The organism is Nocardioides sp. (assembly GCF_029937575.1).
Taxonomy (GTDB): Bacteria; Actinomycetota; Actinomycetes; order Propionibacteriales; family Nocardioidaceae; genus Nocardioides.
Map to the genome: position 1 here is coordinate 1 of NZ_JAPYPS010000022.1, position 54326 is coordinate 54326.

62 protein-coding genes (1 of these 62 running past the window's edge) are annotated in these 54326 nt (G+C 70.5%); 34 read left to right on the forward strand and 28 right to left on the reverse strand.

Going from position 1 to position 54326, the window contains the following annotated elements; genetic code table 11:
• Positions 1-479: 479 nt before the first annotated feature.
• The gene (locus Q1K33_RS09675) at positions 480-1637 is read right to left on the reverse strand and encodes an acyl-CoA dehydrogenase family protein (RefSeq protein WP_300403302.1); all 1158 of its coding nucleotides are present in this window, start codon (positions 1635-1637) and stop codon (positions 480-482) included.
• A gap of 182 nt (positions 1638-1819) precedes the next feature.
• Here Q1K33_RS09675 and Q1K33_RS09680 point away from each other — a divergent pair, with 182 nt between their 5' ends.
• The 3 genes from Q1K33_RS09680 (at position 1820) to Q1K33_RS09690 (ending at position 4318) form a co-directional block, all read left to right on the forward strand.
• Entirely contained in the window at positions 1820-2428 is a 609-nt protein-coding gene (locus tag Q1K33_RS09680) for a TetR/AcrR family transcriptional regulator (RefSeq protein ID WP_300403304.1), read from the forward strand.
• A gap of 787 nt (positions 2429-3215) precedes the next feature.
• On the forward strand, positions 3216-3818 hold the full coding sequence (locus Q1K33_RS09685; protein ID WP_300403306.1) for a TetR/AcrR family transcriptional regulator: 603 nt from the start codon (positions 3216-3218) through the stop codon (positions 3816-3818).
• Complete coding sequence (locus tag Q1K33_RS09690; RefSeq protein WP_300403308.1) at positions 3818-4318, forward strand: PaaI family thioesterase; 501 nt, start codon at positions 3818-3820, stop codon at positions 4316-4318. Before Q1K33_RS09685 ends, Q1K33_RS09690 begins: the two co-directional genes overlap by 1 nt.
• Here Q1K33_RS09690 and Q1K33_RS09695 read toward each other — a convergent pair.
• From Q1K33_RS09695 to Q1K33_RS09705, 4 genes are all read right to left on the reverse strand, one after another.
• Positions 4259-4882, reverse strand: a complete 624-nt coding sequence (locus tag Q1K33_RS09695; protein ID WP_300403311.1) for an MFS transporter — start codon at positions 4880-4882, stop codon at positions 4259-4261. The genes Q1K33_RS09690 and Q1K33_RS09695 overlap by 60 nt on opposite strands.
• Before the next feature lie 311 nt (positions 4883-5193).
• Positions 5194-5835, reverse strand: coding sequence for a hypothetical protein (locus tag Q1K33_RS09700; protein ID WP_300403313.1), 642 nt, complete (start codon positions 5833-5835; stop codon positions 5194-5196).
• 1102 nt (positions 5836-6937) lie between these two features.
• The gene (locus Q1K33_RS20740) at positions 6938-7099 is read right to left on the reverse strand and encodes a helix-turn-helix domain-containing protein (protein ID WP_363319673.1); all 162 of its coding nucleotides are present in this window, start codon (positions 7097-7099) and stop codon (positions 6938-6940) included.
• Positions 7100-7652: 553 nt separating this feature from the next.
• Positions 7653-7901, reverse strand: coding sequence for a hypothetical protein (locus tag Q1K33_RS09705; RefSeq protein ID WP_300403315.1), 249 nt, complete (start codon positions 7899-7901; stop codon positions 7653-7655).
• Positions 7902-8035: 134 nt separating this feature from the next.
• On the opposite strand from Q1K33_RS09705, the gene Q1K33_RS09710 reads away from it, so the two are divergent.
• From Q1K33_RS09710 to Q1K33_RS09745, 8 genes are all read left to right on the forward strand, one after another.
• Positions 8036-8548, forward strand: a complete 513-nt coding sequence (locus tag Q1K33_RS09710) for a hypothetical protein (protein ID WP_300403317.1) — start codon at positions 8036-8038, stop codon at positions 8546-8548.
• Between the two features lie 50 nt (positions 8549-8598).
• A complete protein-coding gene (locus Q1K33_RS09715) occupies positions 8599-8829 on the forward strand; it encodes a hypothetical protein (protein WP_300403319.1) in 231 nt (76 codons plus the stop codon).
• A gap of 551 nt (positions 8830-9380) precedes the next feature.
• Positions 9381-9719, forward strand: coding sequence for a nuclear transport factor 2 family protein (locus Q1K33_RS09720; protein WP_300403321.1), 339 nt, complete (start codon positions 9381-9383; stop codon positions 9717-9719).
• A gap of 34 nt (positions 9720-9753) precedes the next feature.
• The gene (locus Q1K33_RS09725; RefSeq protein WP_300403323.1) at positions 9754-10146 is read left to right on the forward strand and encodes a VOC family protein; all 393 of its coding nucleotides are present in this window, start codon (positions 9754-9756) and stop codon (positions 10144-10146) included.
• A gap of 92 nt (positions 10147-10238) precedes the next feature.
• Entirely contained in the window at positions 10239-10496 is a 258-nt protein-coding gene (locus tag Q1K33_RS09730) for a type II toxin-antitoxin system prevent-host-death family antitoxin (RefSeq protein ID WP_172212459.1), read from the forward strand.
• 2 nt (positions 10497-10498) lie between these two features.
• Positions 10499-10759 carry a Txe/YoeB family addiction module toxin gene (locus Q1K33_RS09735; protein WP_300403328.1) on the forward strand — a complete coding sequence of 87 codons (261 nt, stop codon included), beginning with the start codon at positions 10499-10501 and terminating at the stop codon, positions 10757-10759.
• Positions 10760-11153: 394 nt separating this feature from the next.
• Positions 11154-11357: a cold-shock protein gene (locus Q1K33_RS09740; RefSeq protein WP_300403329.1), complete on the forward strand. Its 204-nt coding sequence runs from the start codon at positions 11154-11156 to the stop codon at positions 11355-11357.
• A 147-nt stretch (positions 11358-11504) separates the two neighbouring features.
• On the forward strand, positions 11505-12797 hold the full coding sequence (locus Q1K33_RS09745; protein WP_300403331.1) for an MFS transporter: 1293 nt from the start codon (positions 11505-11507) through the stop codon (positions 12795-12797).
• Positions 12798-12824: 27 nt separating this feature from the next.
• On the opposite strand, the gene Q1K33_RS09750 is transcribed toward Q1K33_RS09745, so the two are convergent.
• Together Q1K33_RS09750 and Q1K33_RS09755 are read right to left on the reverse strand one after the other, a co-directional pair.
• Positions 12825-13232, reverse strand: coding sequence for a hypothetical protein (locus Q1K33_RS09750; protein ID WP_300403333.1), 408 nt, complete (start codon positions 13230-13232; stop codon positions 12825-12827).
• Positions 13233-13344: 112 nt separating this feature from the next.
• Positions 13345-14076 carry a hypothetical protein gene (locus Q1K33_RS09755; RefSeq protein ID WP_300403335.1) on the reverse strand — a complete coding sequence of 244 codons (732 nt, stop codon included), beginning with the start codon at positions 14074-14076 and terminating at the stop codon, positions 13345-13347.
• Between the two features lie 267 nt (positions 14077-14343).
• On the opposite strand from Q1K33_RS09755, the gene Q1K33_RS09760 reads away from it, so the two are divergent.
• The 6 genes from Q1K33_RS09760 (at position 14344) to Q1K33_RS09785 (ending at position 21145) form a co-directional block, all read left to right on the forward strand.
• Positions 14344-14607, forward strand: coding sequence for a hypothetical protein (locus Q1K33_RS09760; protein WP_300403337.1), 264 nt, complete (start codon positions 14344-14346; stop codon positions 14605-14607).
• Positions 14608-14617: 10 nt separating this feature from the next.
• Complete coding sequence (locus Q1K33_RS09765) at positions 14618-15523, forward strand: PfkB family carbohydrate kinase (protein WP_300403339.1); 906 nt, start codon at positions 14618-14620, stop codon at positions 15521-15523.
• 101 nt (positions 15524-15624) lie between these two features.
• Positions 15625-16449, forward strand: a complete 825-nt coding sequence (locus Q1K33_RS09770; RefSeq protein ID WP_300403341.1) for an alpha/beta fold hydrolase — start codon at positions 15625-15627, stop codon at positions 16447-16449.
• A 135-nt stretch (positions 16450-16584) separates the two neighbouring features.
• On the forward strand, positions 16585-19635 hold the full coding sequence (locus tag Q1K33_RS09775; RefSeq protein ID WP_300403343.1) for a hypothetical protein: 3051 nt from the start codon (positions 16585-16587) through the stop codon (positions 19633-19635).
• Positions 19636-19721: 86 nt separating this feature from the next.
• Complete coding sequence (locus Q1K33_RS09780) at positions 19722-20837, forward strand: exo-alpha-sialidase (protein ID WP_300403345.1); 1116 nt, start codon at positions 19722-19724, stop codon at positions 20835-20837.
• Complete coding sequence (locus tag Q1K33_RS09785; protein WP_300403347.1) at positions 20834-21145, forward strand: MoaD/ThiS family protein; 312 nt, start codon at positions 20834-20836, stop codon at positions 21143-21145. The genes Q1K33_RS09780 and Q1K33_RS09785 overlap by 4 nt, the downstream gene beginning before the upstream one ends.
• A 10-nt stretch (positions 21146-21155) precedes the next feature.
• On the opposite strand, the gene Q1K33_RS09790 is transcribed toward Q1K33_RS09785, so the two are convergent.
• Genes Q1K33_RS09790 through Q1K33_RS09800 form a run of 3 tightly spaced genes read right to left on the reverse strand, consistent with a single transcriptional unit; the run spans position 21156 to position 24381 of the window.
• Positions 21156-22379 carry a serine/threonine-protein kinase gene (locus Q1K33_RS09790; protein ID WP_300403349.1) on the reverse strand — a complete coding sequence of 408 codons (1224 nt, stop codon included), beginning with the start codon at positions 22377-22379 and terminating at the stop codon, positions 21156-21158.
• A gap of 29 nt (positions 22380-22408) precedes the next feature.
• On the reverse strand, positions 22409-23950 hold the full coding sequence (locus Q1K33_RS09795; RefSeq protein WP_300403351.1) for an MXAN_6640 family putative metalloprotease: 1542 nt from the start codon (positions 23948-23950) through the stop codon (positions 22409-22411).
• 26 nt (positions 23951-23976) lie between these two features.
• A complete protein-coding gene (locus Q1K33_RS09800; protein WP_300403353.1) occupies positions 23977-24381 on the reverse strand; it encodes an adenylyltransferase/cytidyltransferase family protein in 405 nt (134 codons plus the stop codon).
• A gap of 51 nt (positions 24382-24432) precedes the next feature.
• On the opposite strand from Q1K33_RS09800, the gene Q1K33_RS09805 reads away from it, so the two are divergent.
• Both Q1K33_RS09805 and Q1K33_RS09810 read left to right on the forward strand, forming a co-directional pair.
• Positions 24433-25722, forward strand: a complete 1290-nt coding sequence (locus tag Q1K33_RS09805) for a DUF445 domain-containing protein (RefSeq protein ID WP_300403355.1) — start codon at positions 24433-24435, stop codon at positions 25720-25722.
• Between the two features lie 29 nt (positions 25723-25751).
• Positions 25752-26000 (forward strand): RNA-binding S4 domain-containing protein, encoded by a 249-nt coding sequence (locus Q1K33_RS09810; protein WP_300403357.1) that lies wholly within the window; start codon positions 25752-25754, stop codon positions 25998-26000.
• A gap of 24 nt (positions 26001-26024) precedes the next feature.
• Here Q1K33_RS09810 and Q1K33_RS09815 read toward each other — a convergent pair whose 3' ends face one another.
• The 5 genes from Q1K33_RS09815 to Q1K33_RS09835 form a co-directional block, all read right to left on the reverse strand.
• Positions 26025-26393, reverse strand: a complete 369-nt coding sequence (locus tag Q1K33_RS09815) for an FKBP-type peptidyl-prolyl cis-trans isomerase (protein ID WP_300403359.1) — start codon at positions 26391-26393, stop codon at positions 26025-26027.
• 26 nt (positions 26394-26419) lie between these two features.
• Positions 26420-27943 (reverse strand): MFS transporter, encoded by a 1524-nt coding sequence (locus Q1K33_RS09820; RefSeq protein WP_300403361.1) that lies wholly within the window; start codon positions 27941-27943, stop codon positions 26420-26422.
• Complete coding sequence (locus tag Q1K33_RS09825; RefSeq protein ID WP_300403363.1) at positions 27940-28587, reverse strand: hypothetical protein; 648 nt, start codon at positions 28585-28587, stop codon at positions 27940-27942. Before Q1K33_RS09825 ends, Q1K33_RS09820 begins: the two co-directional genes overlap by 4 nt.
• A gap of 34 nt (positions 28588-28621) precedes the next feature.
• Complete coding sequence (locus tag Q1K33_RS09830) at positions 28622-29053, reverse strand: CBS domain-containing protein (protein ID WP_300403364.1); 432 nt, start codon at positions 29051-29053, stop codon at positions 28622-28624.
• A 68-nt stretch (positions 29054-29121) separates the two neighbouring features.
• Positions 29122-30003, reverse strand: a complete 882-nt coding sequence (locus tag Q1K33_RS09835; protein ID WP_300403366.1) for an inositol monophosphatase family protein — start codon at positions 30001-30003, stop codon at positions 29122-29124.
• A 43-nt stretch (positions 30004-30046) separates the two neighbouring features.
• Between Q1K33_RS09835 and Q1K33_RS09840 the strand changes: the two genes are divergently transcribed.
• Positions 30047-30499, forward strand: coding sequence for a DUF2231 domain-containing protein (locus Q1K33_RS09840; protein ID WP_300403368.1), 453 nt, complete (start codon positions 30047-30049; stop codon positions 30497-30499).
• 33 nt (positions 30500-30532) lie between these two features.
• On the opposite strand, the gene rsgA is transcribed toward Q1K33_RS09840, so the two are convergent.
• From rsgA to Q1K33_RS09855, 3 genes are read right to left on the reverse strand one after another with little or no spacing between them, the layout of a single operon-like run.
• Positions 30533-31534 (reverse strand): ribosome small subunit-dependent GTPase A, encoded by a 1002-nt coding sequence (rsgA, locus tag Q1K33_RS09845; protein WP_300403370.1) that lies wholly within the window; start codon positions 31532-31534, stop codon positions 30533-30535.
• A gap of 7 nt (positions 31535-31541) precedes the next feature.
• Positions 31542-32825, reverse strand: coding sequence for a 3-phosphoshikimate 1-carboxyvinyltransferase (aroA, locus tag Q1K33_RS09850; RefSeq protein WP_300403372.1), 1284 nt, complete (start codon positions 32823-32825; stop codon positions 31542-31544).
• 35 nt (positions 32826-32860) lie between these two features.
• Positions 32861-33352 (reverse strand): DoxX family membrane protein, encoded by a 492-nt coding sequence (locus Q1K33_RS09855; protein WP_300403374.1) that lies wholly within the window; start codon positions 33350-33352, stop codon positions 32861-32863.
• 69 nt (positions 33353-33421) lie between these two features.
• Here Q1K33_RS09855 and Q1K33_RS09860 point away from each other — a divergent pair, with 69 nt between their 5' ends.
• The 4 genes from Q1K33_RS09860 to rsrA all read left to right on the forward strand — a co-directional run bounded on the left by Q1K33_RS09860 (position 33422) and on the right by rsrA (position 35893).
• Positions 33422-34201 carry an SOS response-associated peptidase gene (locus Q1K33_RS09860; RefSeq protein WP_300403376.1) on the forward strand — a complete coding sequence of 260 codons (780 nt, stop codon included), beginning with the start codon at positions 33422-33424 and terminating at the stop codon, positions 34199-34201.
• The gene (locus Q1K33_RS09865) at positions 34198-34851 is read left to right on the forward strand and encodes an alpha/beta family hydrolase (RefSeq protein ID WP_300403378.1); all 654 of its coding nucleotides are present in this window, start codon (positions 34198-34200) and stop codon (positions 34849-34851) included. Before Q1K33_RS09860 ends, Q1K33_RS09865 begins: the two co-directional genes overlap by 4 nt.
• A 68-nt stretch (positions 34852-34919) precedes the next feature.
• Positions 34920-35591, forward strand: a complete 672-nt coding sequence (locus tag Q1K33_RS09870; RefSeq protein ID WP_300403380.1) for a sigma-70 family RNA polymerase sigma factor — start codon at positions 34920-34922, stop codon at positions 35589-35591.
• Positions 35588-35893, forward strand: coding sequence for a mycothiol system anti-sigma-R factor (gene rsrA / locus Q1K33_RS09875; protein WP_300403382.1), 306 nt, complete (start codon positions 35588-35590; stop codon positions 35891-35893). The genes Q1K33_RS09870 and rsrA overlap by 4 nt, the downstream gene beginning before the upstream one ends.
• Before the next feature lie 230 nt (positions 35894-36123).
• On the opposite strand, the gene Q1K33_RS09880 is transcribed toward rsrA, so the two are convergent.
• The 4 genes from Q1K33_RS09880 to Q1K33_RS09895 are packed head-to-tail and all read right to left on the reverse strand — an operon-like array spanning position 36124 to position 39575.
• Positions 36124-36516, reverse strand: coding sequence for a hotdog domain-containing protein (locus Q1K33_RS09880; protein WP_300403385.1), 393 nt, complete (start codon positions 36514-36516; stop codon positions 36124-36126).
• Positions 36516-36998 carry a GNAT family N-acetyltransferase gene (locus Q1K33_RS09885; protein WP_300403387.1) on the reverse strand — a complete coding sequence of 161 codons (483 nt, stop codon included), beginning with the start codon at positions 36996-36998 and terminating at the stop codon, positions 36516-36518. The genes Q1K33_RS09880 and Q1K33_RS09885 overlap by 1 nt, the downstream gene beginning before the upstream one ends.
• 8 nt (positions 36999-37006) lie before the next feature.
• Positions 37007-38701 carry an acetolactate synthase gene (locus tag Q1K33_RS09890; protein WP_300403389.1) on the reverse strand — a complete coding sequence of 565 codons (1695 nt, stop codon included), beginning with the start codon at positions 38699-38701 and terminating at the stop codon, positions 37007-37009.
• Between the two features lie 34 nt (positions 38702-38735).
• Entirely contained in the window at positions 38736-39575 is an 840-nt protein-coding gene (locus tag Q1K33_RS09895; RefSeq protein ID WP_300403390.1) for a DUF2785 domain-containing protein, read from the reverse strand.
• Between the two features lie 107 nt (positions 39576-39682).
• Between Q1K33_RS09895 and Q1K33_RS09900 the strand changes: the two genes are divergently transcribed.
• Complete coding sequence (locus Q1K33_RS09900) at positions 39683-41164, forward strand: PAS domain-containing sensor histidine kinase (protein WP_300403392.1); 1482 nt, start codon at positions 39683-39685, stop codon at positions 41162-41164.
• 27 nt (positions 41165-41191) lie between these two features.
• On the opposite strand, the gene Q1K33_RS09905 is transcribed toward Q1K33_RS09900, so the two are convergent.
• A complete protein-coding gene (locus Q1K33_RS09905; RefSeq protein WP_300403394.1) occupies positions 41192-41446 on the reverse strand; it encodes a WhiB family transcriptional regulator in 255 nt (84 codons plus the stop codon).
• A gap of 210 nt (positions 41447-41656) precedes the next feature.
• On the opposite strand from Q1K33_RS09905, the gene Q1K33_RS09910 reads away from it, so the two are divergent.
• A complete protein-coding gene (locus tag Q1K33_RS09910; protein ID WP_300403396.1) occupies positions 41657-42049 on the forward strand; it encodes a hypothetical protein in 393 nt (130 codons plus the stop codon).
• A 42-nt stretch (positions 42050-42091) separates the two neighbouring features.
• Here Q1K33_RS09910 and Q1K33_RS09915 read toward each other — a convergent pair whose 3' ends face one another.
• The 3 genes from Q1K33_RS09915 to Q1K33_RS09925 form a co-directional block, all read right to left on the reverse strand.
• The gene (locus tag Q1K33_RS09915) at positions 42092-42922 is read right to left on the reverse strand and encodes an RNA polymerase sigma factor SigF (protein WP_300403398.1); all 831 of its coding nucleotides are present in this window, start codon (positions 42920-42922) and stop codon (positions 42092-42094) included.
• Between the two features lies 1 nt (position 42923).
• Positions 42924-43352: an anti-sigma factor gene (locus Q1K33_RS09920; RefSeq protein ID WP_300403400.1), complete on the reverse strand. Its 429-nt coding sequence runs from the start codon at positions 43350-43352 to the stop codon at positions 42924-42926.
• Positions 43353-43544: 192 nt separating this feature from the next.
• The gene (locus Q1K33_RS09925; RefSeq protein ID WP_300403402.1) at positions 43545-44234 is read right to left on the reverse strand and encodes a helix-turn-helix domain-containing protein; all 690 of its coding nucleotides are present in this window, start codon (positions 44232-44234) and stop codon (positions 43545-43547) included.
• A 153-nt stretch (positions 44235-44387) separates the two neighbouring features.
• Here Q1K33_RS09925 and Q1K33_RS09930 point away from each other — a divergent pair, with 153 nt between their 5' ends.
• Entirely contained in the window at positions 44388-45206 is an 819-nt protein-coding gene (locus tag Q1K33_RS09930) for a class I SAM-dependent methyltransferase (protein ID WP_300403404.1), read from the forward strand.
• 80 nt (positions 45207-45286) lie between these two features.
• Here Q1K33_RS09930 and sodN read toward each other — a convergent pair whose 3' ends face one another.
• Positions 45287-45688 carry a superoxide dismutase, Ni gene (gene sodN / locus Q1K33_RS09935; protein ID WP_300403406.1) on the reverse strand — a complete coding sequence of 134 codons (402 nt, stop codon included), beginning with the start codon at positions 45686-45688 and terminating at the stop codon, positions 45287-45289.
• A 49-nt stretch (positions 45689-45737) separates the two neighbouring features.
• On the opposite strand from sodN, the gene Q1K33_RS09940 reads away from it, so the two are divergent.
• Together Q1K33_RS09940 and Q1K33_RS09945 are read left to right on the forward strand one after the other, a co-directional pair.
• Positions 45738-46085 (forward strand): S24/S26 family peptidase, encoded by a 348-nt coding sequence (locus tag Q1K33_RS09940; RefSeq protein ID WP_300403408.1) that lies wholly within the window; start codon positions 45738-45740, stop codon positions 46083-46085.
• 113 nt (positions 46086-46198) lie between these two features.
• On the forward strand, positions 46199-47314 hold the full coding sequence (locus Q1K33_RS09945; protein ID WP_300403431.1) for an NADP-dependent malic enzyme: 1116 nt from the start codon (positions 46199-46201) through the stop codon (positions 47312-47314).
• A 17-nt stretch (positions 47315-47331) separates the two neighbouring features.
• On the opposite strand, the gene zwf is transcribed toward Q1K33_RS09945, so the two are convergent.
• On the reverse strand, positions 47332-48774 hold the full coding sequence (gene zwf / locus Q1K33_RS09950; protein WP_300403410.1) for a glucose-6-phosphate dehydrogenase: 1443 nt from the start codon (positions 48772-48774) through the stop codon (positions 47332-47334).
• An 80-nt stretch (positions 48775-48854) separates the two neighbouring features.
• Here zwf and Q1K33_RS09955 point away from each other — a divergent pair, with 80 nt between their 5' ends.
• The 5 genes from Q1K33_RS09955 to Q1K33_RS09975 all read left to right on the forward strand — a co-directional run.
• Positions 48855-49823 (forward strand): zinc-binding dehydrogenase, encoded by a 969-nt coding sequence (locus tag Q1K33_RS09955; protein WP_300403412.1) that lies wholly within the window; start codon positions 48855-48857, stop codon positions 49821-49823.
• The gene (locus tag Q1K33_RS09960; protein WP_300403413.1) at positions 49823-50500 is read left to right on the forward strand and encodes an SDR family oxidoreductase; all 678 of its coding nucleotides are present in this window, start codon (positions 49823-49825) and stop codon (positions 50498-50500) included. Before Q1K33_RS09955 ends, Q1K33_RS09960 begins: the two co-directional genes overlap by 1 nt.
• A 182-nt stretch (positions 50501-50682) precedes the next feature.
• Positions 50683-51396 carry a hypothetical protein gene (locus tag Q1K33_RS09965; protein WP_300403415.1) on the forward strand — a complete coding sequence of 238 codons (714 nt, stop codon included), beginning with the start codon at positions 50683-50685 and terminating at the stop codon, positions 51394-51396.
• Positions 51393-52256, forward strand: coding sequence for a cobalt transporter (locus Q1K33_RS09970; protein ID WP_300403417.1), 864 nt, complete (start codon positions 51393-51395; stop codon positions 52254-52256). The genes Q1K33_RS09965 and Q1K33_RS09970 overlap by 4 nt, the downstream gene beginning before the upstream one ends.
• A gap of 59 nt (positions 52257-52315) precedes the next feature.
• A protein-coding gene (locus tag Q1K33_RS09975; protein ID WP_300403419.1) for an Ig-like domain repeat protein crosses the window boundary here: on the forward strand, positions 52316-54326 show its 5' end (the start). 2801 nt of this gene lie beyond the right edge of the window; the window shows 2011 of its 4812 coding nt (coding positions 1-2011); its start codon is at positions 52316-52318; the stop codon falls past the right edge of the window.

Sequence of the window (54326 nt, forward strand, 5' to 3'; positions counted from 1 at the left end):
TCTGGCATCTCGATCCTCATTGTCGATGCCTCTACGGTCCGGGGGGAACCTCACCGCGCAGGGCGATGGCCATCGTGAGTGACGTACTCACCCTCAAAGGAGCCAGCTACCGACTCCGAGGACGCGGCATCGACAGCCTCCCGAGCATCCGCACCACCACCGACCAAACCGGGTCCTAAACTCGGGAAACCGCTCACTTTTCAAGCGCCGGTATCGACCAGTCTTGGAGCGCCGTCCACAGCAGAGGGACCCCACACCGACCTCAAGGGTCTGTCCGGGGTCCATCAGTTGTGGTGGGTGCGCTGGGGCTGAGATCTGGACTCGGGATGGTTTCCTCGTGCGGCGTAACCAACGAAAGTTGTCGCCACTCACGCCGTCTCGACTCGTCATTTTGCTAGCGCGAACGGCGGCTCCCACCCGACGAGCGATCGGAGGCCGAGCCGTCGTGAGCATTGCTAGCTCGCGAGTCGAGCCCCAGATCAGCTGGGCTTGGGCAGGGACCGGGCGATGATCTCTTTCATGATCTCGGTGGTGCCGGCGTAGATCTGGCTCACGCGCAGGTCGGTCCAGGCCCGCGCGATGGGGTACTCCTCCATGTAGCCGTAGCCGCCATGCAGCTGCAGGCACTTGTCCACGACCTTCTGAGCGCGCTCGGACGACCAGTACTTCGCCATCGCTGCAGTGGGGATGTCAAGCTCGCCCTTGAGGTGCAGCTGGATGCAGTCGTCGATGAAGGAGCGGCAGACGCGGGCCTCCGTCGCGACCTCGGCAAGCACGAACTTGGTGTTTTGGAAGGCGAAGATCGGCTTGCCGAAGGCAGTGCGGCTGAGGGTGTACTCGTGGGTCAGGCTGAGCACCAGCTCCATCGAGGCCGCACAGCTGACCGCCACGATAAGCCGCTCCTGGGGCAGCTGCATCATCAGCTGGATGAACCCCTGACCCTCCTCGGTGCCGAGGAGGTTGGCCACCGGGATGCGCACGTCGTCGAAGAACAGCTCGCAGGTGTCCTGACCTTTCATGCCGATCTTGTCGAGCACGCGCCCGCGACGGAAGCCCGGGGTGTCCGTGGGCACGATAACCAGCGAGACACCGGAGGCGGCCTCCTCCGGGTTGGTCTTTACCGCGACCAGGACCATGTCGGCCTGTGCGCCGTTTGTGATGAACGTCTTGGAGCCGTTGACGACATACTCGTCGCCCTCGCGGATCGCTTTGGTCTTGATGCCCTGCAGATCGGACCCGGTGCCCGGCTCTGTCATGGCGATGGCGCTGACCACCTCGCCGCTCGCGAGCTTGGGCAACCAGTGCTGCTTCTGCGCTGGGGTGCCGTAGTGCAACAGGTAGTGCGCCACGATCCCGCTGTGCAGCGATGCGCCCCAGCTGGCGTCGCCGACCCGGGCCTGCTCCTCGATCAGGATGGCCTCGTGGGCGAAGGTGCCGCCGCCACCGCCGTACTCCTCGGTGACAGAGGCGCAGAGCAGTCCGAGAGCTCCTGCCTTGGTCCACAGCTCGCGGTCAACCTGCTTGTTCTTGATGAACCGCTCGCTGTTGGGCTTGATCTCCTTCTCGCAGAAGGTGCGGGCGAGATCGCGGAAGTCGTCGAGGTCCTGGGTCATCCAGGGCGAACGGCGGCTGGGCATGGGTCCTCCAAGGGTGCGTGAGTGCCGGGTACAACATGTACCATCGTACGGGTACGGCGCGTACCCGCGCTAGCCCCATGGGTTAGATTGCGGCGGTGGATGTCGCGAAGTGGGTTGACACGGCTGTCGTACGCCGGTCGACCGCGCGCGAGTCCCACCGCGCCCCGCGACGCGGGCAGATCGTGGTCGCCGCGGCTGCCGCGATCGAGGAGTATGGCGCTGGGGCTGGCACGGCGCAGATCGCTGATTGGGCGGGGGTGGCGCGACCCCACGTCTACCGACACTTCGACAGCAGGGACGACCTTGAGAGCGAGGTGCTGCGATTTGCCGCCACCCAGCTCATCGAGGCCGTTCGTCCCGCGATGCGGAAGAGCGGCACCGCGCCGGTGATCATCGAGGGTGTGCTCGCAGCCGCCGTCGGGTGGGCTGCAGAGAACCCGAACCTCTATCGCTTCATGGCAGTACGCCAGCAGACCAAGGCCACGCATCGGGCTCGGCTGGGGCGCACACGTTTTTTGGGGGAGGTTGTGGGCGCCGCATCGGCCTACTTGCGCACCCCTGACGTCCGGGTCGACCCCCCTGACGGCGTCATGGCGGGGCTGATGGGCATGGTCGACGCCGGCATCATCTGGTGGCTCGACCACCACGACGAGTCCCAGGATGAGGTCGTCACCCGGATCGCCCACCAAGTCTGGTTGGTCATGCGTGACCTCGCCCAGGGCGTGGGGCTCGCGATCGACGACGACAGCGTCCTTACCGTCCGTGACGACCGACGATCAGAATGGACATGACCCGGAGTTCGGAGAAACCGTAGGGCACATTATGCAACGCAATCTCGTGTCGCGCGCACTGAGCGCAGACATGCCGACAGTCGGGTCTGCCCAGGCTGCGAGCACCGGGCCCTTCGAACGAGGCCTTCGCCCTGGCCGACGAGTTCGCCCACAGACCAGATGGCACCGACGACTCTCGGTCGCGACGGGCTCTGTCGACCACTCGGACCTGATCGCGGGCGAGGGGGCGATTCGCGCCAGGAGGGTGGGGGGGAGTGCGGATGGGGGCATGGTGAAGGCAGGTGGGCATCGCCGCTCGTGGCGTTCCCGCTCGTGGTCGTTCTGAGCGCCGCGGTGACCCCGTAATGCGCTTCTCTGAGGTTGCTGCCCGACCGGCCCGCGGCTGGAGGGTCGCCCGTGTGCTCCAGAATGACTGGGCGACGGCTTCTCCGGTGGGAGCGACTGACCCGGATCGCGAGACCGAGGTACGCAGATCTGTGAACCCTTTCGGCGCGGACGCGCGGACCAGTCTTGGAGCGCCGTCCACATGACCGGTCCCGGGCCGTGTCCCCTGCGGGAGAGATACGGCGTAGCGGCCTGGGCACGGCTCAAGCCGTTGAGCCGGGCGACCCAGATCGCGCCACGGTGACCGCGGGGAACTTCAGGGCGAGGCCGGAAAGGCGCACAACCCCGTCGCGACCACCGGTCTGACCCAACGCCATCTCGTACCCCTAGTCACAGATGTTGTACTTAGAGTACAAACTCATAGCATGGAACGCTAGACTGACCCCGACATCCAGGAGGGTCAATGAGGGAACTGCCGGTGCAGCTCGCGACCAAGCTCTACGGAGCGGCCGAGCTCATTGCCGATCAAGGGTTGGACAACACCAAGATCGACGACATCGCCGAGGCCAGCGGCGTGCCCAAGGCGACGTTGTACTACTACTTCACCGGCAAGGAAGAGATCCTCGCCTTTTTGCTCAAGGACCTTCTGACAGCGATAGCCGGCGACGTTGCCGTCGCGGTGAATGCTGAAGGACCGGCCAGCGAACGCCTGGCCGGGGTCGTCCGCGCTCAATTGGGCGTGATGCTCCGCAACCCTGCCCCGTGCCGGGCTCTGGTCGGCGATCTCGGTCGAGCCACCCGCCTACCCGAACTCGCAGCGGCACTGAGCGCAGCCTTCTACGAGCCGGTTGAGAAACTCCTACGCGAAGGGGCCGAGGATGGCTCCCTGCGCCGGGCCGAGGACCCCATGTCCGAGGCCGTCATGATCTTCGGGACCGTCACGATCGCCGGTCTGATGGAGGCCATCATGGGCGCCCACCGTGAGATGGACGCCATAGCCAATGGCGTCGCCCGGCTCCTCCTGGATGGCTTGGCACCACGCACAACCGGCGCGGCTGGCGCTTGATGAGCGGCGAGACCTTCGACGCGCTGCTGGCCGGGTGGAGACACGAGAAGCACCTTCCCCAGTCGGAGGGCGGCGCGCTGCCTTCCCACCACGCCCAGTGCCTCGGATGCGGGGCCGAGAACCCGCACGGCCATCACCTTGTCGTCACGCGTGACGGCCCGAACGTTGTGGCCGCCAGCCACACATTCGATGCCCGTCACGTTGGCGCACCTGGCATCGTCCATGGCGGTGCGGTGGCCACCGTCTTCGACGACCTCTATGGGTTCCTCCTGTACTCCGTCGGAGACCTTGCGGTGACCCGCAAACTCGACGTCGAGTACCTACGCCCGGTGCTCCTCGACGTCGACTACACGCTGCGGGCAACCATCGCGGAGCGCGCCGGACGCAAGATCCACATGGCCGCCAGTCTCGAAGACAGCACCGGGCTCCTGGCTGCTCGCTCAAGCGCGCTCTTCGTCACCGTGGACATCGACCACTTCAAGAACCACGGACGGTCCTGATGACACCGGCGGCGCGACAGTTGAGGCTAGGCGGCCGGTGGATGGACGACTGAGGCCATAGTCCAACGCCTCGGCTACCGCACCCTCGATGCCGTGGCTGGCATTCTGCTCCGTGAGGATCAGTGGCGCGCGGACCTCGGGTGGGTCTCGTACATCCGCGCTGCCACCAGTTAAGCCGGAATCCGCAGTGATCACTGCGACGCACCACACCGTGGGACGGAGGCCCCAGGCGTCCGCGAGCAGTCCGGAGAGGAGTGCGCCGACGGCGAAACCCAGGTCGCGCCAGAGGCGGTAGACGCCGACGGCGCGGGCGCGCCAGGCGGGGTGGGCGACGTCTCCGATGACGGCGAGCAGGGTCGGGTAGACGAGCGCGGTGACAACGCCCAGGGCGGCGGCCGCTGCGGCCAACGCGCCGAAGGTGTCAAGCGCCGCGATCGCGCCGAGCGCAGTGGCCTGGATCAGCATCTCGGCGGTGATCAGGTGCTTGCGGCCCCAGTGATCCGAGAGGCCGCCGGTCACCAGTTGGCAGAGTCCCCAGATCGCGGGGTAGATCGCGACCAGCACGCCGGTCTGGGTGAGGCTGAGGCCGGCCGCGCTGAGAAGGGCTTTCCACGAGCCAGTCGAACATGTCCTTCAAGAAGGCGTCGAGGACGGCACCTGCGCAAGCCCGACAATCCCTTCGTCGCCGCGGTCATTCTGGGTTGCCTGGAGACGGGGACGTGAGCGAACTACTCCGCGACTTCGACCACACCAACCGCCCGTATCCGAACATGCACGGAATCTAAGACCGCGCCGGGATGTCCGGACTCCGGGCGGCTCAACCAGTGAGGTGGAATCGCACAGCTGGCCGGTCGGGGTGGTGGGGCGCGACCTGATCAGGCGGCGAGAACGTCGCGCAGTCGTGCCAGCAGCGACGGCTGCGCCACGAACTCGGCGGCTGGTTCGGGGTGATCGCCGCACCGCGCCTTTGTCTCCAGGCTGCGACCGACTGGCGTCGCGGCCGCGTCAAGGGTGCTTGCCAGCCCGGCCGCCACGGCCATGTAGGCCCAGTCGTTGCGAGCCGTGGTGCGAAGTGCGCGAGCAACGGCTTCGTTTGGCGGATTGGCGGCGAGACGGTCAAGCACGAGACGAACGCCGGCAGACTCGTCTCGAGCCCTCCGCCACGCCCTCACCACCGCTGCTTCTCGGTCCAATGGGTACTCGCCCATGGCGCGCTCGAGTGCGGTCGCCAGCCGTGTGTGCCAGCGGAGGAGGAGCGCGCCAACAAGGTCTGCGGTGTCCACGAAGGTGGTGGTCACTCCCGGCAGGTCGCTGGGAAGGTGTCCGTCCTGCCTGACCTCGACCTCGTTGATGACAGCCTGGAGAACGTTGGCGCGCGTGTAGATGGGTGTTGTTGTCATGATCGGCTCCATTTCCTTGTGGGGCCTGATGAGCGAGGCCGCCTCTGTCTCGAGCGCTTCGACTGCAGCGGTCACGCGTCCGGAGAGGCCTCGAGCGACGTCCTGGATCTGGCTCAATCTGGTTTGGGTGGCTTCTGCGCACTGGCGAACTCGCACAGGTCGCCGCCCGGTGCTGGCCGTTCCTCGAGCGTCCATATCGCACCAATCCTTTGGACTATAAGTTTGTACTACTAGTACAACATACATGCTTGGCGCTCGCGCGGACGGTGGCCACGAAGGCGTCGGTGATGGCAGTGGGCCTCAGGTACCTAGGGCTTCACGAGGTCTAAGGCGGAGCCGACACTGGCGCCCGCATTGTGCACGAAGCTGGGTTCGGGATGCTCCAGGAGCCCGCGCCAACGTTCGGGCGTGTCTGCTTGCTTGCGAATCCAGACCGTGATTGGGGCTAGGACGCCGGCGCTGCCGGAGACCGCGGCGAGTTGGCCGAGCGGATGATTTGGCCGCGCCATGGCTCGTGGTCGTTGAAGGATCACTCGATGATGGTGCGGCCCTCGTGGATCACCGTGTCGAACGCGGTCGGGCGCCGCCAGACGAGCCTCCGCCACGCGGTCCTCGGCGATCTCCTCCGACGAATTCCGATGACGGTTCCGCGGCGTAGACCACCTCAGCGGACTGGACCGGAAGCATGAACGGAGTTTTGTGAACCCAATGACATCTGTGCTTGAAATGTCGCAATATTTGCAAGACGCCCGCTCTTGTCACCCGAGATCGGTTGCCTGACTCCCGAGGATCGCTGTGTAGGTCCATCGACGAAGCCAAACGGATGGCGGTTCGAGCGGGAGAACGCAGTTCGCGGCGCCGCTCACCACGCTGACGGCAGGTCGGACGAATCCTGACCGGAGCGTGCCGACCATGGGGTCGGACTCGTCGTGGTCACCCCGCACGTGAAGTGGCCGGATATCCCGCGGACGACTGAGGTCAAAGTATGAGTACTGCTCCCGAGCTCACCCCAACGGCACCGCCGATGGGACCCGGGCCGGCAGGCATGTCGTCGGAGTCGCGCCAGATGGCGAAGGACGCGCTCCGTGGGACGCGTTGCCCGTCAGTTCCGCCTGGATCCGATCGCATGAAGCGACAAACGCGTCTGGCTCGGTCACGGCTCGGTCGCCTCCACTCGATCGAGTTCCCACTGCTCTTCGACCACGGGCGAAGGCTGCGTCTACCGCTGCACGGGCGCGGTCGGCGCTAGCCGGACAAGACGGGTGCGATCGATGTGAACCGACCGCAGCTCGCCGGACTTGAAGAGTTCGTAGACCTTCGATCGGCTGATGCTGAGGTACTCGGCAACCTCTGGGACCCGGTAGAGCAGTTTGTCAGGCATGGGCTTCCTCCGTGGACGGTGTGCTGCTGACAGTCACCTAAGGAAGCGTGGGGGCATCGCTCGAATGCGATTCGAGCCATGCCACGTTTACTCCCCGAAAACCTCGACGCAAGCCGCCTAACGAGGTCTGACGGGATCAAAGGGAGTGAGCGCCGTCACGACTGTCGCGCTGCGTTTGTGCAGGTCAGAGCACTACGTGTCAAAAGGCAGCAAGCAAGGTCGCAAGCAATCACCACCACGCCGTGAGTCCAGAGGTCGCAGGTTCAAATCCTGCCCCCGCTACCAAAAGGTGACCACAGAAGTCACCGCAGTTAGTCACAGAAGGTCCGCCAGGGTTCGCCCCGGCGGACCTTCTGCGTTCCCGGGTGCCTTGTTCACCCTTGACCGGGGTGTCCGGGCAATGCCAGGACGCAGAACGCCCCTCGAACCGGTGGTTCGAGGGGCGTTTGGGCGTGCAGGAGCCGGTTGAGGTGGTTGTCCGGCGCAGGCTTCCGCCTCGGGTATGGCGGAGAGGGTGTCCGGCGGTCCGGACGCGGTGTGGGGCGGGTGCTCGCTAGGGGGCGCCGGCGGGTGCTGGTCGTCCTCGGCGTCGGCGTGAGGACCCCAGGTGGGTCTCGATGGTTGCTGCGCGGCGCCGTGAGCGGGACTTCTTCGCGGCAGCGATGGCCGCGTTGAGCTGGGTGACGCGGGCGCGTTCGTCGTTCCAGCGGTCGGCTGCGCGAAGGTTTGCGATCGCGAGCGCGAAAGCGACGAGGATGGTGACCTTCACGCGCCCGCGGACCCGGAACTGCATGTGGTCCAACGCGGAGAAGGTGGGGTAGGAGCGCCGTATCCGCTGCTATGAAGGGGACGGGCTCGATGTGCGGGTGCTGGCCGAGCACCCCGAGGCGCCGACAGTAGAGGTAGAGAAGACCAACCTATCGAGAGGAGCCCGCCGTGGCCCAGGAAGTTCGCTGGCGCCACGCGCCACACCAGCTTGCACCGGACAGTACGGTCGAGATCCTGCGCTTCGAGGTCGCCGATCTCGTTGCCGTCATCAAGTCCTGCGTCGCCGCCTCAGAACTCTACGACGCACTCGTAGAGGAAGGTGGGCTCACGCAGGGCACCCAGGTAGTCCCCATCAGTTGCTTCGCCGTGACTGACGACTGGACGCCGCAGGCCCTCGCGGAGGGAACCCGCTACGCCAGCTACCGGCTGGTCGAAGCAGCCAAGCTCATCGACGCCGGGTTCTTGATCTGGCCGACCGATGTGTTCAACGACGGCCAGGAAGACCCCCGAAATGAGGTCCACTTCGACGTCATCGTCGCCTGGGAGGGCGTGGCTCGTGAAGAGTTCGCCTCCACCGACAAGAAGGTTCGAGCGCAAGCGCGAGACCGACTTCGGCCGGCGTTCGAGGAGCTCCTCAGCCTGCTCGGAGAGCCCCAGTCGCTGGAAGAGCCACCCACCTGACACCGGGCACCGCCCGGCGTATCATTGAAACCGACGAGAGGAGACCCCCCATGCAGGCAAGCATCGCAGCAGTGAGCGTCGTAGACGTGGAACTCGGCCCGCTGGAGCGCAAGCTCGGCGTCGCCTACGTCTCCGACGTGCAGTTCGACGAACCCGTGACTCTTCGCGTGGGCGACCACGTCTCGTTGCGAGACGTTGACGGGACCGTCTACGACGGCGTCGTCAGAGAGGTTGAGAACGGCAAGTTCTGCAACCGCTACCGGGTGAATTTCACGCCCTGAACGCCCGACTCTAACCAGTCGCCCACGACCCTCCCGCCAGTTGCGGGAGGGTCGTTCCGTTACCAATCGGGAACTGCCGAAGTGGCCGGCCATGAAAGCGTTTGGACAGATCGGCGCTTAGCGCGTGACACGGCCCCGCGAGCTCGCCCGTTTTCGCAGGCCAGACCCTTCTGTGGTCACCCAACAAAGTACAACCGCAGGTCAGAAGCCGCTTTCCGAAGTTTCGGGGGGCGGCTTTCTGCATCTTGTGGTGCGTTGACAACCGATCTGACAACCGGCACCCCGTCCACCCGTCCCACTGCAGGTGATGCTTCCCAAACGGGCTCTTCACAGATGAGCATCTCGGCGCCGTGGAACCGAGGCGATCCTGCGCCTCGCGACCGCCAGTCCTGGCGCGCCGGCCGGGACCTACGCCGACCGGTTCGGCCCGATCCCCTGGTGACGGCGCCAGTGCGGCCAGGGTGCACTGCACCCTGTTTGTCGGTGGCGTGAGACCGCCAGACTCGACGCGTCATCAACGCACGAGCCCCGACTACAAACCAGGAGTCACCATGACCACCCAGCTGAATGCCGCCGTCGAGGACTGGATCGTGACCACGGATTGCCACGACCTTGAGGGCTACCTGGAGCACTTCACGAAGGACGCCATCCTCGACGACCCGTCCGTTGGTCGTCAGTTCGCCGGCCGCGAGGGCCTCGCCGAGTACTTCCGGTCGAACTTCATCGGCTACAACACCCGGACCCGGCTGCTTCGCGCCGAGCCCCGCGGGGACATTCTGCACGTCGAGGTCGACTTCACCGGCGACTTCCCCGGCGGGCAGACCGGTGGTGTCTTCGACCTCACCTTCGACGGGGACGGGATCGCCAGGGTCACCGCCGACCTCACCTGACCCACCTCCCACCCGATCACCCCAGGAGAACACCGTGACATCTCCACCCATCCCCCCGGTCACCCTTGGAGCCGTCAACATGGAGGCCGAGGACCCACACGCCCTCGCCGCCTTTTGGGCCGAGGTCACCGGCGGTACGCCAGCGGCCTCGGGCGACTCCCTCTACATGCCCGCTTCCGGCGCCGGCGGCTTCGCGATGTTCTTCCAGCCCCTGACCGGCCCCCGACCGTCCCGCTCCACCTCCCACCTCGACCTCACGGTCCCGTGGGGCGGCCGCGTCGTCACCGTCGAACGGCTGCTCGCTCACGGCGCCACGCACCTGTGGGACGTGCTGGAGGAGTACGAGCACGTGCAGTGGACCACCCTGGCCGATCCCGAGGGCAACCCCTTCTGCGTCGCCGAGCATCCGCCGGCCTCCGAGAGCTAGCGTGGCCCATCGGACCAGCCCCGGTGGCCGCCGGGCGCGCCCCGCACCCTTGACCCCAGCTGTACAGTTTTCTGTACTGAGGAGGTGCGGTGGTGAAGACGCTGAGCTACACCGAGTCCCGAGCACGCTATGCCCAGGTGCTCGATGACGTGGTCAACGACCGAGAGGAAGTGGTGATCACGCGAGCCGGTCATCCGTCGGTGGTGATCGTCTCGTTGGAGGACTTCGAGTCCTTGCGCGAAACCGCCTACTTGATGCGCTCGCCTGCCAACGCTCGTCGCCTGCTCGACGCCATGGAGCGTCTGGAGGCCGATGCAGGGGAGAGCCACGATCTCCTCGACGCCGACTGAGGATGCGGCTGGTCTGGGACGCCAATGCCTGGGAGGACTACCTGTGGTGGCAGACCCAGGACCGCAAGGTCTTGAAGCGCATCAACCTGCTCATCCGCGACGTCATTCGCAACGGCAACGAAGGCATCGGCAAGCCCGAACCGCTCAAACATGACTTCGCCGGCTACTGGTCACGGCGGATCACCGACGAACACCGGCTGGTCTACAAGGTCACCGACGCTGAAGTCCGCATCGCCGCCTGCCGCTACCACTACGGTCGCTGACTGCCGCAGCGATCCTCGGGAATGCAGGGCCGCGAGATGGACGTCCGCGCTGCGCTCGCCGAGGCCGGCCTGCTCGGACGTCAAGATCGGCAGGGAGCTGTCGTCCGTCAACCACGAGTTCCTCTTGTCGGGGGTACGGCCTTACGTGACTGAATAGGCGGGGTGCCGCCCCGGTAGGCCCGAGGCCGCGCGGTCAGGATGCGCCGATGTGGGCGCGGGGCGGTAGTGTGGTGCTCGTTGAAGAGACGGCGCTGGCCGCCGTCCGTGCCGCGCATCAAGTCGCGGCCCATGTTTCGTACTTCTGGTCTTCGGTTCGCTGGACATCAGCACAGGTGGATGTCTTCAGCGGCCGGGGTGCACAGTGCCCCCGGGTCCGAGATTAAGGAATCAGATCATGGCTACTGGCACCGTCAAGTGGTTCAACGCCGACAAGGGCTTCGGCTTCATCGCCCAGGACGGCGGCGGCGAGGACGTGTTCGTGCACTTCTCCGCGATCCAGTCCAGCGGCTACAAGTCGCTGGACGAGAACCAGAAGGTCGAGTTCGACCTCGCGCAGGGTCCCAAGGGACCCCAGGCGGAGAACGTTCACGTCTCCTGACCTCGTCATGAACGGCCCCGACCACCTGGTGGTCGGGGCCGTTTGCGTCCGTCGCCGGCCGCCTCGTGCTCACTCAGCTCCCAGACCTCGAGAGCGGCGGGCAAGGCCAGGGCCGATGATCAGGCAGCCGAGCGCGAGGATGGGCACGTGATCGAGCCAGCCCCCTCGACGACCCGGGACCCGTCCCGGGTCCGTGAGGACGCCCAGCGTCGCACCGTCCGCGTCGTCGTCCTCGCTCAGGTGCTCGGCGGCGCCGGGCTCGCCGCGGGGGTCACCGTGGGTGCCCTGCTGGCCCAGGACATGCTCGGCAGCGAGGACCTCGCAGGGGTGTCGACGGCCCTGTTCACGCTGGGCAGCGCGTTGGCGGCCTACGTCGTCGGGCGCGCCAGCGCCCGGTCGGGGCGCCGTGTCGGTCTCGGCATGGGCTTCCTGGTCGGGGCCCTCGGCGCGGTCGGGGTCGTGGTGGCGGCCGCCACCGATAGCGTGCTGCTGCTCTTCCCGGCCCTGTTCGTGTACGGCGCCGGCACCGCCACCAACCTGCAGGCGCGCTACGCCGGCACCGACCTCGCCGAGCCGCAGGACCGCGGCCGCGCGATCAGCCTGGCGCTCGTCTCCACGACGCTGGGAGCCGTCGCCGGACCCAACCTGGTCGAGCCGCTGGGCGGTCTGGCCGAGACGTTGGGCCTACCCGCGCTGTCCGGGCCGTTCCTGCTCGCGGCCGTCGCGTACGCAGCAGCCGGGACCGTCCTGATGACCCTGCTCCGCCCCGACCCGCTGCTGCTCGCCCGACGTCTGGCGAGCGCCCTGGCTGACGAGCAGCCGAGCTCCGCCGTCGTGGGTGACGAAGCCGGTGTCGAGGCCCTGGTGCGCACGGGGCGGCGGCTGGCCAGCGGCGCCTACGCCGGCGCCACCGTCATGGTGATCACCCAGGTGGCGATGGTGGCGGTGATGACGATGACGCCCGTGCACATGCGCCACCACGACCACGACCTCGGTCAGGTGGGCCTGGTGATCGGTCTGCACATCGCGGCCATGTACCTGCCCTCGCCCCTGACCGGCTACCTCGTCGACCGGCTCGGTCGTACGCCGGTGGCTGCTGCGGCGGGAGTGGTCCTGCTGGCCTCGGGGCTCGTCGCCGCGCTGGCACCGGGGGAGTCGCTGGCGCTGGTCGTCCTCGCGCTCGTGCTTCTCGGTCTCGGCTGGAACTTCGGCCTCATCGCGGGCACCGCCCTCGTCGTGGACTCCACCACCCCGGCCGAGCGGCCCCGGGTGCAGGGGAGCATCGACGTCCTGGTCGCGCTGTCGGGGGCGACCGGCGGCATCCTGTCGGGGATGGTCGTGGGGGCCAGCAGCTACGCCACGCTGGCGCTGGGGTGCGGGGTGCTCGCGCTGCTGCTGATCCCGACCCTTCGCCTGGCCACGCCGGCCCGCGAGGGTTGAGCTCGACCCGACCCCGCTCGGCTCGGCTCAGGGCGGCGGATCGAAGGCGCCAGTGGGCTTGAACGTCGACGTGCTCCATGCCCGTACGCCGTCCGGATCGGCCACGGAGTAGACCGTCTGGCCGTCGGGGGAGAACACGACGGCGCCCGGGGCTCCGGTCAGGCCTTGCAACGGCCGGACCTCGTCGGCGCCGGCAGTGCCTGCCTTCCGGCCCGCCCGCAGCGCGGCCGGGCGCCACAGGGTGACGTCGACGTCGGCCAGGGTCGTCACCGCGAGGGTGCGCGAGTCGGGCGAGAAGGCGAGGCGTTCGACGCCTGAGGTCGTGAGATGGCTCGCTGAGTCACGGCCACGAGCGTCGCTCGCCGCGTCGCCGGTCTCTCCGGTCTCGCCGGCGGCGGTGCTCATGTCGTGGGGGACGACACAGAAATCCTCCATCTGAGGTCCTCCGGGGAGATCTGGGGGCTGCCCGGAGGCCTACCCCGGCGTGTCGGGCGCGAAACGAGCGGACTCAGCGGACTCCAGCGGACGCCAGCGGACTCCAGCGGACTCAAGGAACGACCGCCTCTGTGACCGTCATCGGCACGCGCGTCGTCCAGGTGCCGTCGGTGACCGCGAGGTAGTAGACCTCGGCCGCCTTCAGCGGCTTGATCCTGAATGTGCCCGCACCGTCCGGATCGGTGGTCAGCGTCTTCGTGACGAGCTTCCCGCCACCGTCGGCCGTCACGGTGAGAGTCAGGCGTCGCTCGGCGCCCCACCCCGTCACGGGGACCGGCGTGGACTGCCCGGCCGTGCCCAGGACGTAGGCCTCCCGGGGGAAGGTCCGTCCCGTGTCGCTCTCGCGCGGCACGGTGCCGACCGTCGGTGCGAAGCCCTCGACCTCGCTGATGGCCACCCGGACCGACTGGGTGCCCTCGCCCGGCTGGGCGGCATCGGTGACCCGCACGGCGTAGGGACCGGGGGTCAGGCCCGTCGTGTCGCACTCGTAGGTCTCCTCGTCGGAGTCGTAGTCGCACGAGGCGGTGTCGCCGGCGTGGGGCCGCCGCTCGCCGTCACCGCCGATGACCCCTGCCGGAGAGGTCCTCAGCGCCGTGAGCGTGACCGTGATCGTGCCGTCGGGATTGACGACCTCACCGGTGACGGACTCGCCGGGGAGGTAGGCGATCCGCCCCGCCGTGATGTCCAGTGGAGTGTCGGCGAAGGAGAACTCCTCGTCGCAACCGCTCAGGGCGCTTGCGGGGACGAGCAGGAGCAGATGGGCGAGCACGCAGCGGAGACGCATCGGATGGGCCCTTCGTCGTTGGAGGCGAGGGTCCCACCATCCACTGCCTCGGGCGCCCAGCACCTGAGGCCGGATACTCAACTCGGACTCGTGCTTGCGACCGTGGTCAGATCCGGGCGATGAGCATGGCGGCGCGGCGCCGCCCCCACCGGAGGGGCCCGGGCCGACCGAGCCGGGGGAGGACCCCGGTCCGTAGCCCGGAGGACGTTGGCCCTTGGCGAGAGGTGCGCGGCGCGTGGCTCGGCCAGCAACGGGGTACCGGTCGTCATGCAGACGAGCGACCTCACGTCCCTGTTCCAGGTGCCCGGCCCCTTCGTGAGCATGCACACCGACGTCAGCCGAAACGTCTCCGACCCCGGCGGTCAGCTCCGGTCCCGGTGGACCACCACCATCGGCCACGAGCTCGAACGTCACGGCGTGAAGGACGAGCCAGCGAGGCCGCCGGGCGCGCTCACCGGCAGCGACGTGCGCCTGCTGCCGTCCGGGCTCGTACCGCGCGGGGACGGCGTCGCAGCGACGCTGCGGTGGTGAGGAGGAGCACGTGTCCTCGGTTCTGGTGGTCGGACAGATCGCTCGCGACCTGGTGCTCGAGGTCGACTCGAACCCCTCGCCGGGAGGGAGCGCCCGGGTCCGCGCCCGGGTCGAGGTCCTCGGCGGCAAGGGTGCCAACCAGGCGGTGGGGCTGCGCCAGCTCGCGGGCCCGGAGGGTCCGCGAGTCTCGCTGCTCGGCGTGGCCGGGACCGACGCGACCGGCGATGCCGTGCTGCGCCAGGCGCGCGCAGACGGTGTGCACGTCGACGACGTCGTACGACGAGGCACCACCGCGCTTCTCGTCGACGTCGTGGAGCCCGGAGGCTCGCGACGACTGATCGAGCACGTGCCGGCGGAGGCGGAGCTGACACCGCAGGACGTGCACCGGGCCGATCGCGCCGGTCTGCTGAGAGCCGACTGGGTCTGCGTGCAGCTCCAGCAGCCGGATCCCGCGGTGCTGGAGGCCGTGCGCGCCGCCCGGCGCGCGGGCGCACGGGTGCTGGTGGACGGCGCTGCGACGAGTGCGACTCGCGACGAGCTGTTGAGAGAGGTGGACGTGCTGCGTGCGGACGCGGACGAGGCGCAGTCCTGGGTCGACGGCGACGCCATGAGCCCCTCGGCCACGCTGGACTGCGCACACCAGCTGGTGGAGTCCGGTCCCGAGGTGGTCGCCCTGGCCGTGCGCGACCGAGGCGATGCGGTGGCGTGGCGCGGCGGCGAGCGCTATCTGCCGCACCGCGACGACGCCGTGGTGGACCCGACCGGCGCGGGGGACGCCTTCGTCGCGGGGCTGCTGACCGGACTGATCCGTGGCGGACCCCGGGATGCAGCCGCACTTGCGGGAGCGTGCGCGGCCGCGACGGTGAAGCACGCCGGAGGCCGACCGCGGCTGCGGGCGCGGCGACCGGCGCAGTGAGATCTGTGGGCGAGTCGACCCGAGCGTCCTTCCGCGTCAACCGGCTGCTCCCTGACTCACGACCGGGGCCATCGCGAGCGCCGCTCGTCTAGGGTTCGATCGTGACCGACCAGGAAGCCCCCGCGATCCATGCGACCGAGGTGGGCGACGCCGGACGGCGCGTCGTCTTCCTGCACGGACTCTTCGGTCAGGGCCGCAACTTCACCCAGATCGCCAAGGCACTGGTCCCGGACCTGCGCTCAGTGCTCGTCGACCTGCCCAACCACGGCCGCTCGGGCTGGATCGAGACCACCGACTACGAGGTCGTCGCCGACGTCGTCGCGACGTGGCTGCGCACGACGTACGACGGCGAGCCGGCCTCGCACGTGGTCGGGCACTCGATGGGCGGCAAGGTGGCGATGGCCCTGGCGCTGCGTCATCCCGACCTCGTGGACCGACTCGTGGTCGCCGACATCTCCCCGAGCAGCAGCGAGGGCGCCGGGGAGTTCGAGCATCTGCTCGACAGCCTCGCCGGCCTGGACCTGGCGTCGTTGACCCGGCGCAGCGACGCGGACGAGCAGCTGACCGAGGCCATCCGGAGCCCTGCGGTGCGGGGCTTCCTCCTGCAGAACCTGCGCAGTGCCCCTGCCGACCGGTCGGGACGGGGCGGCGGGTTCACCTGGCAGGCCAACCTCGCGCTCCTGCGCGACCGGCTCGACGTGATCGGTGGGTGGCCGGACATCGAGCCGGTCGGCGGGTCCTTCGACCATCCCGTGCTGTGGCTGGCGGGCGAGAAGTCCGACTACGTCCGCCCCGAGCACGAGCCGGCCATGCGTGCGCTCTTCCCACGCACCCGTCTGGCCACCATCAAGGACGCCGGGCACTGGGTCCACTCCGAGCAGCCCGAGTCGTTCGTCTCGGCGCTGCGGGTGTTCCTGCTCGCGTGATCCTCCGCTGATCCCACGGCCGATCCCCGCTCGATCAGCGGAGGTCGACAGCGTTTCTCGGCCGGGGTCGGGGATGGGTAGGATCAGCCCCTGACGATCCGCACCCCGACCATCCCTCGAGGACCCACGTAGGCCATGCCCCCGACCTCTCCCTACTCCGGCGCGACGGAGCAAGCAGCCAAGCTGCGCCGTGACGCCGAGATGGCGGCGGCCGAGCAGGCCGCGGAGAGACTGGTTGCCGAGGAGCTCGCGGCCGAGGCCATCCAGGCCCGCACGGCCGCCGAGCGAGCGGCCGCGGAGCAGGCCGAGGCGGCAGCGGCGGCCCACGCCGCCCGGGTCGAGGCCGAGTCGGCGGCGGTCCGGTACGCCGAGCAGCGCCGCAACGCCGAAGAGGCCGCCCAGCGTGCCGCGTCCGCACGCGAGGCGGCCGAGAAGTCGGCTCGTGACCACGTCGAGATCGCCGAGGCCGAGTCGTCCAAGCGGTCCTCGGCAGAGCGGCACGCCACCGAGCTGGCCGAGCGTGTCGTCACCACCCTGGCGGAGCGGGAGGCCGCGGAGACCGCTGCTCGCCGCGAGGCCATCAACGCCCAGGAGGCCTCCTCCGCACGCGCCCGTGCCGAGGAGAACGCCCGCTACCACACCGAGCTCGCCGAGCAGGCCCTCGCCGACCGCGCTGCCAGCGAGCAACGCGCCCTCGAGCTCTCCGAGGCCTCCGTGGTGGCCGCCGACGAGCACCTGGTCGCCGTCCGCGAGGCCCACGAGGAGCGCGACCGCCTCGAACGCGTCGCGCGTGAGCAGATCCGCGCCCGGACGACGGCCGAGGAGGCGGCCGAGCGGCACGCCCGCCTCGCCGAGGAGGCCCACCAGGCGGCCCGCGACGCCGAGCTGCGGGCTCGCAGCGTCGCCGAGCAGGCCACGACCAAGGCCGAGGAGCATGCCTCCTTCGCCCGCCACGCGCTGGAGGACCGCGAAGCCGTCGAGGCCAGCCTCGTCGAGCTGGCCGACGCCCGGCGCGCCGCCGAGGAGGCCGCGGCCGAGCAGTCCGCGCTGGCCGAGCAGGCCATGCAGCAGCGCGCCGCGGCAGAGGACCGGGCCCGGGAGCTGGCCGACGCCGCCAGCGCCGCTGCGGAGGAGTACGCCGAGTTCGTGCGGCAGGCCGCGCTGGACCGCGACCGGCTCCAGGACGCCGCCTCGCAGGCGGTCAAGGCACGCACCGAGGCCGAGGAGCTCGCCGTACGACAGAGCGAGCTGGCTCGCCAGGCGCAGCTCGCGGCCGCCGAGGCCGCCGAGACCGCCCAGCGGGTCGGCGACGAGGCGGCCAACGCCGCCGAGGAGCACACCGCCTTCGCCCGCCAGTCGCTCGAGGAGCGTCGGGTCATCGAGGCGGGGGCTGCAGCCCAGGCCGAGGCGCGCCGCGAGGCCGACGAGGCCGCCGCAGCGCAGGCCGAGCTGGCGCGCATCGCTCTGCTGCAGCGCACCGAGGCCGAGGAGCAGGCCCGCGACGTCGCGGCCCGGGCCCGCGAGGCGGCCTCGGAGTTCGCGACCTTCGTCGAGCAGGCCGAGCAGGAGCGCTCGGTCCTCCAGGAGAACGCCCAGGAGCAGACCCGTGCCCGCGGGGAGGCCGAGCGGGCCGCCAGCCGCCACGTCGGCCTGGCCGAAGAAGCCCACATGGCGGCCATGGAGGCCGAGAACCGGGCTCGCGAGGTCGCCGAGGCCGCGGCCACCGCAGCCGAGGAGTACGCCACCTTCAGCACCCGCGCGCTCGAGACGCGCCAGGCCGCCGAGCTGGCCGCCACCGAGCAGGCGCGGCTGGCCGAGCAGGCGTTCCTCGACCGTGGGCACGCCGAGACCAAGGCCCGCGAGCAGATCGAGCTGGTCCTCGAGGCCAACCGGATTGCCGCCGCCAGCCAGGAGCAGGCCGCTGCGGCCGCCGAGGAGGCGCGCCTGGCCAGTCAGCTGCGCCACTCCGTCGAGGACGCCGCCAAGACGGCCTCGCGCGCCCGCCTCGAGGCCGAGGAGGCCGCCCGCACGCAGGCCAACCTCGCCGAGACCGCCTCCGCGCAGCGCCGAGAGGCCGAGGAGCGGGTCCGCGACGTGCACCTGCAGGCCGAGGCGCTGCTCAGCGAGCACCGCGAGTCGCTGCGCGTCGCCCAGGAGCAGCTGTCCAGCTCGAAGCGCGAGGCGGCCCAGCAGGCGCAGTCGCGTGCCGACGCCGAGCGTACGGCGGCCCGGCACGCCCAGGCCCGGGCCGAGGCGGAGACCCGCGCCGCCGACCTGGCCATCCAGCTCGCCGAGGCACGCGCCCGGCTGCTCGCCGTACCCCGTCCGGCGACGCTGGCGACCGTCGAGGCCCCGGCGCCCCCGGCGCCCCCGGCCCGAGAGCCCGCGCCGGTCCCAGAGCCGGAGCTCGCGGCCGAGCCGGAGCCCGAGTCGGAGCCCGAGGTCGAGGCGCCGCAGGTCGTCGAGCAGGCATTCGTCGAGCCAGAGGTCGAGGAGACCGAGCCAGCAGGCGCGACGGCCGGGGTCGAGCCGACCAAGCGGGGCGCGGCCGTCACCGGACTCGCGGGGCGCTTCGCAGCCCGATCGCGCGACCTGGTCCACCAACGCGTGGCCGTGCGCTCCGAGAAGACGCCGGCTCCCGCCGCCGAGGAGACCGAAGCGTCGGGGCAGCCCGACAGCGTGGAGCCGGCAGACCTCGCAGCACAGCCCGCCGCGGGTGCGACGCCGGTGGTCGTCCCGGCCGAGCCCGGTGCGTTCCACGAGGTGCGCAAGTATCCGCTGATGATGCTGGTCGGCATCGCCGTCATCGTCGTCGCCGGCGCCACCACCGCCACCATCGCCCTGGTCAACGGGGGCCTGCCGGCGGTCGCGCTGATCCCGCTGTTCATCACCCTGAGCGCCCTCTTCTTCGTGATCTGGCTCGGCGGCCGTTCGACGGAGGTCACGATCGCCGAGGGGGTGCTCAACCTGCGCCTGGGCGACATGCGGCACACCTTCGACCTGCAGGGCGACGGCACCGTCATCGAGATCGGTGGGTCGCCCGAGGACGGCGACTGGACGATGACGATCGTGCGGCGCGGCCTGAGCCCGGTGCAGATCGACGACGCCGCTGTCGATCCGGTCGCGTTCATGGCGGCCTTGGCTCACTGGCGCCCCGACGTGCTCCAGGTCGGCTCCGACGACTGACGCCCTCACCTCGTCGCGGTTGCTGCGATGAGTTCGGGGGTCGAGGCTGGTCACACCTCGGAGAACCCCCGACGACAGGAGCACCGGTGAGCGGCACACGCGTCTTGGTCGGCACCCGCAAGGGCGCCTTCATCCTGACCTCCGACGAGGCCCGGGAGGAGTGGACCGTCGACGGCCCGCACTTCCCCGGCGCGGAGATCTACCACCTCAAGGGCTCCCCGCTGGATCCCGACCGTATCTACGTCTCCCAGAGCAGCGGCTGGTTCGGCCAGGTGATCCACCGCTCCGACGACGGCGGCGCGACGTGGGCCACCAAGGACAACGACTTCACCTACGACGGAGTCCCCGGCGAGCACCAGTGGTACGACGGCACGCTGCGCCCCTGGGAGTTCACCCGGGTGTGGCACCTGGAGCCGAGCGTGCACGACGCCGACACGGTCTACGCAGGGGTCGAGGACGCCGCGCTCTTCAAGTCCACCGACGGGGGCGAGAGCTGGAGCGAGCTGTCCGGACTGCGCCGGCACGACACCGGGCCGCAGTGGCAGCCGGGAGCCGGCGGGATGTGCCTGCACACCATCCTCGAGCACCCCACCGACCCGCAGCGGCTGTACGTGGCGATCTCCGCGGCGGGAGCCTTCCGCACCGACGACGGTGGCGAGACCTGGCTGCCGATCAACAAGGGCCTGCGCTCCGGGGAGATCCCCGACGAGGACTCCGAGGTCGGGCACTGCGTGCACCACCTCGACCTCCACCCCAGCAACCCCGACGTGCTCTACATGCAGAAGCACTGGGACGTGATGCGCTCGAAGGACGCGGGTGACTCCTGGCAGGAGGTGAGCGGCAACCTGCCCTCGGACTTCGGGTTCGTGATCGCCGTGCACGCCCACGAGCCGGAGACCATCTACGTGGTCCCGATCGAGAGCGACATCCACCACGTACCGCCGGAGGGCCGGCTGCGCGTGTACCGCAGCCGTACCGGTGGCGAGGAGTGGGAGGCGCTGACCGAGGGCCTCCCCCAGGAGAACTGCTACGTCAACGTGCTGCGGGACGCGATGGCCGTCGACGACCACGACTCGTGCGGGGTGTACGTCGGCACGACCGGCGGGCAGGTCTATGCCTCCCACGACTCGGGCGACTCCTGGACCGCGATCGTGCGCGACCTGCCGGCCGTGCTCTCCGTCGAGGTCCAGACCCTCTCGTGAACGCCACCGTGACGATCCGAGTCGTCCTGCCGGCGCCACTGCGCACCATGGTGGGCCTCGACCGCGAGGTCGACGTCACGGTGGAGGGGGAGGTCACCCAGCGGACGGTCCTGGACGTCCTCGAGCGCGACCACCCCGCCCTGCTGGGGACGATCCGCGGTCGGGCCGACGGACGGCGGCGTGCCTTCATCCGCTTCTTCGCCTGCGAGGAGGACCTGTCCCACGAGGATCCGGACTCGCCCCTTCCGGAGGCGGTCGTGGCGGGGCGGGAACCCTACATCGTGCTGGGGGCGATGGCAGGCGGTTGAACGGTCCGCCTCAACCGGCCAGAGCCGTCGCCACCAGGAGCAGGAGGAACACGAGCGCGACCCCGGCCAGGGCGACGTAGGTGCTGTCGAGGCCTCGTGACCATCCCACGATGCGTGCCCACGTGTCGGAGACCGACGCGGCGACGTCCCGTGGCGGACCAGCAGGCGGTGGGCCTGCCGGTGGTGGGCCTGCCGGTGGTGGGCCTGCCGGTGGTGGGCCAGCCGGTGGTGGGCCAGCCGGTGGTGGGCCTGCAGGTGGTGGGCCTGCCGGCGGTGGGCCGGGGGGTCCCTGCGGAGGGTTCTGGGGGAGGGGGGCCATGACGTCGGTCAGGACGGCGGTCGCGACGGGGGACTCCTGCGGCGACGGGGTGGCCGGCGCACGCACCGCCCCGCTGCCCCGCGGGCCGAGCGCCTCACGCACCTGCCCGGCGTGGGGACGGTCACCCGGGACGCGTGCCGTCATCGCGACGATGAGGTCTCGCCATCCGGCCGGCACGTCGGCCGGGACCTCCGGCTGCCGCGACAGCCGCGCCAGTGCGGCCTCGGTGGGTGGGCCGGGGTAGGTCAACCGGCCGGTGAACATCTCCAGCAGGACGAGCCCGAGTGAGTAGACGTCGACGGCGGTGGTCAGCTGCTCGCCCAGCACCTGCTCGGGGGCCAGGTAGGCCGCGGTGCCGACCGCGTGGCCGGTCTGGGTGTGACGCACGGTGTCGCCGATGAGACGGGCGATGCCGAAGTCCGCGAGCTTGACCGCGCCCGAGGAGTGGAGCAGCACGTTGCCGGGCTTGACGTCGCGGTGCACGACATCGCGACCGTGCGCGTAGGCGACAGCGTCGGCGAGCTGCCGGGCGATCTCCTCGATGCGTCGCTCGTCGAGCGGGCCACGAGCGATCTGGGCGGCAAGGGTCTGGCCGTCGACCAGCTCCATCACCAGGAACGGCTGCGCCATGTGGTCGCCCCCCAGTCCGGCGTCCAGGACCGTGACGAGTCCGTGGTGACCAAGGTTGGCCAGGGTCCGGGCCTCGGCGACGAACCGGGCCCGGTCGGACTCGCTGCCCGCCACGTCGCGCAACACCTTGACCGCGACCTGGCGGGAGAGCACCGTGTCGTCGGCCCGGTAGACGTCGGCGACGCCGCCCCGCCCCACGAGTGAGCCGAGCACGTAGCGGTTCGCCACGGTCACGCCGGGTCCGACGGGGACAGATGAGGCGGCGTCAGAGGTCGAGAAGTCCATGATCGACCCAGGCTAGGGCCTGAGGGACCTCAGCCGCGACGTGCCTTCGCATCGACCGTGAAGCGCTGGCCCTGGTCGAGGGGACGCCCCTCGCAGGCGAAGCCGGTGCGGCTGTTGCAGTTGTAGCGCGTGCTGGCATTGGCCAGGGTGACCGAGACCGAGCGCACCTTGCGACTGCTGAAGGCGACCTCCTTCGTCCCGGATCCGGACTTGTCGAGCGAGACCGTGCGGCGCAGCAGCTTCCCGTTGGAGCGCTTGATGGTCAGCGCGACGGCAGGAGACGTCGCAGCCCGTGGTGCGTCGACCGTGATCCGCAGCTTCCACTTCTTGGACGTCAGCTTCTTCGGCTTGAAGTCGACGGTCTTGGCGGCGAGGTGGTTGATCTTCGTGGTCACCGAGGCGGAGCGCTTCTTCGAGCGGAACTTGGCGACCTTGATCGGCGACACGCCCGGGAAGGCCGAGCCCTCGTCGTACGACTTGGCCGGCGCGGTGTTGGCGGCGGCGAACGCGGCGTACCGGCTGGGGAGACCGCCCTCCTTCTTCAGCACCTTCTTCAGGGCCTGGATGGAGTAGTCGTCGGGCAGACCACCACCCGTGCCGGCACGCTGGATCGTCTGGCGCACGATGGTGTTGCCGTAGCGCTCGGAGAGGTACTCCCAGAAGACCCAGTTGCCGTAGTGCGCCAGTCCGCTGGAGTCGAAGAGGTCCAGCGGCTTGGTGGAGCGCGAGGCCTGGCCGAACTTCAGGTAGCTGCGGTTGTCGTTGACGCCGTCGGCGAAGCGCTCCTCGATCCAGGTCGCGGTGGACTCCAGGAACCACGGGTCCTCGGTGTAGTCGTAGGCGAACTGGATGGCGTGGAAGAACTCGTGGGCGGCGGTCACCTTCAGGCTCTCGATCGGAGCCCGGGCGAACTGGCTCCTGGCGAAGTCGTCGTCGAGGACGCAGAAGCCGGAGGCCTGCTTGGGCTTGCCGGCGACGCGGTTCTCCGGGGCGCAGTACCCGTAGAGGCCGTCGGAGCCGATCTCCTTGAGGTAGACGTCGAACTTCTTGTTGCCCCCGCGCGAGCCGTCCCGGGCCGGCTTGCGGTAGTCGAGCTTGCCAACGTGGTGCCTCCACACCCGCTCCATCACCGACAGGGTATTCTTGGCCCACGCCGTGCTGGGCGGCGCGTCGGCCCCGGAGCGCACGTAGTGCACGCACACGTGCTTGGCACAGGTCTTGACCGAGCTCGTGGCGTAGCCGTCACGGTAGGGGTCGCTCACCCCGTCGGTGGGGCGCGCGAGCAGGCGGTCGGCCTCGGTCTCGTCGTCCTCGTCGAGGGACGGCCGGGCGAGGAAGAGGTCGCGCAGGGCGAGCGTCGCATCGGCTCGAGCCGGCCCGGCGTCACCGTCGAGGGCACCGGCGGCCCGGGCGAGGACCTCAGTGGTCTCGCTGAGGGCGACTCCGACAGGACGCGGAGTGTCCGCGTGGGCTCGAGGACCGGCGGCGACTGCCGAGCCGGGCAGGCTCGCCGCCACGGAGGCGGTGAGGGCGAGCGTCAGCAGCAACGCGAGCGGGGAAGGGCGACGCATGAGATCAGCTCCGGGGTCTGGCGGCCTCAGCTGCCGGTGGAGATCTTCTCCACGATGGCGGTGGTCGAGATGGCGGGTGTGCGCGGCAGGTAGACGACCTGGCAGATGTCCTCGAACTCGTCGAACTTGCCGGTCCAGTCGTCTCCCATCACGAGCGTACGAGCCCCGTGGGCAACGATGTAGTCGCGCTTGAGCTCCAGGCTCTCCTCCACGAAGACGTCGTCCACGCACCGCAGCGCGCCGACGATCGCCAGCCGCTCGTCCTGGCTGAAGACCGGCTCCCGGCCCTTCTTGCTGACGTTGAGGGCGTCCGCGGAGACGCCGACGACCAGGCGGTCGCCGAGCGCGGCGGCGCGCTCGATGACCCGCAGGTGGCCGACGTGGAAGACGTCGAAGGTCCCGAAGGTGATGACGGTGGAGCTGGTGGGCATGCGGGCGAGTGTCCCACGCGGGGGCTTCCCAGACGCGCAAGGATGGGGATCGTGAGTCCTCCCGTGTCGCAGGCAGCCCCGCCCATCTCCCCGCCCACCTCCCCGCTCGCGTCCGCGGACGACGTACGACGACGCGGGCTGCGGCGGATGCGCACGGTCGCGCTGGCGCTGCTCGTCGCGGCCGCCGCCGTCTACCTGGCGACCCTGGACCGCGACGGCTTCCTCGGCTTCGTGAACGCCGGTGCCGAGGCCTCGATGGTCGGGGCGATCGCGGACTGGTTCGCGGTGACCGCGCTGTTCCGGCACCCCTTGCGCCTGCCGATCCCGCACACCGCGCTGATCCCGCGCCGCAAGGACGACCTCGGCCGGGGGTTGCAGGAGTTCGTCGGCGAGAACTTCCTGGCCGAGGACGTGGTGCGCGAGCGGATCACCAGCGCCCGGATCGCTGCTCGCGTCGGGGACTGGCTCGCCGAGGAGGCCAACGCCCGCCGCGTCGTGGTGGAGGTCGCCGAGGTCGCGGTGGTCGGCCTGGGCAAGGTCCGCGACGACCACGTCGAGGCGCTCGTGCACGAGGCGTTGGTGCCGCGATTCCGCGAGGAGCCGATCTCGCCGCTGCTCGGTGGGCTGCTCTCCGAGGCGTTGCGCGACGACGTCCACCACGGGCTCGTCGACCTCGCGCTCGAGGAGCTGGCCGACTGGTTGCGCGACAACCCGGACACCGTCCAGGAGGTGCTGGGTGAGCGCGCACCCTGGTGGGCTCCCGACCGTATCAACGACCGGGTCACCGCCCGGATCCACACCGAGATCGTGCGGTGGGTCGACGACATCCGCAGCCAGCCCGGTCACCGCGCGAGGTTGGCGCTCGACTCGCTGCTGCACCAGCTGGCCGAGGACCTCCTCGGCGACGACGACGTCCAGCAGCGCGCGGAGCGGCTCAAGGAGCGCCTGCTCGACCACCCTGCCGTGCTCTCGTCGGTGATCTCCCTGTGGGACGCCCTGCGCAGAGCGCTGACCGGCTCGCTCGAGGACCCCGACGGCGCCGTACGTCGGCGGCTGCTGACCGAGGTGCGTGCCCTCGCCGATCGACTCGCGAGCGACGAGGAGCTCCGCTCACGCATCGACCGACGACTCGCCGACGCAACGGTCTTCGGCGTCGAGCGCTACGGCACCGAGGTGACCGCGGTCATCACCCACACGATCGAGCGCTGGGACGGCCGGGAGGCCGCCGACCGGATCGAGCTGCACGTCGGGCGCGACCTGCAGTTCATCCGGATCAACGGCACCCTGGTCGGCGGGCTCGTGGGGGTGGTGATCCACGCCGTGGCGGTGCTGCTGAGCTGATCTGCGGCCGGAGGTGATTGACTTCGCCCATGGCTGCAGAACCCGTCAACGTCTCGATCAGCGACTCCACCATCAAGCTCGGTCAGTTCCTCAAGCTCGCCAACCTGGTCGACTCGGGATCGGACGCCAAGGCGCTCCTGGCCGCCGGCATGGTGCGCGTCAACGGCCAACCCGAGACCCGGCGCGGGCGACAGCTCGTCAACGGCGAGGTCGTCTCCGTCGCCGCTCAGGCGGCGCGGGTCTCCGACGGGTCGACGCCCGACGACTTCCCCTGGTAGGGGTGACGGGCGCCGTGCAGCCCGTCAGCTGACGGCCAGCAGGTCCACCACGAAGATCAGCGTCTCGCCGGCCTTGATCACACCACCGGCACCGCGGTCGCCGTACCCCAGGTGTGGCGGGATGACGAGCTGGCGACGACCGCCGACCTTCATGCCCTGCACGCCGGTGTCCCAGCCGGAGATGACCTGGCCGATGCCCAGGCGGAACTGCAGCGGCTCGCCGCGGTTGTAGGAGGCGTCGAACTCCTCGCCGGTCGAGTGGGCGACGCCGACGTAGTGGACCTTGACCGTCTGTCCGGCGGCGGCCTCGGCGCCGTCGCCCTCGGTGAGGTCGGTGATGACCAGGTCTGCGGGGGGCTCGAAGTCAGGGAAGTCGATCTCAGGCTTGTCCATGACTCTCACCCTAGCCACCCTCCGGATCACCTCCGGCAGGCCTGCCTCTCGTGGTCGCACGCACCCAGCAGGGGCGGTGCGCCGACGGCACAGTGCGGCAGCTGGGAGGCCTCCGCACGGCCCCGGCTGGCCTCGTCGGCATCGGCATCGGCGTCGTCGTCGTCGAGGAGGTCGTTGCGCACCACCAGCCCGGCCAGGACCCCGGCTCCGACGAGGATCGCCGCCGAGATCCACAAGGCGTGCCGGTAGCCGTCGGCGAAGGCCGGGGAGTCGTAGCTGTCGACCCCGATCCCGGCCAGGAGCGGGATCGCGGCCACGGCCAGCAGTCCCCCCGTGCGCGCGACGGCGTTGTTGACGCCCGACGCCATGCCGGCGTGCTCGGGTGGTGCCGCGGCGAGGGCCGCGGCGGTGAGCGGCGCGACCATGATGGCGAGTCCGAGGCCGAAGACCGCCACCCCGGGCAGGACGTCGACGACGTACGACGCCCCCGCGCCGACACGCGCCAGCAGCAGGACCCCCAGGGCCGCCACGAGAGGGCCGGCGCTCATCTGCAGGCGCGGACCGATCCGTGCCGCGAGCGCGCCCGAGCGCGAGGACAGCAGCAGCATGATGACGGTGACGGGGAGCAGCGAGGACCCCGAGGCGATGGGGCCGAAGCCGGCCACGACCTGCAGGTGCACGACCAGCAGGAAGAACAACGCGCCGAAGCCGCCGTACACGAAGAAGGTCACCGCGTTCGTGGCGCTGAACTGACCGGCCGCGAACACGTCCAGCGGCAGGACCGGGTAGTCCGCACGCCGCTCACGCCACCAGAAGAGCAGCGCCCCGACGAGCCCGACGGCGAGGGCCGGGAGGACGTGGGCCGCGCCGGCCCCGGACTCGATCAGCGCGAAGGTGAGACCCGCGAGGGCGAGGGCACCCAGGACGCCACCGCCCCAGTCTGCGTGGGTTCCTTCGGCGCCCGGGTCGCGAGACTCGGGCACGTGACGCAGCGCGACGACCACGACCACCGCTGCGAGCGGCAGGTTGATCAGGAAGACCCAGCGCCACGAGGCGACGTCGACCAGCCACCCACCGAGCACAGGGCCCACCGCCGTGGCGACCCCACCGAGACCCGACCACGCCCCGATCGCCCGGGCGCGGTCTCGCGATCGGAAGCTCGACTGGAGGATCGACAGGCTGCCCGGCGTCAGCAGCGCCGCGCCCACGCCCTGGAGCGCACGCGCGCCGATCAGCATCTCGGCGTTGATCGCCAGGCCGCACAGGCCCGAGGCACCGGCGAACCACACCACGCCGACGAGGAAGACCCGCCGGCGACCGAACCGATCACCGAGGGTGCCGCCGAGCAGGATGAAGGAGGCCAGGGTCAGGGCGTAGGCCGAGACCGTCCACTGCAGGGCGGTGAAGTCGGCGTCGAGGTCTGCGCCGATGGCCGGCAGGGCGACGTTGACGACCGTGGCGTCGATCCCGGCCAGGGCGGAGCCGAGGATGGTGGCGAGCAGCGTCCAGCGCCCGGCCGCGCTCGTGTAGGTCAGCGGCGCCGACGTCATTCGCCGGGCTGGGTGAAGTCCGTGATCAGGTCGACCCGCGCGACGCGCGCGAGGGCGGCCGCCGACTCCTCCGCCGTGACCCCGTGCGCGGCCAGCAGCGGCTCGAGGTCGGCGTACAGGTCGCGCTCGCCGTTGGCGAAGCCCGGGAAGTTGAGGAAGTACGTCGGCACGTCGTGCCGCACGAGGGCGTGCAGGAGCTTGTAGAACTGCACGGCAAGGCGCTCCTCCTGCTTCTTGGGCCGCTTCTGGGCCTGGAAGGTCAGCCCGCCACGGGCGGACGCGGGATCCTTGCCCGCCGCCACGGCTGCGGCCGAGACCCGGCGGCGGCTCTCGGCGGCGGCGAACAGGTCGCGCATCGGCACGACGCAGGCGGCGACCTGGACCTCGCCGGCGTCCAACGCCGTTCCGAGGCTCCCGGTGTAGAACGGCGACTTGGCGACGTAGGGGAGAGGATCGCGGGTCAACGGCGTCTCGAGGCCGGCGTGCGAGACGTCGTCGATCCGTCGCTCGATCTGCTCGGGAGTGAAGCCGGTGTCGAAGCCGAGAGCGGTGAAGTACTGCACGAGGAGCGTCGTGCCGGAGCGGCCGGTCCCGGTGATCAGGATGTGCCCGTCGCCGGGCCCGCTGCGTGAGGTGAGTGCCACGCGCCCACCCTAGGTGCCCTGGTGCTCCGTGGCCTCAGGCCTGGTTGATGTAGCCGTCCAGCTGGTCGCGCTCGAACTCCAACTGGCCGATCTTGTGCTTGACGACGTCGCCGATCGACACGATCCCGATGACCTGGCCGCCCTCGACGACGGGGATGTGGCGGAAGCGTCGCTGGGTCATCGTGGCCATGACCTCGTCGAGGTCGTCCTCGGACGAGCAGGTCTGCACGGACGTGGTCATGATCGCCGAGACCGTGTTGTTGATGACGGTCCCGTCGTGGTGGAGGTGGCGCACCACGTCGCGCTCGCTGACGATGCCGTCGAGGGCGACCCCGTCGGTGGAGACGACCAGGGCGCCGATGTTGTGCTGGGCGAGGGTGGCGACGAGCTCGCGCACGTCCGCGTCCGGCGTGATCGTCACGACGTCCTGGTTGTCCTTGGCCTTGAGGATCTCGCCCATGCGCATGACAGGACGCTACTCGGCCCGACGCCGCGTGACCAGCATCCTCGCCGGGAGTGAGAGCGACGGGGGCGTCAGTCCTCGCGGCGTCGTGACCGCAGGTCGCTCACGGTGCCGGGTCCGGACGGGGGCCAGTCGGGGTCGCCCCCGTCGTTGCCGCCCGGCAACGTGGCCAGGAAGGACAGGGCGGCCTCGTGCAGGTGGCCGTTGGACGCGAGCGCGTTGCCGCCCCAGGGGCCGTCGTTGCCCTCGAGGGAGGTGAAGCGGCCGCCGGCCTCGCGCACGATGACGTCGAGGGCTGCCATGTCGTAGACCTCGAGCTCGGGCTCGGCGGCCAGGTCGACGGCCCCCTCGGCGAGGAGCATGTAGGACCAGAAGTCGCCGTACGCGCGATTGCGCCAGCACCGACGCAGCAGCGCGTTGAACTCCTCGCGCAGCCCGCGCTCCTCCCAGCCACCGAGGGAGGAGTAGGACAGGGAGGCGTCCTCGAGGCGTCGTACGTCGGAGACCTGCATCTGCGTGGCCTTCAGCAGCGAGCGCCCCGTCCAGGCGCCGTTGCCGACCGAGGCCCACCAGCGGCGTTGGAGCTGGGGCGCCGAGACGACGCCGAGGACGACCTCGTCGTCGACGGCCAGGGAGATGAGCGTGGCCCAGACGGGGACGCCGCGGACGAAGTTCTTCGTGCCGTCGATCGGGTCGACGATCCAGCGGCGCGCCGAGTTGCCGCTGCTGCCCTGCTCCTCGCCGGTGATCGCGTCGCGCGAGCGGACGCGCGAGAGCGTGCGACGGATGCCCTCCTCGACGGCCTCGTCGGCGTCGGTGACCGGCGTGAGGTCGGGCTTGCTCATCACGTGCAGGTCGAGCGCCTTGAAGCGCGTGGTCGTCAGCGAGTCGGCGTCGTCGGCGAGGACGTGCGCCAGGCGCAGGTCGTCGGTGTAGTCGGTCTGTGGTGCCACGGCGCTCACACTATGGGGTGGGGCCCTGGTTGAATCATCAGCCATGGAGATCAATGGGGTGCCGCTTCACCCGCTCGTCGTGCACGCTGCGGTCGTGTTCGCTCCGATCGCGGCCCTGCTGGCGATCGCGTACGTCGTGAGCCCGGCGTGGCAGGAGCGGCTGCGCACGCCGCTCGTGGTGATGGCGATGGTGTCGCTGGTCTCGATCCTGGCGGCCTACTTCAGCGGGGACAGCTTCCGCGGCGCCAACGCCTTCTTCGCCGACAACCCCCAGATCGACGAGCACGAGGAACGGGCCGGCCTGCTCCTGTGGGTGACGGTCGCCTTCGGCGTCGTCGCGTTGGTCTCGGCGTTCTTCCAGCGCCGCAGCCCCGGAGTCCGCGGGGGCCTGCACGTGCTCCTCGCGGCCTCGGCCGTCGCGATGCTGGTGATGGTCGTGCTGACCGGCGATGCGGGTGCCCGGGCCGTCTACCCGCCCGACTCGTTCAACGGTTGACGCGCGGGGGATCAGCCGGGGATCGGGCGGGGATCAGTAGTCGCTGACGCTCCGGGCGGCCAGCAGCCGCCGGAACGACGCCACCCGCTCGGGGTCGGCCTGGCCCTCGGCGAGAGCGACGTCGAGCCCGCACTCGGGCTCCTCGTCGCCGTGGGTGCAGCCCCGCGGGCAGTCCTCGGTCATCTCGTCGAGGTCGGGGAAGGCCCCGATCAGGTCCTCCGGCCGCACGTGGGCCAGGCCGAACGACCGGATGCCCGGGGTGTCGATGATCCACCCGGCTTCCTGGCCCTCCCCGCGAGGCAGGGCGAGCATGAAGGCCGACGTGGAGGTGTGCCTTCCACGACCGGTCACGGAGTTGACCACGCCGACCTCCCGGTCGGCGTCGGGCACGAGGGCGTTGACGAGCGTGGACTTGCCGACGCCGCTGGACCCGACGAGGACCGACGTCCGGCCGGCGAGAGCCGTGCGGACCTCCGCCAGGTCCCCGCCGCGCCGGGTGACGACCCACGGGACGCCCAGGGACCGGTACGTCGAGAGCAGGGTCTCGGGATCGGCGAGGTCGGACTTCGTCAGGCACAGCAGGGGGGCCATGCCGGCGTCGTAGGCGGCGACCAGCGCGCGGTCGAGCAGGCGCGGCTGGGGGTCGGGGTCGGCGAGCGCGGTCACCACGACCAGCTGCTCGGCGTTGGAGACGATGACCCGCTCGACCGGATCGTCGTCGTCGGCGGTACGGCGCAGGGTCGTGGTCCGCGGGAGGACCTCCACGATCCGCGCGAGTGCCCCCTCGTCGCCCGAGGTGTCGCCGACGACGCGCACCCGGTCGCCCACGACGACGCCCTTGCGTCCCAACGGACGGGCCTTGACGGCCAGCACGACGACGTCGTCGACGAGAAGTGTGAAGCGGCCGCGGTCGACCGTGACGACTCGGCCCTGCACGGCGTCGTCGTACGACGGCCGCTCCTTGGTGCGCGGGCGGGTGCGGCGCCGGGGTCGGTCGTAGTGCTCGATGTCGTGCGTGGAGTAGCGACCCGTCACGCCGACCTCACGGCAGGAGTCCCGACCAGAACCCGGCGAAGTCGGGGAACGTCTTCGCGGTGGTCGCCACGTCCTCGACCAGGACCCCGTCGACGACGGCGCCGACGATGACGCCGGCGTGCGCCATCCGGTGGTCGGCGTAGGTGCGCCACACGCCGCCGTGCAGGGGTGCGGGGGTGATCGAGAGTCCGTCGGGGCGCTCGACGACCTCGGCGCCCAGGGCCCCCAGCTCCCTCGCCAGCGCGGCGAGACGATCGGTCTCGTGGCCTCGGATGTGGGCGATGCCGCGCAGGTGCGACGGGGTGGTGGCGAGGGCGCACAGCGCGGCGACGGCCGGGGTCAGCTCGCCGACGTCGTGGAGGTCCAGGTCGACGCCCTGCAGTCGCTCGGGACCGGTGACCTGGAGGCCCGCGTCGGTGTGCTGCACGGTGCAGCCCATCAGGGTCAGGATCTCGCGCAGCTCGTCGCCCGGCTGCTGGGTGGTGTGCGGCCAGTGCCGCACGGTGACCGTGCCGCCGGTGGCCGCGGCCAGGGCGAGGAAGGGGGCGGCGTTGGAGAGGTCGGGCTCGATCAGCCGGTCCAGGGCTCGGACCGGCCCGGGGGAGACCCGCCACCGGTCGGCCTCGCTGTCGTCGACCATGACGCCGTGCTCGCGCAGCATCGCCACCGTCATCTCGATGTGGGGCAGCGACGGGACCGGCTTGCCGTCGTGCAGGACGTCGACGCCGTGCTCGTAGCGGGCGCCGGCCAGCAGCAGCGCGGAGATGAACTGCGACGACGCCGAGGCGTCGATCACGACCGTGCCGCCGGGGACCGCTCCACCGCCGCGGATGGCGAACGGGAGGGACCCGGTGCCGCCGTCGTCCACGGCCACGCCCAGGGCGCTCAGGGCACCGAGCACCTCGCCTACAGGGCGGGTCCGCATGTGCTCGTCACCGTCGAAGGTCGTCGTCCCGGTGGAGAGTCCGGCGATCGGCGGGACGAACCGCATCACGGTGCCGGCGAGCCCACAGTCGACGATCCCGTCCCCCACGAAGGTCGCCGGGCTCACGCGCCAGTCGTCCGTCTCGGTGTCGACCACCGCGCCCAGAGCGCGCAGGGCCTCTGCCATCAGCAGGGTGTCGCGCGAGCGCAGCGCCTGACCCACCACCGAAGGGCCGCCGGCCAGTGCCGCCAGGATCAGCGCACGGTTGGTCAGCGACTTGCTGCCCGGCAACGAGACGAGCAGGTCCACCGGCGCGAGGGCGCGCGGAGCGGGCCAGGGGTCCTGGACGGCAACAGAGGCGGGCACCGCCGCAGGGTATCGGTTGGGCCGAACGGCCCCGGTCAGGTGAGCTTGTCGGTGGCCCGCTTGGTCTCGCGCCGGGCATCCTTCGCAGCCCGCTTGGCGCGCCAGGCGACGCCGGGCTTGCCGTCGGTGTCGCCGGCGGCGATCATCGCGCCGCCCAGCATCGAGAGATTCTTGAAGAAGTGCATCTGCATCGTCTTCTTCACCACGGGGTCGCTCTCGGACCAGAACGGGTGCCCCAGGACCGTGGTCGGCACCATGGACCCGGCCAGCAGCAGGGCGCCGGTGCGCGGTGCCTTGCCCGTGACGAGCGAGAGACTGCCGAGGAGCTGCACTCCGGCGTTGAGCTTGACCAGGGTCTCGGTGTCGTCGCTGAGAGGGATCCCGGCCTTCTTGACCAACGGGACCAGCTTCTCCGAGGCGGGTGCGGCCTTCGGGGCGAACGCCTCGGCGTTGCGCAGGACGTTCTGCGCGCCGTACACGAAACCGGCGGCGAGCAGAGGACGGGCGATGCGGCGGCTCAAAGACATGCTTCATTTCTACAGGACCTGCCCCGATGCGGACTCACCCCGCCGTACGAAGCGACTAGCCTCGACCCCATGTGCGGCAGGTATGCGTCGAGTCGACGCCCCGAGGACCTCCTCGAGGAGTTCGAGATCGTCGAGTCACGCGTGGCCTCCCCGCTGGAGCCCGACTACAACGTCGCGCCCACCAAGGAGGTGTACGCCGTCGTGGAGCGTCCGCCGAGCCAGGACTCCCCGGAGACCTCACGTCCCCCTGAGCGCCAGCTCCGCGTCCTGACGTGGGGACTGGTGCCGTCGTGGGCCAAGGACCCCAGCATCGGCAGCCGGATGATCAACGCCCGCATGGAGACCGTCGCCGACAAGCCGGCCTACCGCAAGGCCTTCGCCTCCCGACGCTGCCTGCTGCCGGCAGACGGCTACTTCGAGTGGTACCCGACGGAGCAGCGGACCAAGGCAGGCAAGCCCAGGAAGCAGCCCTTCTTCATCCGACCCCGTGACGGCGCCACGCTGGCGATGGCGGGGCTCTACGAGATCTGGCGCGACCCGACTCGCGAGGACGACGACCCGGAGCGCTTCCGCTGGACCTGCACGGTGATCACCACCGACGCCGAGGACGACATCGGCCGGATCCACGACCGGATGCCCCTCATGGTCGAGCCCGACCGACGAGCAGCCTGGCTCGACCCGCGCACCGAGCGAGCCGACCTCCTGGACCTGCTCGTCCCGGCGGCACCCGGCAACCTCGAGGCGTACCCGGTCTCGGCCGCCGTGGGCAACGTGCGCAACAACGGACCCGAGCTGGTCGAGCCGCTCCCGGCCGAGGACGCATCCCAGGGTGCCGGGGGAAGCTCGTGAGGTCCGAGCTGCGGGTCGACACCGCGTACGGCGAGGGACGCCTCGTCAGCCACCGCGCACGCAAGCCGATCGCCACCCTGCTGCTCAGCCACGGGGCCGGCAACGGCATCGAGTCCCGCGACCTCGAGGCACTGGCCGAGCACCTGCCGCGACACAACGTCACGGTGGTGCGCTTCGAGCAGCCGTGGCGGGTCGCCGGGCGCAAGGTGGCCACCCCTCCGCCCACCCTGGACGCCGGACTCACCGCAGGCGCCGACCGGCTGCGGGTGCGCACGCCCCTGATCGTGGGGGGCCGCTCGGCGGGCGCCCGCTCCGCCGCTCGTACGGCCAAGCGGCTCGGGGCGGTGGGCTGCCTGGCGCTGGCGTTCCCGCTGCACCCGCCCGGCAAGCCCGAGAAGTCGCGCCTGCCCGAGCTGACCGGCGTACGACTGCCGACGCTGGTCGTCCAGGGTGAGCGCGACTCGATGGGGAGACCCGAGGAGTTCCCGCCCGTGCGCGACCTCGACCTCGTGGTGATCCCGGGGGCCGACCACGGCTTCAAGGTGCCGGCGCGCGGACCCGTCACCCAGGACCAGGCCCTCGACATCCTCGTGGAGTCGACGCTGGAGTGGATCGTGCGCGACGTGGTGGGGAATGTCGCCCCGACCTGAGGCGTTCCCCCACCGTGATGGCACTACTGGAACGACCCGCCGAGTCCGGCCCCGTAGGCTGGGACGCGATGACTGAATCGCTGACCGACCCCACGACGGATCCATCAGGGCCCACCGACGCGCCCGTCGATCTCGAGACCGAGACCGACGCCGAGCGTTCCCTGCGCTTCGAGCGCGACGCGCTGCCCTTCCTCGACCAGCTCTACTCGGCGGCGATGCGGATGACCCGCAACCCCGCCGACGCCGAGGACCTCGTGCAGGAGACGTTCGCGAAGGCCTACTCGGCCTTCCACCAGTTCAGGCCCGGCACCAACCTCAAGGCTTGGCTCTACCGGATCCTGACCAACACGTTCATCAACACCTATCGCAAGAAGCAGCGCCAGCCGCAGCAGTCGATGGGCGAGGACGTCGAGGACTGGCAGCTCGCCCGCGCCGAGTCCCACAGCTCCACGGGCCTGCGGTCCGCGGAGATGGAGGCGCTCGAGCACCTGCCCGACTCCCAGGTCAAGGACGCCCTGCAGCGTCTGCCCGAGGAGTTCCGGCTCGCGGTCTACCTCGCCGACGTGGAGGGCTTCGCCTACAAGGAGATCGCCGAGATCATGGAGACGCCGATCGGCACCGTGATGTCCCGCCTGCACCGTGGGCGGCGCCAGCTGCGCGACATGCTCTCCGACCACGTGCGGGCCAACGACCTGCTGCCCGCTGCCACCGTCGACGCGAAGAAGGAGGCTGCGAAGTGAGCACCGACTCCCACCTCCCCGGCCACCGTCACGACGGGCTCGGCGCCGACCCGTCTGCCGAGGACTGCGCCGACTACCTCGAGCGCATCGTCTACTTCCTCGACAACGAGCTGGACGCCGCCGACTGCGACGCGGTCCGGCTCCACCTGGACTCCTGCAACCCCTGCCTGGTGAAGTACGACCTCCAGCGCACGGTCAAGCAGGTCGTGGCGCGCTCCTGCTCCGAGGTCGCGCCCAGCGAGCTGCGCGAGCGGGTGCGGGTGCAGATCCGTGAGGTCCAGGTCCGGATCACCGAGGCCTGAGAGCCCCGGAAACACAAGAACCCCCGGCCGGATCGGTCGGGGGTTCTCAGCTGCTGAGAACTCAGGTGTTGGGGCGCTTGCCGTGGTTTGCGCCCTTCTTGCGACGCGAGCGACGCTTGCGGCCGGTCTTGCCCATGGTGACTCCCTGTTTCGCGAACGATGAACGACCCAGTCTCTCAGGTCGACCGGGCGCGGGGAAATCGGGTCGCCCGAGCGAGGGCCCGGGAGTCTCAGCCGAGGCGGGAGAGGAACTTCTCCGAGTCGACGACGACACGCGTGATCTCGCCCGTCCCGACCACCTTGCCGTTGCCACCGAGGTGGCGAGCGGCCACCGTGAACCGGTGCAGCCGCCCGTCGACGTACGTCGTCGAGGCGCTCACCTCGACCTGCTGGCCGACGGGGCTGGCCCCGGTGTGCTCGAGGGCGATCCTCGTGCCGACGCTGGTCGACCCCTCGGGCAGCGTGGTCTCGAGCGCCGCGCACGTCGCGGCCTCGCACCACGCGAGCAGCCGAGGCGTGCCGAGCACCGGGAGGCTGCCCGATCCGACGGCGCGGGCCGTGTCGTCCTCGCCGACCGTGAAGGTGAGGGTGGCCGCGAAGGGAGTCGAGGGTGTCTCGGTCATCAGAGCTCCAAGGTGTAGACGAGCAGGGACACGTCGGGCTGCGGTCGCCAGTCCCGCTCCGGGGCCCGCACGAAGCCCAGGCTCTCGTAGAGGCGGTGAGCCGTGCTCATCAGGTCCAGGCTGGACAAGACGATCGAGCCCTCCCCGTCGTCCCGGGCTCGCTCGATCACCAGGCCGGTCAACGCCCGACCCACGCCGCGGCCCTGAGCAGCGGGGGCGACCGCGAGCATCCGGAACTCGCCCTCGCCCTCGTGGGCGATCTCGCGCCACGGAGAGCCCTGCGGGCAGACGGTGACGGCGCCGAGCACCGACCCGTCGGCCTCGGCAGCGACCCACACCTCGGCCTCGGCGTCCCGGGTCGCGGTGTCGGCCAACCGGGCGCGGTAGAAGTCCTCGGGTCCGAGCAGGAACGGGTCGTAGGCAGCGACCGTCAGCTGCCCGATCGCCGCGTACTCGTCGGACCGCGCACGTCGTAGCTCCACGCCTCGCCTCAGATGCCGAACGTCGCGCGCGGGTACGCCGCCTCGACGTCGGTGATCACGTTGACGAGGTACGGCGTGCCTGCCGCGAAGGCGCGGTCCAGGGCCGGTCCGATCTGTCGCGGGTCGGTGACCGTCTCGCCACCACCCCCGAGCGCCTTCACCACGTCGTCGTAGCGCGTCTGGGGCGCGAGGTCGGCGGCGACGTCGTAGCCGTAGAGCATCTGCATCGGGCCCTTCTCCAGGCCCCAGGCGGAGTTGTTGCCCATCACCATCACGACGGGAAGGTTGTGCCGCACGAGGGTGTCGACGTCCATCAGCGAGAAGCCGGCCGCGCCGTCGCCCAGGAGCAGCACGACCTGGGCCGACGGTCGCGCGATCCGGGCGGCGATCGCCGCGCCGAGCCCCGCGCCCAGGCAGCCGTAGGGGCCGGGGTCGAGCCACCCACCAGGGCGCTGTGGCTCGACGAACTTGCCGGCGAAGCTCACGAAGTCGCCTCCGTCGCCGATCACGACGGCATCGTCGGCCAGACGAGGGACGAGCTCGCCGTAGATGCGGGCCGGGTGGATCGGGTCGGCCTCGGCGGTGAGCAGTGCGCGGTCGCGCCCCGTGGTCTGCGCGACGGTGGCCTGGAGGTCGGTGACCCAGTCGGTCCAGTCGGGCTTGGGGCCACGCTCGAGCGCCCCTTGCAGTGCGTCGAAGACCGAGGCCAGGTCGCCGGAGACCGAGGCGGCCAGAGTCGCGTGAGCCGAGAGCTGGCCGGGGGAGTCGGCGACGTGGACGACCCGGGCTGGCGTCGAGCCCTCCTCCTTGCCGCCGAACACGCCGTACCCCAGGCGGAAGTCGAGGGGAGTGCCGACGACGACCACCAGGTCGGCGCCGTTGAGAGCCCGACCGCGGGCCTTGGTGACCAGCAACCGGTGCCCGCCCGGGACGATGCCACGGCCCATGCCGTTGGTGATGGCGGGGACGCCCAGGTCCTCGACGAAGCGCAGGGCGGCCACCTCGGCGCCGTCGGCCCACACGTCGGTGCCGAGGATGAGGACCGGTCGTGAGGCTGCGGCCAGCAACGAGGCGATGGTCGCGATCGCTTCGGTGTCGGGCTCAGCGCCGCGGTCGGTGCCGCCGGTCGGCTCGGGCCCCAGCGCCGAGGAGAAGAACTCGTCCATCGGCACGTCGACGAAGACCGGGCCGCGATGGGAGGACCCGGCCGCACGGAAGGCCTCGCCCATGCCGCCCAGGACATCGCCGGCGGTCGGGAGGGTCCGCGAGAGCTTGGCCACCGATGCCACGATCGGGGGCTGGTCGAGCTCCTGGAGGCTGCCGCTTCCCCAGCGGTTCTGCGGGGCCCGCCCGCCCACCACGACCATCGGTGACCCGGCGAACTGGGCCTGGGCGATGGCACTCACCCCGTTGGTCACGCCCGGGCCGGCCGTGAGCACGGCGAGTCCGGGCACGCGCGTCAGCTTGCCGGTCGCCTCGGCCGCGAAGGCAGCCGTCTGCTCGTGGCGGACGTCGAGGAGGCGCATCGGCGGATCCGCCGTGACCGCACCGTCGTACATCGGGAAGACGTGGGCGCCGGAGAGCGTGAACATCGTTTCGACGCCGTGGGCTCGGGCAACGGCGACGGCCAGCTCTCCGGCGTGGCCGCTGATCTCTCCGGGACCCGCGACGGGAGCCTCGGGAAGGTCTGTGATGTCGGTCATGTCCCGACCCTAGCCCGCTGCGGTGGTGGGCGGATCAGCCGTCGCGCAGCACGACGTTGGTGGCGCGCAGAGCACCCACGAGGACGAGCATCAGGTCGGCCCGGATCGCCGGCGGGCGGGCACCCAGGGCGAGGCCGAGGTAGAGGGACCGCAGGAACCCCTGGGCGTTGCCGGTCGTCAGGTAGGGATCGGCGGACGAGGCCCGGGGAGCGGTCGCCGCGGCGGTGATCCGGTTGATCCACGGCTCCAGGACGGTCATCGGCACGGAGTCGCGACGCAGCACCGCGATGGTCGCTGCCGCCAACCGGTCGTCCTCGCCGTGCTGGAAGGGGCGCTCGACCGGCAGCACGAGACGGTCGACGATGACGTCCAGCAGCACGGTCAGCTCGGCCGCCGCGAGGTGGGGCGAGCGGGCCAGCACCCCGAGGGCATCGGCCCCGTGGGCGATCGAGTGGGCCCACCCCTTGCCGGGCACGAAACCGCGCAGGTCCCGCTCGCGCAGCAGCCAGGTGGCCAGGGCGTCGCCCCACTGCAGCACCTTTCCCCCGAGCACGAGGGGTCGGGAGTTGTCGCGGGCGATGCACTCGGCCAGCACCAACGCCGAGAAGCTGCGTCGGAACACGTCGTCGCCCTCCGGCTCGCCCAGACCCACCCGGAGCCCGGCGACCATGCCGTCGCCCAGGCCGGGGAGCAGGTCGTCGTAGACGCCCCTCTCGATCCACGTCGCGAGCGTCGGGTAGGCGAGTCGGTCGCGCAGGTCGGCGTCGGGGGAGCCGAGGAGCTCGGTGAGCTCCGTGGTCAGGTCACCCAGGGGGGTGTGGTCGGGGACCTGGAAGTCGTCGTCGAGCACAGCTTTCCAGTTCACCCGAGTCACGCGGGTCATCCTGCCAAAGGCGCCTGAGGAAGAGATGAGTGCACCCCCGTGCCCGGTCCCCGACCCGTGACGGACTGCACGCGGGGCGGACCACTAGGCTGCCTCTCGTGCCTTCCTTCTCCGAGCTGGTACGCACCTACACGGATCTCGATGCCGCCGACGTCGCCTGGCTCCAGCTGCTCCAGGCCGACTGGCAGATCATCGCCGACCTCTCCTTCGCCGACCTCGTGCTGTGGCTCGCGGACCGCAACGGGCACGGGTTCTGGGCAGCCGGACAGATGCGGCCCACGACCGGACCCACGGCCTACGTGGACGACGTCGTCGGCATGTTCGTCGAGCACGGCACGCGGCCGCTGCTCGACGCCGCCCTCGCCGACGGCCGGATCGCCCGCGACGGGGACCCCGAGTGGCGCGACGAGGTGCCGGTCCGGATCGAGGCGATCCCGGTGGTGCGCGCGGGGCGGGTGATCGGGGTCATCGGGCGTCACACGAACCTGCTCGGGGTGCGTACGCCGAGCCGCCTGGAGCTCTCCTACCTCCAGACTGCCTCCGACCTGACACGGATGATCGCCACCGGTGACTTCCCGGCGACGGGGCAGCGCAGCGACCACGCCGACTCCCCGCGCGTCGGCGACGGGTTCGTCCGTGTCGACACCAGCGGCCGCGTGGTCTACGCCAGTCCCAACGCTCAGTCGGTGTACCGGCGACTCGGGCTCTCCGGCGACCTGGCCGGCCTCGTGATGCCCGACCTCGTGCGCGAGCTGGTCACCCCCCGGCGACGGCCCGACGAGGAGACGCTCAGCGCCGTCCTCGGTGGGCGCGCGCACCGCGACGTCGAGATCGGTACCGAGGACGTCGCCCTGATCGTCCGCTCGATCCCGCTGCGCACCGAGGGCGCACACATCGGTGGCCTGATCCTGGTGCGTGATGTCAGCGACCTGCGTCGTCGCGACCGCGAGCTGGTCACCAAGGACGCCACGATCCGTGAGATCCACCACCGGGTGAAGAACAACCTCCAGACCGTGGCGGCACTGCTGCGCCTCCAGGCGCGCCGCGTGGACAACGAGCAGGCCAAGTCCGCCCTCGAGGAGGCCGTACGGCGGGTCGGGTCCATCGCGATCGTGCACGAGACGCTGAGCCAGGCCGTCGAGGAGAGCGTCGACTTCGACGAGATCGCCGATCGCCTCGGCGGGATGGTGACCGAGGTGAGCGCCTTGACCGGGCGGGTGCGCACCCGCCGTACGGGCTCGTTCGGGGTGCTTCCCTCCGAGGTGGCCAACACCCTGGCCATGGTTCTGACCGAGCTGCTGCAGAACGCGGTCGAGCACGGCTACGTCGGGGTCTGCAGCGAGAGCGTGGAGAGCCTGGGGGAGATCGAGGTCGCCGTCGACATCCGAGTGGGCCGGATGCACGTGACGGTGGAGGACGACGGACGCGGTCTTCCCGACGGTTTCTCACTCGAGGGATCGACCAACCTGGGGCTGTCCATCGTGCGCACCCTCGTGGAGTCGGAGCTGGGTGGTCAGCTCGACATGGTCCCGCGTCCGCAGGGTGGGACGCGGGTCAGCATCGACATCCCGGCCCCGTGACGGTCCTGGGAGAACGAGGCGCGGCCGTCAGGCCAGCGAACGCACCCGCGAGCGGGAGTTGCGACGCTTGAGCGCGCGGCGCTCGTCCTCGCCGAGCCCGCCCCAGACACCGTGGTCCTGCCCAGCCTCGAGCGCCCACGCGAGACACTGCTCGCGCACGTCACAACGACGGCACACCTGCTTGGCCTCCTCGATCTGGAGGATGGCCGGGCCGGTGTTGCCGATCGGGAAGAACAGCTCCGGGTCCTCGTCGAGGCAGGCGGAGCGGTGGCGCCAATCCATGGCTGGTGGATCCTTGTCTCTCGTATGTGCAGGCAGGGATGCTCAGGCCTGCGGGCGCGCGTGTAGGCCTGTGTGTGAAGGATTTCACTAGCGCCTGATCACTCTCGCAACAATGCCGGTCAGGATCAAGGGCAAACCGGGTCTTGTGGGTCACAAACCAGATGGGAATAGGCCGAGTCGAGCCCGATCGGGCCCGACTACAGTGGTGTCATGGCTGATTCCCGCCCTGTGAACCCGCCTCCGTTGACCGTAGCGGTCTCCTTGGTCGCGGTCCAGGGCCTCGTGCTCATCGGTCTGGGCGTCGCCGAGGCCCTCAGCATCGTGGGGGACCGGTTGTCCGTGGGGATCTCCACCGCGATCTTCTTCCTCGTCTACGGCGTCGCGCTGGTCGGGTGCGCCGTTGCCCTGACCCGGCGCTGGGGCTGGGCCCGGGGCCCGGTCCTGATGAGCCAGCTCATCCAGCTCGGGATCGCGTGGAACGTGCGCGACGCGCCGCTGCTGGCAGGTGTGCTGGCAGTGGCCGCCCTGGTCGCGCTGGCCGGGATGCTGAGCCCGGCCAGCATCGAGGTCCTGATGCCGGCGGCGGAGGACGACGCCGGCTGACAGCTGGGTGGCCCGTGGGCCGACCCCCTCGGGACGGAGGGGTCAGGTCGGCTCCTCGAGCGAGTGGCGCAGCTGCTCCAGGGTCCGGTTGAGCAGCCGCGAGACGTGCATCTGAGACACGCCGATCTCCTCGGCGATCTGCGACTGCGTCATGTTCTTGAAGAACCGGAGCAGCAGGATCTTCTTCTCCCGGGGCTCCAGCTGCTCGAGCAGCGGCTTGATGGACTCCCGGATCTCGACGTGCTCGAGACCTGCGTCGTCCATCCCGATGGCGTCGAGCATGCTCGAGGAGCCGTCGTCGGAGTTGTCGGTGGCGTCCAGGGACAGGGTGGAGTAGGCGTTGCTCGACTCCAGGCCCTCGACGATCTCCTCGACCGTGCAGCCGATCGCCTCGGCGAGCTCGCGCGGGGTGGGGGAGCGACCCAGGCTCTGGTTGAGCTCGGCGGTCGCCGCCCCGATCTGCATCCGCAGCTCCTGGAGTCGGCGGGGGACCCGGATCGCCCAGCCCTTGTCCCGGAAGTAGCGCTTGATCTCGCCGATGATCGTGGGGGTGGCGTACGTCGAGAACTCCACGCCGCGATCGGTGTCGAATCGGTCGACGGACTTGATCAGACCGATCGTGCCGACCTGGACCAGGTCCTCGAAGGGCTCCCCGCGGTTGCGGAAGCGGCGGGCACAGTGCTCCACCAGTGGTAGGTGGAGCTGCACCAGGGAGTCCCGGCACCCGGCGCGCACTGCCTCCGAGGAGTCGTCGTGACGCATCTCGGTGAACAGCTCGGCGCTGCGTCGCCGGGTCTCGGCGACCCGCAGGGAGCGTGCCGTCTGCTCCGGGTCCGGGGGAACGGGCTCGGGGGGGTGGTCGAGAGGATCCATGTCAGGCGACGCCACCCGGGGCGGGAGGCGCCGAGGACGTCATCGTCATCGACACGGTCAGGCGGCCGTCGGTTGCCTCCACGTCCGCCTCGGTCGCGAGCGTGGTGAGGACCTGCCAGGCAAAGCTGTCCAGGTCGGGCGCCGGAGTGCCGTCGGTCGCGACGCTCACCGACACCACCAGCTCACCGGGAGCCAGGTGGAAGGTGCTGGAGAGGTCGCTGCCGGGCGCCGCATGCTCGAGGACCATCGCGTTGGCCTCGCCCACGGCGATCCGCAGGTCCTCGATGTCGTCGATGGTGAAGTCGAGGCGTGCGGCCAGGCCGGCGGTCGTCGTACGCAGCACCGACGCGTAGGCGCTGTCGGCCGGCAGCCGCAGCTCGACGTCGGGGCGTCCCGTGGCGACGCTGGACGGGGAGGCCGGCTCAGACATGGAGGTCCTTCTTTCAGCAGACGCGAACGACGGCACCCTATCCGGCACAGGCGTCGGGTAAACGGGACCTGCGGCATTGGGTCGATCAGGGGTGCTGGGCGAGGACGAAGCGCTGCTCTCCCGGGCGGTCGGGGTGCCGTTCGAGCCGTGATCCTGGTCCGAGCAGGGCGAGCCTGTCGACACGTACGCCGGCTAGGACACGAGCTCGGGGCCCGGACGCGGCACCAACGCTGCCGACGACTGCCCGATCCATCGAGGTACGACGCGCCGGATGCTGCTCGAGGCGTCGATGTCCACGAGCTCGCCGCTCGCCGCCGAAGCCCACGAACGGTCTCCGCGCCAGATCTCCGACAGGGTCCGCAGGGACAAGGTGAGTCGGGCCGCCACGTCGAAGCCGGGGTCGTAGTCGCAGACGTCCACCTCGCCGTCGCGGACACAGATCCACCAGCGCGCCGCCCGGCTCTCGACGTCGGGAAAGGTCAGGGCCACGACCGTGAGACCCGGCGGCCACGGGTCGGTGGGAATCGTCCGCTTCATGTCCCAGAGGAGCAGGTGCGGGTCGAGGTCCTCCGAGCCGAGACTGCCGACCCAGCGCACTCCCCACACCTGGAGAGCCTGGATGACCGGAGCGAGCTCCTCTCCGGCCTGCGTGAGGGTGTAGCGGGCGCGCCCCTCCTGGACGTCGCGGCGCACCACGCCTGCATGCTCGAGGGTGCCGAGGCGCTTGGACAACAGAGCCGGGGACATCCGCGGGTTGCCGCGGCGAAGGTCGTTGAAGCGGGTGCTGCCCAGAAGCAGCTCCCGGACGATGAGGAGCGTCCAGCGCTCGTCGAGGACCTCCATGGCCTTCGCCATCGGACAGAACTGGCCGTAGCTGGTCATCGCGCCCTCTCACGTCGATGCCTCAGTAAACACGTGCCTCGGCTGCGCGACCAGTACAAAAAGTGAACCACCGCTACAGATTCAGCACTTCTCACCACGACGTCGGTGATCCCAGACTGAGTGGACGACGAACCCACACGAGAGGACCGGGCCATGACGGAGTCTGTGGAGGTAGCGGACGTGAAGGTGCGACACCGCAGCATGTGGGCGTCGGGGGACTACCCGACCGTGGCCAGACAGCTGATCCCACACCTGGGTCAGCGCCTGGTGGAGGCGGTGCGCGTCGAGGCGGGCATGCGGGTGCTGGACGTCGGCGCAGGATCGGGCAACGCCGCGATCGCTGCCGCCGAGCGTGGCGCTGACGTCGTCGCCGTCGACCTCACCCCGGAGCTCTTTGCAGCCGGGCGCGCCGAGGCCGCGGCCCGCGGGGTCGAGCTCACCTGGGAGGAGGGCGACGCTGAAGCCTTGCCGTACGACGACGGGTCCTTCGACGCGGTCGTGTCGTGCGTCGGAGTGATGTTCGCGCCCTACCATCAGGCGGCGGCCGACGAGCTCGTGCGGGTGATCAGGCCGGGTGGCGCCATCGGTCTGCTCAGCTGGACCCCGGGGGGCTTCATCGGCCAGATGTTCGCCGCCATGAAGCCCTACGCACCGCCACCCCCTCCGGGCGCCTCGCCGCCGCCCCTGTGGGGAGCGGAGGAGCACCTGGGCGAGCTCTTCGGCGACCACGTGAGCGGACTGACCTCGTCCAAGGAGTCGGTGTCCATCTCAGGCTTCACGTCCGGAGCTGCGTTCCGCGACTTCTTCAAGTCGAGCTACGGTCCCACGATCGCCGCCTATGCGGCGCTCGCCGAGCAGCCCGAACGCTCCGCCGCACTGGACGTCGTCCTGGCCGAGCTGGCCGACGACCACATCGAGGACGGGGTCATGGGCTGGGAGTACCTCCTGACCACGGCAACCCGCGCGCGCTGACAGCCGGGGCGCTGCACACCACGCACGACGCCGCCCTCGATCCGGATGGATCGAGGGCGGCGTCGTGTCGCGTGGGAGCCTCAGGCCTTCTTGGTCTCCCAGAAGATCTCGGCGATCTCGTCGATCTTCGCGAGCAGCTGGTCGGCCACGTCGGCGTCGAGCGCGCCCTTGGCCCCGGAGGCGCCGGCGAGCTTGGTGGCCTCGTTGACCAGGACGTGCAGCTGCGGGTACTTCTCGAAGTGCGGGGGCTTGAAGTAGTCGGTCCACAGCACCCACAGGTGGTGCTTGACCAGCTCGGCCCGCTGCTCCTTGATGATGATGGCGCGGGTGCGGAAGTCGGGGTCGTCGTTGTCAGCGACCTTGGCGATGATCCCCTTGATCGACTCCGCCTCGATGCGGGCCTGGGCCGGGTCGTACACGCCACAGGGAAGGTCGCAGTGGGCCTGGACCTCGAGCGTGGGGGCGAACAGTCGCGCGAACATGCGTGTCCTCTCGTCGTGGGAACTAGCGTTGGTTGCGACACTACTCCGCATGACCGGCGGCTCACCCACCCCTCCAGGGGGACGCCCTCAGGCACGGCTCGGAATCGCCGTCGTCCGGGGGGAGTCGATGCTGCCGTCGCTGCGACCCGGCGACCGTCTCCTGGTCCGCTACGCGCGCGAGCCGAGGCCGGGTTCCGTGGTGGTGGCCCGCTTCGTCGACGGCACGGTCGTGGTCAAGCGTGCGGTGGAGCGTCGTACGGCGGGCTGGTGGCTGCTCAGTGACAACGCGGCACAGGGCACCGACTCCCGGCACCGTGGGGCGGTTCCCGATGCCGACGTGTGGGGGACGGCCGTGGCGCGGGTGTGGCCTTGGCCACGCTTGCTGGGAGACATGTGAGACAACCCCTCGCGGGGTGACCCGCTGTGCAAGGATCGCCGATCGTGGCGACCCCTGATACCTCTCACCCGCACGCCGGAGACCCCGTCTTCGACCTTCACGTCGGCGGCAAGATGGAGACGGTCTCGACCGTCGACGTCTCCAGCCCTGCCGAGCTGTCGTTGGCCTACACCCCGGGCGTCGCCCTGGTGTGCGAGGCGATCGCGGCCGACCCGTCGATGACCCAGCACTACACGTGGGTCCCCAACGTGGTCGCGGTCGTCAGCGACGGCACGGCCGTGCTGGGACTGGGCGACATCGGCCCCGCGGGCGCGATGCCGGTGATGGAGGGCAAGGCGGTGCTCTTCAAGCAGTTCGGCGGCGTCGACGCCGTACCGATCTGCCTGGACACCACCGACACCGAGGAGATCATCGAGACGGTCGTCCGCCTCGCCCCGAGCTTCGGCGGGATCAACCTCGAGGACATCTCGGCGCCGCGCTGCTTCGAGATCGAGGACCGGCTCAAGGACCTGCTCGACATCCCCGTGTTCCACGACGACCAGCACGGTACGGCCGTCGTCGCGCTGGCCGCGCTGACCAACGCCCTGCGCCTCACCGGTCGCGACCCGGGCACGACCCGCGTCGTGATCTCCGGGGCCGGAGCCGCCGGCGTGGCCGTCGCCAAGATCCTGCTCGAGGCCGGCGTGACCGACATCGCGGTCACCGACCGCAAGGGCGTCATCCACTCGGGCCGCACGGACCTGACACCCGTGAAGAAGGCCCTGGCCGAGATCACCGCCGACGTGACCGGCCGCACCGGATCGCTGGGCGACGTCCTCGACGGCGCTCACGCCTACCTCGGCGTCTCCGGCGGCACCATCCCGGAGGAGGACGTCGCCCGGATGGCGCCGGAGGCGATCATCTTCGCGATGGCCAACCCGACCCCCGAGGTCCACCCGGACATCGCCCGCAAGTACGCGCGCGTCGTCGCCACGGGTCGTTCGGACTTCCCCAACCAGATCAACAACGTGCTCGCCTTCCCGGGGATCTTCCGGGGTGCCTTCGACGTCGGCGCCACCGCGATCACCGAGGGCATGAAGCTCGCCGCCGCGACCGCGCTGGCCGAGCTCGTCGGCGACGACCTCACCGAGGAGCTGGTGATCCCGTCGCCGTTCGACCCGCGCGTGGGACCGGCCGTCGCTGCCGCCGTGTCCGCAGCCGCGCGTGCCGACGGGGTCGCCACGCGCTGAGCCGCGCTGGGCCTCGCTCAGCCGCCCTGGGTGTTGGGGTCGCGCCACGTGCGCTCGAACGGCAGCCGCCACGCGTGGGGCGCGATCAGCTGGTGGATCGCGTTGGGTCCCCATGACCCGGGCGCGTAGCCGCGGACCGGCGGTGGCGTCGAGATCAGGGCCTCCGACTTCTCCCACAGCGCCTCGATCCCCGCGGCCGAGGTGAACAGCGTGTGGTCGCCGCGCATCGCGTCGTGGATGAGGCGCTCGTAGGCCTCGAGGACCGAGCCCGAGGCGTGCGTGTCGACGGTGGCGAACTGCATCGACAGCTTCTCCAGCTTCATCCCGGGCCCGGGACGCTTGCCGTAGAAGGACAGCGACATCTTCGACTGGTCGGCCAGGTCGAAGGTGAGGTGGTCGGGACCCTGGGTGCCGGCGTTGGACCCGGAGGGGAACATCGTCAGCGGGGGCTCCTTGAACGCGATCGAGATGATCCGCGCGCCCTCGGCGAGCTTCTTGCCGGTGCGCAGGAAGAACGGGACCCCGGCCCAGCGCCAGTTGTCGATCTCGGCCTTGAGCGCCACGAACGTCTCGGTGTCGGAGTCGTCGGCGACGCTCTCCTTGCCTCGGTAGCCGCCGTACTGGCCTCGCACGACGTTGGTGGGCTCGATCGGTCGCATCGATTGGAAGACCTTGAGCTTCTCGTCGCCGATCGGGCCGGGCGCCAGCGACGTCGGCGGCTCCATCGCCATGAAGGCCAGCACCTGCATCAGGTGGGTGACCACCATGTCGCGGAAGGCGCCGGTGCTCTCGTAGAACGCCGTACGTCCCTCCAGACCCAGGGTCTCGGGTACGTCGATCTGGACGTGGTCGATGAAGTTGCGGTTCCAGATGGGCTCGAAGAGCCCGTTGGCGAAGCGGAAGGCGAGGATGTTCTGGGCGGCCTCCTTGCCCAGGAAGTGGTCGATCCGGAAGACTTGGTCCTCGGCGAAGACCTGGTGGACCTCGTGGTTGAGCGACTTGGCGGTGGCGAGGTCGGTCCCGAACGGCTTCTCCATGATGATCCGCGAGCGCTCCACGAGACCGGCCTCGCCGAGCTCGTGGATCACGTCGAGGGCCGCCCGCGGCGGCACGGAGAGGTAGTGCAGCCGTCTGACGTCCTCGACCGGCCCGAGCTCCGCCTCGCACTCCTTGACCAGGGTGGCCAGGGCGTGCGGACCTGCGGCGGTGGGCACGTAGCGCAACCGCTTCGAGAACGGCGCCCACCGCTCGTCGGTCACGTCGCCCTTGCCGAACTCCTCGCAGGCGGCTCGGGCCACCGCGTCGAACTCCTCGGGGGAGAGCTCCTCCAGAGACGTCCCGATCACGCGTACGTCGGGTATCAGCCGGGCTTCGAAGAGACGCAGCAGGCCCGGGATCAGCTTGCGCCGGGCGAGGTCGCCGGTGGCGCCGAAGAGGACGACGACGTTGGGGTGATCCATGTCCGCCAACGTATCCCTGCCAGGTAACGGCGGGGTGACGTCGCCCTGCTTCCTTCCAGGCCATGGCCTAGCCTCGCCCTATGTTCGCCGTCTACGCAGAGTCCTTCGACCCCGACAACCCGCTCGCCGGCCTGGTGCTGGGTGAGCGTCCCGATCCGGTGGCCCCCGACGGGTGGACCACCGTCGAGGTGAAGGCCGCCTCGCTCAACCACCACGACGTGTGGTCGCTGCGCGGCGTCGGCCTCAAGCAGGAGCAGCTCCCGATGATCCTGGGATGCGACGCCGCCGGGCTCGACGAGGACGGCAACGAGGTCGTCGTCCACGCCGTCATCAGCGACCCCTCGTGGAGCGGGGACGAGACGTTCGACCCGAAGCGGTCCCTGCTCTCCGAGCGGCACCAGGGCGCGATCGCCGACAAGGTGATCGTGCCGAGGCGCAACGTGATCGCGAAGCCCGCCTCGATGTCGTTCGAGGAGGCCGCCTGCCTGCCGACCGCGTGGCTGACGGCCTACCGGATGCTCTTCACCCGCGGTGAGCTGAAGGCGGGTGACACCGTGCTGGTCCAGGGCGCCGGGGGCGGCGTCGCCACGGCCCTGATCATCCTCGCCCGGGCCGCCGGGCTCCGGGTCCTTGCGACCAGTCGCGACGAGGCGAAGCGCGCCAAGGCGCTGGAGATCGGAGCCCACGAGGTCTTCGAGTCCGGTGCTCGGCTGCCGTTGAAGGTCGACGCCGTCATGGAGACCGTCGGCAGGGCGACCTGGTCGCACTCCATCCGCGCGCTGCGCCCGGGCGGCAAGATCGTCATCTCCGGCACCACCTCCGGCCCGAAGCTGGACGACGCGGAGCTCACCCGGATCTTCTTCCTGCAGCTGAGCGTGGTCGGCTCGACCATGGGCACGCGCGACGAGCTCGCCTCGCTCGTCACGATGCTGGACGCAACCGGCGCGCGCCCGCTCATCGACCGGACGATCCCGATGGCCGACGCACGCGACGGCTTCGAGGCGATGGCCGGGGGCGACGTCTTCGGCAAGATCGTCTTCACCCGCTGATGCGGCACCTGATCACCGGGGCCGGGTCGGGCATCGGGGCCGTCCTGACGGAGGTCCTGCTCGCCCGCGGCGACGACCTGGTCCTGCTGGCGAGGTCGACCGAGCGCGCGGCCGAGCTCGAGGCGTCGTACGTCGGCGCGCGCACGGTGGTGGCGGACCTCGCGGACCCGGCCTCGGTCGAGGACCTCGACCTGCCCGAGCGCCTGGACTCGGTGGTCCACGCCGCCGGGGTGGTCGACCTCGGTCCGGTCGCCGAGCTGAGCGTGGCGTCGTGGCAGCAGCAGCTGACCGTCAACCTGGTGGCTCCCGCAGCCCTGACGCGCGTCGCGCTGCCGGCCCTGCGCGCAGCGCGCGGCACCGTCGTCCTGGTGAACTCCGGCGCCGGGCTCAACGCCCACCCGCAGTGGTCGGCCTACGCCGCCTCCAAGCACGCACTGAAGGCGCTCGCCGACTCCCTGCGGGGGGAGGAGTCCGAGCACGGGGTGCGGGTCAGCACCGTCTATCCGGGTCGGACGGCCACGGCGATGCAGGAGAAGGTGCACGAGCAGGAGGGCAAGACCTACGACGCGGCCGACTGGATCGACCCCGCGACCGTGGCGGCTGCGATCGTGCACGTGCTCGACCTGCCGCGCGACGCGACGGTCCCCGACCTCACGGTGAAGCCGGGTCCTGGCTAGTCGCCTGAGGGCCGGCCGACAGATCCGACCCGTGTCCGACTCCGGAAGATAGTTCTTTACCTCCTGGTCGGGTCGCCGTCGCCGTGGGTGTCATCGGTGTTGGCGAGGGCTCGGCAGCGTGACGTCCCGGCGGGGCCGTCCGGTGCCTGCGACCTCTCGGATACTCACGGAGCTCTCTTCTCGTGCCCTCGTTCGTCCCCGCACGCGTACGGCGCGTCCTCGGCATCCTCGGCATCGCCGCGCTGTGCCTGGTGGCCCTCGGTCTCGCCGCGCCACCGGCCTCGGCGCACCCCTTCGGCGACCCGCAGACTGTCGAGCTGACAGCGGACTCCGACGAGGTACGCCTTCGCTGGCACGTCGGCATGTCCGACGACGTCACCGCGCTCGCCCTCCATCTCGGGCTCCTCCCGCAGGACCGGGTCCTGCTGGACGGTGCCGTGCTGTACGAGGACGGCGACGACGACCTGCTCGCCGCTTCACCGTTGCTGCCCGCCTACCTGCTCGATCGCCTGATGGTCACCGCGGGCGGGTCACGATGCCCCGGGGAGGTCGTGAGCGCCGGCGACCTGATGGACGACGGGGTGCTGCTGTCCTTCCGTTGCCCCGGTGGTGTGCCGGGCCCGACGTCGGTGAACCTCGAGGTGCGCACGCTCACCGACCTGCACCCCGCCTACCGCACCCTCGCCTCGGGGCCGTCCGGCCAGCGAGCGGTCTACGACGGTGACCACCCGGAGCACACCTGGACGCTCGGCGGAGCCCCGGTCGAGGTCTCGTCCGCGTCGAGCAGCGCCGTCGTCCAGCTGGGCTCGGCGCTCGTCGTCCTGGTCGGCACCGGCGCGGCGGGAGCCTTCTACGTCCGGCGGCGCGGTCGCCGTACGGAGGTGTCGGTCGGATGATGTCGTCGCTCCTCCCGCTGGTCTCCCTGACGTCCTGGGGGGAGCGACTGCCCGACCTCGTCACGGCTCCCGGGTTCGTGCCGTTGGCCTTCGTGATCGCCTTCGCTGCCGGTGCGGCGCACGCAGTCGCTCCCGGTCACGGCAAGAGCCTGGCGGCGGCCTACCTCGTCGGCAGCGAAGGACGCGTGCGCGACGCCGCCTGGATGGCGGGTTCGGTGGCGGCGATGCACACCATCTCGGTGCTGGTCGTCGCCGTGGCCTGGACCTTCCTCTCCCTCTCCGACGTGCTCCGCCTCGACGACCTCACCGCCGGCCTGCGGCTGGTCGCCGGACTCCTGGTCATCGCGACCGGTCTGTGGCTGCTGCGCCGCCGCCTGCGCGCGGCGGCAGGCGAGGGCCACGGCCACGGCCACGGCCACGGTCACGGGCACGGGCACGGGCACGGGGACGGGGACGGGGACGGGGACGGGCACGGAGTCCGGACGCTGGCGGCACCGGGCGCCGTCAGCACCGCGGTCGCGGTACCGATCTCGTCGCGCCGCCCCGGCATCGTGCTGCTGGGCATCTCCGGAGGGCTAGCGCCGTCGCCGGCGGCGTTCCTCGTCCTCGTGAGCGGTCTGTACGTCGGGCGCGCGGGCTTCGCCCTGGCCCTGGTCGTCGCCTTCGGGGCGGGGCTCGCCCTCGTCCTCTTCACCGTGGGCCTGCTCGCGCTCGCCGGCTCCTCGTGGCTCTCCCGGGCCGCCGAGTCCCGTCGTGCCCTGCACCTGGCCTCCCGCATGGCCCCGGCCCTGGCCGCCGTCAGCCTCATCGCGCTGGGCGGGGTGATCACCGCGCTGGCTGCCAGAACCCTGCTCGCCTGAGCCTCGGAACCTCTCCGGACACATCTCTCATGACACCACCCACCCAAGGAGAAGATCGCATGACGCACCACCCCCTGCGCCTGCGCCGTCGCCGCCGTTCGGCGACGACGGTGCTGGCCGGTCTGGTGACCATCGCCGTGGTCGCCGGGACCGGGACGGCGCACGCCGCCGCCCCCGTCACGGCCGGCGCACCCCCGGCACCGGTCACCCCCACCGCGGCCGAGGTGTCCTCGGCCCCCACCCTGACCCCCGAGGACGGGGCGTACGTCGAGGGCACGATCGCGGTGTCCTCCGACGCCACCGCCGCCGGTGACCCCGTCACCGCGCTGACCGTCGACGGGAGCCGGATCGAGGCCGCCGCGACCCTCGGGTCCTCGCAGCTGTCCTTCGACGTGGGCAGCAACTCGATCGAGACCCGCTTCGGCAACTACCTGCTCGTCAACGGCGAGCACCGCATCGACCTGACGGACGCCGTCGACGAGCGCGTCACCCTGCCCGTGCCCAACGAGGTCCTCGTCACCGGCGACAACTCCGTCGAGATCTTCACCGGAGCCATCGACAGCTCGTGCGGCCTCAACAACGACGACTTCGCGGTCTCCGAGGTGCGCCTCGACCTGCTGGGGGAGAGCGCCGACGGCGAGGAGAACGAGTTCACCTACGCCATGGGCGACGGCAGCTGCGGGTCGAACGAGTCCCTGCTGACCTACGCGAAGCTGAACTTCTTCGTCCAGGGCGTGCCGGGGGAGACGACCGGCCTCGCGGCGGACCTCGACACCACGTCGCTGGGCAACGGCCGCCACGACATCGTGGCCCGGACCGCCTCCGGAGCGAAGACCTCCCACCGGGTCCGCGTCAACAACGCCCCCGCCGGAGCGCCGCGCATCTCGCCCACCGACGGCACCCTGGTCGCGGGCGAGCAGACGATCCTGGCGGCCACCGACGTCGACGGCGGTGGGTCGATCGACAACCTGCTCATCGACGGTGCGGTCCCACCTGCCGTGCGCACCCTCGCAGCGGGCAGCGCCGCGCTGCGCTTCACCGTCGGGAGCAACTCGATCGACACGCGCTACTACAACCACCTCCTGGTGAACGGTCACCGCGTCGACATCGGCGGCGACTGGGTGAGCGAGACGGTCGAGATCGCCTTCCCGCGGCACTTCCTGCTGCCCGGCGACAACGTGATCAGCATCGTGACCGGCGACATCAACGGGACCAGCGACGGCGAGCGGTGCGCGAACCTCGACGACTTCGACCTCAGCGACCTCTCGCTGGTGGTCGAGGGCGGCACGGTGACACCCGGCGACAACCCGGCGACGTACGCGATGGGCGACGGCACGTGCGGCAGCAGCAGCACGAAGCTGGCGCAGGCCGACCTCGCCTTCTCCGTCACCGATGCCCCCATGACGCGCACCCTGTCGACGCTGGGTGCTGGGGATGCGCACCTGAGCTTCTTCGTCGACGGCAACGGGACCGAGGCGCGCTACGTCAACTACGTGCTCGTCAACGGCATGCGCGTGGACCTCGGCGACTACGTCGGCGTCACGGCCGACCTGACGATCCCCAACGAGTGGCTCCTGCCCGGCACGAACCTCGTCGAGGTGGTGGCCGGCGCGATCACGACGAGCTGTGGTGAGAACTTCGACGACTTCCCGCTGAGCGAGATCAGCCTGGCGCCGGCCGTCGGCACGGCCGCGCTGACCTACCGTTCCACCCGGACCGACGGCTCGCAGTACCCGGTGACCATCGGCGACGGCAGCTGCGGCAGCAGCTTCACCGGCACGTACGCCGTGGGCCTGACCTTCGAGGTCGACGGGGCGCCGCAGGGCCTGCGCTCCGACATCGACACGGCCGGCATCCCGGACGGTGAGCACACGTTGAGCGCCACCTCGACCGGTGGCGACACCGCCACCCGCACCCTCGTCACCGACAACTCCGCACCGGTCGTGGTGTCGAGCACGCCGGCGATCGGCCAGCGGATCACGTCCGCGATGGCCTTCGACCTCGAGCTCGAGGACCTGGCCGGTGTGGCCGGCACCCCCGAGATCACCCTCGACGGAGAGTCGCTCGCCC

Bases quoted from the DNA above. Each gene is read 5' to 3' on its own strand.
- Q1K33_RS09675 (WP_300403302.1), bottom strand. From the start codon at position 1,637: ATGCCCAGCCGCCGTTCGCCCTGGATGACCCAGGACCTCGACGACTTC.
- Q1K33_RS09685 (WP_300403306.1), top strand. From the start codon at position 3,216: ATGAGGGAACTGCCGGTGCAGCTCGCGACCAAGCTCTACGGAGCGGCC.
- Q1K33_RS09690 (WP_300403308.1), top strand. From the start codon at position 3,818: ATGAGCGGCGAGACCTTCGACGCGCTGCTGGCCGGGTGGAGACACGAG.
- Q1K33_RS20740 (WP_363319673.1), bottom strand. From the start codon at position 7,099: ATGCCTGACAAACTGCTCTACCGGGTCCCAGAGGTTGCCGAGTACCTC.
- Q1K33_RS09715 (WP_300403319.1), top strand. From the start codon at position 8,599: ATGCAGGCAAGCATCGCAGCAGTGAGCGTCGTAGACGTGGAACTCGGC.
- Q1K33_RS09720 (WP_300403321.1), top strand. From the start codon at position 9,381: ATGACCACCCAGCTGAATGCCGCCGTCGAGGACTGGATCGTGACCACG.
- Q1K33_RS09735 (WP_300403328.1), top strand. From the start codon at position 10,499: ATGCGGCTGGTCTGGGACGCCAATGCCTGGGAGGACTACCTGTGGTGG.
- Q1K33_RS09740 (WP_300403329.1), top strand. From the start codon at position 11,154: ATGGCTACTGGCACCGTCAAGTGGTTCAACGCCGACAAGGGCTTCGGC.
- Q1K33_RS09750 (WP_300403333.1), bottom strand. From the start codon at position 13,232: ATGGAGGATTTCTGTGTCGTCCCCCACGACATGAGCACCGCCGCCGGC.
- Q1K33_RS09755 (WP_300403335.1), bottom strand. From the start codon at position 14,076: ATGCGTCTCCGCTGCGTGCTCGCCCATCTGCTCCTGCTCGTCCCCGCA.
- Q1K33_RS09760 (WP_300403337.1), top strand. From the start codon at position 14,344: ATGCAGACGAGCGACCTCACGTCCCTGTTCCAGGTGCCCGGCCCCTTC.
- Q1K33_RS09775 (WP_300403343.1), top strand. From the start codon at position 16,585: ATGCCCCCGACCTCTCCCTACTCCGGCGCGACGGAGCAAGCAGCCAAG.
- Q1K33_RS09790 (WP_300403349.1), bottom strand. From the start codon at position 22,379: ATGGACTTCTCGACCTCTGACGCCGCCTCATCTGTCCCCGTCGGACCC.
- Q1K33_RS09795 (WP_300403351.1), bottom strand. From the start codon at position 23,950: ATGCGTCGCCCTTCCCCGCTCGCGTTGCTGCTGACGCTCGCCCTCACC.
- Q1K33_RS09800 (WP_300403353.1), bottom strand. From the start codon at position 24,381: ATGCCCACCAGCTCCACCGTCATCACCTTCGGGACCTTCGACGTCTTC.
- Q1K33_RS09810 (WP_300403357.1), top strand. From the start codon at position 25,752: ATGGCTGCAGAACCCGTCAACGTCTCGATCAGCGACTCCACCATCAAG.
- Q1K33_RS09815 (WP_300403359.1), bottom strand. From the start codon at position 26,393: ATGGACAAGCCTGAGATCGACTTCCCTGACTTCGAGCCCCCCGCAGAC.
- Q1K33_RS09820 (WP_300403361.1), bottom strand. From the start codon at position 27,943: ATGACGTCGGCGCCGCTGACCTACACGAGCGCGGCCGGGCGCTGGACG.
- Q1K33_RS09830 (WP_300403364.1), bottom strand. From the start codon at position 29,053: ATGCGCATGGGCGAGATCCTCAAGGCCAAGGACAACCAGGACGTCGTG.
- Q1K33_RS09840 (WP_300403368.1), top strand. From the start codon at position 30,047: ATGGAGATCAATGGGGTGCCGCTTCACCCGCTCGTCGTGCACGCTGCG.
- Q1K33_RS09855 (WP_300403374.1), bottom strand. From the start codon at position 33,352: ATGTCTTTGAGCCGCCGCATCGCCCGTCCTCTGCTCGCCGCCGGTTTC.
- Q1K33_RS09860 (WP_300403376.1), top strand. From the start codon at position 33,422: ATGTGCGGCAGGTATGCGTCGAGTCGACGCCCCGAGGACCTCCTCGAG.
- Q1K33_RS09870 (WP_300403380.1), top strand. From the start codon at position 34,920: ATGACTGAATCGCTGACCGACCCCACGACGGATCCATCAGGGCCCACC.
- Q1K33_RS09880 (WP_300403385.1), bottom strand. From the start codon at position 36,516: ATGACCGAGACACCCTCGACTCCCTTCGCGGCCACCCTCACCTTCACG.
- Q1K33_RS09890 (WP_300403389.1), bottom strand. From the start codon at position 38,701: ATGACCGACATCACAGACCTTCCCGAGGCTCCCGTCGCGGGTCCCGGA.
- Q1K33_RS09905 (WP_300403394.1), bottom strand. From the start codon at position 41,446: ATGGATTGGCGCCACCGCTCCGCCTGCCTCGACGAGGACCCGGAGCTG.
- Q1K33_RS09910 (WP_300403396.1), top strand. From the start codon at position 41,657: ATGGCTGATTCCCGCCCTGTGAACCCGCCTCCGTTGACCGTAGCGGTC.
- Q1K33_RS09915 (WP_300403398.1), bottom strand. From the start codon at position 42,922: ATGGATCCTCTCGACCACCCCCCCGAGCCCGTTCCCCCGGACCCGGAG.
- Q1K33_RS09920 (WP_300403400.1), bottom strand. From the start codon at position 43,352: ATGTCTGAGCCGGCCTCCCCGTCCAGCGTCGCCACGGGACGCCCCGAC.
- Q1K33_RS09925 (WP_300403402.1), bottom strand. From the start codon at position 44,234: ATGACCAGCTACGGCCAGTTCTGTCCGATGGCGAAGGCCATGGAGGTC.
- Q1K33_RS09930 (WP_300403404.1), top strand. From the start codon at position 44,388: ATGACGGAGTCTGTGGAGGTAGCGGACGTGAAGGTGCGACACCGCAGC.
- sodN (WP_300403406.1), bottom strand. From the start codon at position 45,688: ATGTTCGCGCGACTGTTCGCCCCCACGCTCGAGGTCCAGGCCCACTGC.
- Q1K33_RS09940 (WP_300403408.1), top strand. From the start codon at position 45,738: ATGACCGGCGGCTCACCCACCCCTCCAGGGGGACGCCCTCAGGCACGG.
- Q1K33_RS09945 (WP_300403431.1), top strand. From the start codon at position 46,199: ATGGAGACGGTCTCGACCGTCGACGTCTCCAGCCCTGCCGAGCTGTCG.
- zwf (WP_300403410.1), bottom strand. From the start codon at position 48,774: ATGGATCACCCCAACGTCGTCGTCCTCTTCGGCGCCACCGGCGACCTC.
- Q1K33_RS09955 (WP_300403412.1), top strand. From the start codon at position 48,855: ATGTTCGCCGTCTACGCAGAGTCCTTCGACCCCGACAACCCGCTCGCC.
- Q1K33_RS09960 (WP_300403413.1), top strand. From the start codon at position 49,823: ATGCGGCACCTGATCACCGGGGCCGGGTCGGGCATCGGGGCCGTCCTG.
- Q1K33_RS09970 (WP_300403417.1), top strand. From the start codon at position 51,393: ATGATGTCGTCGCTCCTCCCGCTGGTCTCCCTGACGTCCTGGGGGGAG.